Source organism: Novosphingobium sp. Leaf2, assembly GCF_001421325.1.
Lineage (GTDB): Bacteria > Pseudomonadota > Alphaproteobacteria > Sphingomonadales > Sphingomonadaceae > Novosphingobium.
Genome location: NZ_LMJY01000001.1, coordinates 339,236 through 395,776, shown reverse-complemented (window position 1 = coordinate 395,776; position 56,541 = coordinate 339,236). Strand labels below are relative to the sequence as shown.

General features: G+C 65.8%; 52 protein-coding genes (2 of these 52 only partly in view). 20 read left to right on the top strand and 32 right to left on the bottom strand.

Going from position 1 to position 56,541, the window contains the following annotated elements; translation table 11 throughout:
* Positions 1-918: the 3' portion of a glutamate--cysteine ligase gene (locus ASE49_RS01980; RefSeq protein WP_056768191.1), read on the top strand. The gene continues 456 nt to the left of window position 1, outside the view; the window shows 918 of its 1,374 coding nt (coding positions 457-1,374); its start codon lies beyond the left edge, outside the window; its stop codon occupies positions 916-918.
* Positions 919-1,071: 153 nt separating this feature from the next.
* Positions 1,072-2,523 carry an NAD-dependent succinate-semialdehyde dehydrogenase gene (locus tag ASE49_RS01975; protein WP_056768187.1) on the top strand — a complete coding sequence of 484 codons (1,452 nt, stop codon included), beginning with the start codon at positions 1,072-1,074 and terminating at the stop codon, positions 2,521-2,523.
* Between the two features lie 82 nt (positions 2,524-2,605).
* Here the strand turns inward: ASE49_RS01975 and metK are convergent, their stop codons facing one another.
* From metK to hisS, 6 genes are all read right to left on the bottom strand, one after another.
* Positions 2,606-3,820: a methionine adenosyltransferase gene (gene metK, locus ASE49_RS01970; protein ID WP_056768185.1), complete on the bottom strand. Its 1,215-nt coding sequence runs from the start codon at positions 3,818-3,820 to the stop codon at positions 2,606-2,608.
* Between the two features lie 56 nt (positions 3,821-3,876).
* Positions 3,877-5,523: an apolipoprotein N-acyltransferase gene (gene lnt / locus ASE49_RS01965; RefSeq protein WP_056768183.1), complete on the bottom strand. Its 1,647-nt coding sequence runs from the start codon at positions 5,521-5,523 to the stop codon at positions 3,877-3,879.
* Positions 5,524-5,596: 73 nt separating this feature from the next.
* The gene (locus ASE49_RS01960; protein ID WP_056768180.1) at positions 5,597-6,601 is read right to left on the bottom strand and encodes a DUF4167 domain-containing protein; all 1,005 of its coding nucleotides are present in this window, start codon (positions 6,599-6,601) and stop codon (positions 5,597-5,599) included.
* Between the two features lie 265 nt (positions 6,602-6,866).
* Positions 6,867-7,715, bottom strand: a complete 849-nt coding sequence (gene prmC, locus ASE49_RS01955) for a peptide chain release factor N(5)-glutamine methyltransferase (RefSeq protein ID WP_056768179.1) — start codon at positions 7,713-7,715, stop codon at positions 6,867-6,869.
* A complete protein-coding gene (gene prfA, locus ASE49_RS01950) occupies positions 7,708-8,778 on the bottom strand; it encodes a peptide chain release factor 1 (protein ID WP_056768178.1) in 1,071 nt (356 codons plus the stop codon). Before prfA ends, prmC begins: the two co-directional genes overlap by 8 nt.
* Complete coding sequence (hisS, locus tag ASE49_RS01945) at positions 8,775-10,019, bottom strand: histidine--tRNA ligase (protein WP_056768176.1); 1,245 nt, start codon at positions 10,017-10,019, stop codon at positions 8,775-8,777. Before hisS ends, prfA begins: the two co-directional genes overlap by 4 nt.
* A 113-nt stretch (positions 10,020-10,132) precedes the next feature.
* Between hisS and ASE49_RS01940 the strand changes: the two genes are divergently transcribed.
* The 3 genes from ASE49_RS01940 (at position 10,133) to ASE49_RS01930 (ending at position 13,798) form a co-directional block, all read left to right on the top strand.
* Positions 10,133-12,073, top strand: coding sequence for a M61 family metallopeptidase (locus tag ASE49_RS01940; protein ID WP_056768174.1), 1,941 nt, complete (start codon positions 10,133-10,135; stop codon positions 12,071-12,073).
* Between the two features lie 160 nt (positions 12,074-12,233).
* Positions 12,234-12,776: an inorganic diphosphatase gene (gene ppa, locus ASE49_RS01935; RefSeq protein WP_056768172.1), complete on the top strand. Its 543-nt coding sequence runs from the start codon at positions 12,234-12,236 to the stop codon at positions 12,774-12,776.
* Between the two features lie 170 nt (positions 12,777-12,946).
* Positions 12,947-13,798, top strand: coding sequence for a sulfurtransferase (locus ASE49_RS01930; protein ID WP_056768169.1), 852 nt, complete (start codon positions 12,947-12,949; stop codon positions 13,796-13,798).
* A gap of 36 nt (positions 13,799-13,834) precedes the next feature.
* Here the strand turns inward: ASE49_RS01930 and ASE49_RS01925 are convergent, their stop codons facing one another.
* The 4 genes from ASE49_RS01925 to ASE49_RS01910 form a co-directional block, all read right to left on the bottom strand.
* Positions 13,835-14,380 (bottom strand): glutathione peroxidase, encoded by a 546-nt coding sequence (locus ASE49_RS01925; RefSeq protein WP_056768168.1) that lies wholly within the window; start codon positions 14,378-14,380, stop codon positions 13,835-13,837.
* A 64-nt stretch (positions 14,381-14,444) separates the two neighbouring features.
* Complete coding sequence (locus tag ASE49_RS01920; protein ID WP_056768167.1) at positions 14,445-15,131, bottom strand: glutathione S-transferase family protein; 687 nt, start codon at positions 15,129-15,131, stop codon at positions 14,445-14,447.
* Positions 15,132-15,204: 73 nt separating this feature from the next.
* A complete protein-coding gene (locus ASE49_RS01915; RefSeq protein ID WP_056768166.1) occupies positions 15,205-15,855 on the bottom strand; it encodes a CoA transferase subunit B in 651 nt (216 codons plus the stop codon).
* Complete coding sequence (locus ASE49_RS01910) at positions 15,855-16,562, bottom strand: CoA transferase subunit A (protein ID WP_056768165.1); 708 nt, start codon at positions 16,560-16,562, stop codon at positions 15,855-15,857. Before ASE49_RS01910 ends, ASE49_RS01915 begins: the two co-directional genes overlap by 1 nt.
* A gap of 100 nt (positions 16,563-16,662) precedes the next feature.
* On the opposite strand from ASE49_RS01910, the gene ASE49_RS01905 reads away from it, so the two are divergent.
* Together ASE49_RS01905 and ASE49_RS01900 are read left to right on the top strand one after the other, a co-directional pair.
* A complete protein-coding gene (locus tag ASE49_RS01905) occupies positions 16,663-17,535 on the top strand; it encodes a LysR family transcriptional regulator (protein WP_056768162.1) in 873 nt (290 codons plus the stop codon).
* Positions 17,536-18,031: 496 nt separating this feature from the next.
* Entirely contained in the window at positions 18,032-20,347 is a 2,316-nt protein-coding gene (locus ASE49_RS01900) for a CDC48 family AAA ATPase (protein ID WP_056768161.1), read from the top strand.
* A gap of 48 nt (positions 20,348-20,395) precedes the next feature.
* Here ASE49_RS01900 and ASE49_RS01895 read toward each other — a convergent pair whose 3' ends face one another.
* From ASE49_RS01895 to gluQRS, 4 genes are all read right to left on the bottom strand, one after another.
* Positions 20,396-21,265 carry a 3-hydroxyacyl-CoA dehydrogenase family protein gene (locus tag ASE49_RS01895; RefSeq protein ID WP_056768158.1) on the bottom strand — a complete coding sequence of 290 codons (870 nt, stop codon included), beginning with the start codon at positions 21,263-21,265 and terminating at the stop codon, positions 20,396-20,398.
* Between the two features lie 61 nt (positions 21,266-21,326).
* Entirely contained in the window at positions 21,327-21,896 is a 570-nt protein-coding gene (locus tag ASE49_RS01890) for a cob(I)yrinic acid a,c-diamide adenosyltransferase (RefSeq protein WP_056768155.1), read from the bottom strand.
* Positions 21,897-21,902: 6 nt separating this feature from the next.
* A complete protein-coding gene (locus ASE49_RS01885; RefSeq protein ID WP_056768153.1) occupies positions 21,903-22,136 on the bottom strand; it encodes an HIG1 domain-containing protein in 234 nt (77 codons plus the stop codon).
* The gene (gluQRS, locus tag ASE49_RS01880) at positions 22,133-22,975 is read right to left on the bottom strand and encodes a tRNA glutamyl-Q(34) synthetase GluQRS (RefSeq protein ID WP_056768150.1); all 843 of its coding nucleotides are present in this window, start codon (positions 22,973-22,975) and stop codon (positions 22,133-22,135) included. Before gluQRS ends, ASE49_RS01885 begins: the two co-directional genes overlap by 4 nt.
* A 170-nt stretch (positions 22,976-23,145) precedes the next feature.
* Between gluQRS and ASE49_RS01875 the strand changes: the two genes are divergently transcribed.
* Both ASE49_RS01875 and ASE49_RS01870 read left to right on the top strand, forming a co-directional pair.
* Entirely contained in the window at positions 23,146-23,754 is a 609-nt protein-coding gene (locus ASE49_RS01875; protein ID WP_056768147.1) for an HNH endonuclease, read from the top strand.
* Between the two features lie 108 nt (positions 23,755-23,862).
* A complete protein-coding gene (locus ASE49_RS01870) occupies positions 23,863-24,603 on the top strand; it encodes a class I SAM-dependent methyltransferase (RefSeq protein WP_056768144.1) in 741 nt (246 codons plus the stop codon).
* Between the two features lie 9 nt (positions 24,604-24,612).
* On the opposite strand, the gene ASE49_RS01865 is transcribed toward ASE49_RS01870, so the two are convergent.
* Positions 24,613-25,887, bottom strand: a complete 1,275-nt coding sequence (locus tag ASE49_RS01865; RefSeq protein ID WP_056768142.1) for a dicarboxylate/amino acid:cation symporter — start codon at positions 25,885-25,887, stop codon at positions 24,613-24,615.
* A gap of 184 nt (positions 25,888-26,071) precedes the next feature.
* Here ASE49_RS01865 and glmM point away from each other — a divergent pair, with 184 nt between their 5' ends.
* From glmM to thiD, 3 genes are all read left to right on the top strand, one after another.
* Positions 26,072-27,412, top strand: coding sequence for a phosphoglucosamine mutase (glmM, locus tag ASE49_RS01860; protein ID WP_056768139.1), 1,341 nt, complete (start codon positions 26,072-26,074; stop codon positions 27,410-27,412).
* Positions 27,412-27,639, top strand: a complete 228-nt coding sequence (locus ASE49_RS01855; protein WP_056768136.1) for a DUF1272 domain-containing protein — start codon at positions 27,412-27,414, stop codon at positions 27,637-27,639. Before glmM ends, ASE49_RS01855 begins: the two co-directional genes overlap by 1 nt.
* Before the next feature lie 70 nt (positions 27,640-27,709).
* Positions 27,710-28,459, top strand: a complete 750-nt coding sequence (gene thiD, locus ASE49_RS01850; protein ID WP_056768134.1) for a bifunctional hydroxymethylpyrimidine kinase/phosphomethylpyrimidine kinase — start codon at positions 27,710-27,712, stop codon at positions 28,457-28,459.
* A gap of 13 nt (positions 28,460-28,472) precedes the next feature.
* On the opposite strand, the gene ASE49_RS01845 is transcribed toward thiD, so the two are convergent.
* The gene (locus ASE49_RS01845) at positions 28,473-29,348 is read right to left on the bottom strand and encodes an LOG family protein (protein WP_056768131.1); all 876 of its coding nucleotides are present in this window, start codon (positions 29,346-29,348) and stop codon (positions 28,473-28,475) included.
* Positions 29,349-29,443: 95 nt separating this feature from the next.
* Between ASE49_RS01845 and ASE49_RS01840 the strand changes: the two genes are divergently transcribed.
* Positions 29,444-30,520 carry an LD-carboxypeptidase gene (locus ASE49_RS01840; RefSeq protein ID WP_082456272.1) on the top strand — a complete coding sequence of 359 codons (1,077 nt, stop codon included), beginning with the start codon at positions 29,444-29,446 and terminating at the stop codon, positions 30,518-30,520.
* 12 nt (positions 30,521-30,532) lie between these two features.
* Here ASE49_RS01840 and ASE49_RS01835 read toward each other — a convergent pair whose 3' ends face one another.
* Positions 30,533-30,919, bottom strand: a complete 387-nt coding sequence (locus tag ASE49_RS01835; RefSeq protein WP_235522783.1) for a hypothetical protein — start codon at positions 30,917-30,919, stop codon at positions 30,533-30,535.
* 320 nt (positions 30,920-31,239) lie between these two features.
* Between ASE49_RS01835 and ASE49_RS01830 the strand changes: the two genes are divergently transcribed.
* The 6 genes from ASE49_RS01830 to ASE49_RS01805 are packed head-to-tail and all read left to right on the top strand — an operon-like array spanning position 31,240 to position 41,829.
* On the top strand, positions 31,240-31,587 hold the full coding sequence (locus tag ASE49_RS01830) for a hypothetical protein (RefSeq protein WP_056768130.1): 348 nt from the start codon (positions 31,240-31,242) through the stop codon (positions 31,585-31,587).
* Positions 31,587-32,339, top strand: coding sequence for a cellulose synthase operon protein YhjQ/BcsQ (locus tag ASE49_RS01825; protein WP_056768128.1), 753 nt, complete (start codon positions 31,587-31,589; stop codon positions 32,337-32,339). Before ASE49_RS01830 ends, ASE49_RS01825 begins: the two co-directional genes overlap by 1 nt.
* A complete protein-coding gene (gene bcsA, locus ASE49_RS01820) occupies positions 32,336-36,799 on the top strand; it encodes a UDP-forming cellulose synthase catalytic subunit (protein ID WP_056768123.1) in 4,464 nt (1,487 codons plus the stop codon). The genes ASE49_RS01825 and bcsA overlap by 4 nt, the downstream gene beginning before the upstream one ends.
* On the top strand, positions 36,796-40,347 hold the full coding sequence (locus ASE49_RS01815) for a cellulose biosynthesis protein BcsC (RefSeq protein WP_056768120.1): 3,552 nt from the start codon (positions 36,796-36,798) through the stop codon (positions 40,345-40,347). The genes bcsA and ASE49_RS01815 overlap by 4 nt, the downstream gene beginning before the upstream one ends.
* A gap of 2 nt (positions 40,348-40,349) precedes the next feature.
* A complete protein-coding gene (bcsD, locus tag ASE49_RS01810) occupies positions 40,350-40,805 on the top strand; it encodes a cellulose biosynthesis protein BcsD (RefSeq protein ID WP_235522806.1) in 456 nt (151 codons plus the stop codon).
* A complete protein-coding gene (locus ASE49_RS01805) occupies positions 40,795-41,829 on the top strand; it encodes a glycosyl hydrolase family 8 (RefSeq protein ID WP_056768113.1) in 1,035 nt (344 codons plus the stop codon). Before bcsD ends, ASE49_RS01805 begins: the two co-directional genes overlap by 11 nt.
* Here ASE49_RS01805 and ASE49_RS01800 read toward each other — a convergent pair.
* The 14 genes from ASE49_RS01800 to ASE49_RS01735 all read right to left on the bottom strand — a co-directional run bounded on the left by ASE49_RS01800 (position 41,806) and on the right by ASE49_RS01735 (position 55,517).
* Entirely contained in the window at positions 41,806-43,116 is a 1,311-nt protein-coding gene (locus ASE49_RS01800; RefSeq protein ID WP_056768109.1) for an MFS transporter, read from the bottom strand. The two genes, ASE49_RS01805 and ASE49_RS01800, sit on opposite strands and share 24 nt — an antisense overlap.
* A 3-nt stretch (positions 43,117-43,119) precedes the next feature.
* Positions 43,120-44,310 carry an acyltransferase family protein gene (locus tag ASE49_RS01795; RefSeq protein ID WP_056768106.1) on the bottom strand — a complete coding sequence of 397 codons (1,191 nt, stop codon included), beginning with the start codon at positions 44,308-44,310 and terminating at the stop codon, positions 43,120-43,122.
* A gap of 186 nt (positions 44,311-44,496) precedes the next feature.
* Positions 44,497-45,378: a hypothetical protein gene (locus tag ASE49_RS01790; protein WP_056768103.1), complete on the bottom strand. Its 882-nt coding sequence runs from the start codon at positions 45,376-45,378 to the stop codon at positions 44,497-44,499.
* 48 nt (positions 45,379-45,426) lie between these two features.
* Positions 45,427-45,642 (bottom strand): CsbD family protein, encoded by a 216-nt coding sequence (locus tag ASE49_RS01785; protein WP_056768100.1) that lies wholly within the window; start codon positions 45,640-45,642, stop codon positions 45,427-45,429.
* A complete protein-coding gene (locus tag ASE49_RS01780) occupies positions 45,639-47,159 on the bottom strand; it encodes a PAS domain S-box protein (protein WP_056768096.1) in 1,521 nt (506 codons plus the stop codon). Before ASE49_RS01780 ends, ASE49_RS01785 begins: the two co-directional genes overlap by 4 nt.
* 7 nt (positions 47,160-47,166) lie before the next feature.
* Complete coding sequence (locus ASE49_RS01775) at positions 47,167-47,532, bottom strand: CsbD family protein (protein ID WP_056768093.1); 366 nt, start codon at positions 47,530-47,532, stop codon at positions 47,167-47,169.
* Positions 47,533-47,581: 49 nt separating this feature from the next.
* Positions 47,582-47,902: a hypothetical protein gene (locus tag ASE49_RS01770; protein WP_056768088.1), complete on the bottom strand. Its 321-nt coding sequence runs from the start codon at positions 47,900-47,902 to the stop codon at positions 47,582-47,584.
* A gap of 393 nt (positions 47,903-48,295) precedes the next feature.
* On the bottom strand, positions 48,296-49,228 hold the full coding sequence (locus ASE49_RS01765; RefSeq protein WP_056768084.1) for an RDD family protein: 933 nt from the start codon (positions 49,226-49,228) through the stop codon (positions 48,296-48,298).
* Positions 49,225-50,265 (bottom strand): stage II sporulation protein M, encoded by a 1,041-nt coding sequence (locus tag ASE49_RS01760; protein WP_056768080.1) that lies wholly within the window; start codon positions 50,263-50,265, stop codon positions 49,225-49,227. The genes ASE49_RS01765 and ASE49_RS01760 overlap by 4 nt, the downstream gene beginning before the upstream one ends.
* Positions 50,262-51,584 carry a DUF58 domain-containing protein gene (locus ASE49_RS01755; RefSeq protein WP_056768075.1) on the bottom strand — a complete coding sequence of 441 codons (1,323 nt, stop codon included), beginning with the start codon at positions 51,582-51,584 and terminating at the stop codon, positions 50,262-50,264. Before ASE49_RS01755 ends, ASE49_RS01760 begins: the two co-directional genes overlap by 4 nt.
* A gap of 1 nt (position 51,585) precedes the next feature.
* On the bottom strand, positions 51,586-52,560 hold the full coding sequence (locus tag ASE49_RS01750) for an AAA family ATPase (protein WP_056768072.1): 975 nt from the start codon (positions 52,558-52,560) through the stop codon (positions 51,586-51,588).
* Entirely contained in the window at positions 52,557-53,885 is a 1,329-nt protein-coding gene (locus tag ASE49_RS01745) for a DUF4350 domain-containing protein (protein ID WP_056768069.1), read from the bottom strand. The genes ASE49_RS01750 and ASE49_RS01745 overlap by 4 nt, the downstream gene beginning before the upstream one ends.
* On the bottom strand, positions 53,882-54,481 hold the full coding sequence (locus ASE49_RS01740) for a hypothetical protein (RefSeq protein WP_235522782.1): 600 nt from the start codon (positions 54,479-54,481) through the stop codon (positions 53,882-53,884). Before ASE49_RS01740 ends, ASE49_RS01745 begins: the two co-directional genes overlap by 4 nt.
* 136 nt (positions 54,482-54,617) lie before the next feature.
* On the bottom strand, positions 54,618-55,517 hold the full coding sequence (locus ASE49_RS01735) for a prephenate dehydratase (RefSeq protein WP_056768637.1): 900 nt from the start codon (positions 55,515-55,517) through the stop codon (positions 54,618-54,620).
* 121 nt (positions 55,518-55,638) lie between these two features.
* Between ASE49_RS01735 and ASE49_RS01730 the strand changes: the two genes are divergently transcribed.
* A complete protein-coding gene (locus tag ASE49_RS01730) occupies positions 55,639-56,340 on the top strand; it encodes a c-type cytochrome (RefSeq protein WP_056768063.1) in 702 nt (233 codons plus the stop codon).
* A gap of 129 nt (positions 56,341-56,469) precedes the next feature.
* Here ASE49_RS01730 and ASE49_RS01725 read toward each other — a convergent pair whose 3' ends face one another.
* A protein-coding gene (locus ASE49_RS01725) for an RlmE family RNA methyltransferase (RefSeq protein WP_056768060.1) crosses the window boundary here: on the bottom strand, positions 56,470-56,541 show its 3' end. It continues 609 nt past the right edge of the window; only the last 72 of its 681 coding nucleotides appear in the window; the start codon falls outside the window, past its right edge; it ends in the stop codon at positions 56,470-56,472.

Here is a 56,541-nt window from a genome sequence, read left to right as displayed (position 1 = left end):
CCCAAGGGCCGCTATGCCATCATGCTGCGGCACATGCCGCGCGTAGGCTCGATGGGGCTCGACATGATGCTGCGCACCTGCACCATCCAGGTCAACCTCGACTATTCGAGCGAGGCCGACATGGTGCAGAAGTTCCGCACCTCGCTGGCGCTGCAACCGCTCGCCACCGCGCTGTTCGCGGCATCGCCCTTCACCGAAGGAAAGCCCAACGGCTATCTTTCGTACCGCAGCCACATCTGGTCGGACACCGATCCGGCCCGTACCGGCATGCTGCCTTTCGTGTTCGAGGACGGGTTCGGCTACGAACGCTATGTCGACTACATGCTCGACGTGCCGATGTATTTCGTGTTCCGGGACGGCAAGTATATCGACGCCGCCGGTCTGTCGTTCCGCGATTTCCTTGACGGCAAGCTGTCCGTCCTGCCCGGCGAACGACCGCGCGTAAGCGACTGGCAGGATCATTTGTCCACCGCCTTCCCGGAAGTGCGCCTCAAATCCTTCCTCGAAATGCGCGGCGCCGATGGTGGCCCGTGGAACCGCATTTGTGCGCTTCCCGCGTTCTGGGTCGGCCTGCTGTACGATCAGGGCGCGCTTGATGCGGCGTGGGATCTGGTCAAGGACTGGGACATGGCCGGGCGCGAAACCTTGCGCTCTTCGGTGCCCAAGCTGGGGCTGGACGCGCCGATCCCCGGCGGCGGCACCTTGCGCGATATTGCCGCGCAGGTCGTGGAAATCTCACGCTCGGGCCTGGCGGCGCGCGGCTGCCTGAACGCTGCGGGCGAGAACGAGACCGGCTATCTCGAACCGCTGGCGGAAATCGCGGCAAGCGGCCGGGTGCCGGCGCAGCGCCTGCTCGACCTGTACCACGGCGAATGGGGCGGCGACATTTCGCGGATCTACGAGGCCAAAAGCTTCTAGCGCCGTGGTTCTGACCGGTGTGCGGATGAACCTGCGAGCGGGAGCATCCTCGTCCATGTCACAGGCTCAGCCTGGTTGCCAGGCTGCGGGCTCTTGCCTATCTCCGCTGCAAACGCGCAATCTCAGCCCCCGCGAGACGAGGAACCACGCAAGATGGCATACACCGACTTCCTGAAGCAGCAGTGCTACATCGACGGCGCGTGGGTCGATGCGGATGGCGGCGCCACCATCGAAGTAACGGACCCCGGCTCGGGCGCGGTGCTGGGCACGGTACCCAGGATGGGTGCCGACGAAACCAATCGCGCCATCGATGCCGCCGAAGCCGCGCTGCCCGCCTGGCGCGCAAAAACCGCCGGCGAACGCGCCAGGCTGCTGCGCAAGCTGTTCGACCTCATGATGCAAAACCAGGATGATCTGGGCGAACTGCTGAGCCGCGAACAGGGCAAGCCGCTTGCCGAGGGCAAAGGCGAGATCGCCTATGGCGCCAGCTACATCGAATGGTTCGCCGAAGAGGGCAAGCGCGCCTATGGCGATGTCATCCCCGGCCACGCCGCCGATCGCCGCATCGTGGTACTGAAACAGGGCGTGGGCGTGGTCGCCGCGATCACGCCGTGGAACTTCCCCAATGCCATGATCGCGCGCAAGCTGGGCCCGGCGCTGGCGGCTGGCTGCACCATCGTCATCAAGCCCGCGTCAGCAACGCCCTATTCGGCGCTGGCGATCGCGCGGCTGTGCGAGATGGCGGGTATTCCCAAGGGCGTCGTCAACGTGGTGACCGGCAGCGCGGGCCAGATCGGCTCGGCGCTGACGGGCAGCCCCAAAGTGGCCAAGCTGACGTTCACCGGCTCCACCGAAATCGGTCGTGACCTGCTGCGCGAATGTGCGGATACGATCAAGAAATGCTCGATGGAGCTGGGCGGCAATGCCCCGTTCCTGGTGTTCGACGATGCGGACATCGACGCTGCCATCGAAGGCGCGATGATCTCGAAGTTCCGCAATGCCGGGCAGACCTGCGTGTGCACCAACCGCTTCTACGTGCAGGACGGCGTCTATGATGAATTCGTCGACAAGCTGGCTGCCCGCGTAAAGAAACTCAAGGTCGGCTACAGCTTGGACGAGGGCACGGAGATCGGCGCGCTGGTCGATGAAAAGGCGCTCGAAAAGGTGGAAGAACACCTCAAGGATGCGCTGGATGGTGGAGCGAAGATCCTGGCTGGCGGCCAGCGCAACGCGCGCGGCGGCAATTTCTTCAACCCCACGGTGGTCTCGGGCGTAAAGCCGGACATGAAGCTGGCGCGGGAGGAAACCTTCGGGCCGCTGGCCGGCGTGATCCGCTTCACCACCGAAGCGGATGCGATCCGCCTGGCCAACGATACCGAGTTCGGCCTGGCCAGCTACTTCTACGCCCGCGACCTGTCACGGGTGTGGCGCGTGGCCGAGGCGCTGGAAGCGGGCATGGTTGGCATCAACACCGGCCTCATCTCCACAGAAGTCGCCCCGTTCGGCGGCGTCAAGCAATCGGGCCTTGGGCGCGAAGGGTCGCACTATGGCCTCGATGACTACATGGAAGTGAAGTACCTGTGCATGGGCATCACGCCGGCGTGATGCCCTGACGACGGGCGGTCAGTCGGGCCGCCTGCGCCCCACCCTGAACCTTGCCGTTGCAAGGTTCAGGGTGGGCGTTAGCTCAGCCTAGCGCGGCCTTCAGGGCATCTGCCAGATCGGTGCGCTCCCACGGGAACAGATCGCCGTCCGGCTTGCGGCCGAAGTGGCCATAGGCCGCAGTCGGGCCGTAAATCGGCTTGTTGAGGCCCAGGCCCATGCGAATGCCACGCGGCGTCAGGCCACCCAGCTTGTCCGCCGCGACCTTGGTGATCGCCGCTTCCAGATCGGCGTCCTGCGCCGTTCCGGTGCCGTGGGTATCGACATAGAGGGATAGCGGCGCAGACACGCCGATCGCGTAGGACACCTGGATCGTGCAGCGCGTGGCCAGCCCGGCAGCGACCACGTTCTTGGCCAGATACCGGGTGACATAGGCAGCCGAACGATCGACCTTGGTCGGATCCTTGCCGGAGAATGCGCCGCCACCGTGGGGAGACGCACCGCCGTAGGTGTCAACGATGATCTTGCGTCCGGTCAGACCCGCGTCGCCATCTGGCCCACCGATCTCGAACGATCCAGTGGGGTTGATGTGAAACACGGTTTCGTCGGTCACGAAGCCTTCGGGCAGAACGTCCGTAACCACGCCGCGCACGTAATCCTTGAGCTGCGCTTCCTTGTCGCCCGTATCGTAACCCGGCTGGTGCTGGGTGGATACGACGACGGCGGTGGCGGCCACCGGCACGCCATCGGCAAAGCGCAGCGTGACCTGGCTCTTGGCATCGGGCTCCAGAAACGGTGCGGCGCCCGAATGACGGTCCGCCGCCAGACGATGCAGGATCTTGTGGCTGTAATCGAGCGTGGCCGGCATCAGATCGGGCGTTTCATCGCAGGCAAAGCCGAACATGATGCCCTGATCGCCCGCCCCCTCGTCCTTGTTGCCCGACGCATCGACGCCCTGCGCGATGTGGGCCGACTGCGCATGCAGGCGGTTGATGAATTCGAAGGTCTGCCAGTGGAAACCGTCCTGCGCATAGCCGATCTTGCGCACCACGTTGCGCACGGTCGCCTCGATTTCCTCCAGCGCGCCCGGCGCCCATTGGCCGTCCTCGTACACGCCCTTGCAGCGGATTTCGCCGGCCAGCACCACGAGCTGCGTGGTCGTCAGCGTTTCGCACGCCACGCGCGCTTCGGGGTCCTTGGACAAAAACAAATCGACGATCGCGTCGGAAATCTGGTCCGCCACTTTGTCGGGGTGACCTTCCGAGACGCTCTCGGACGTGAAGACGTAGTTGCTGCGCATGTCGGCCCTTGGAAAATCGATAGCGATATAAAGCAAGCTTTATGTGAAGGCGCGGTCTAGCCCCGCCGGCGGCGCAGCGCAACCGTGCAAACGGCAAGCAGCGCCAGCACAGCCGCCAGACCCAGCGGCAAGATGTTGCCGAAACGGGCGAACAGCGTCGGCGGATGGGCGCGCGGGATGAACCCGTCGAGCCGGCCGGCCTGATGGCGCGGCACCCAGGCCCGCACGATGCCATCTGCATCGATCACCGCGCTGATCCCGGTCGTGGTGGCCCGCAGCACCGGCACCCCCTCCTCCACCGCGCGCAGACGCGCCTGTGCCAGATGCTGCGGTGGCCCCCACGCCCCGAACCAGCCATCGTTGGACGGATTGAAAATGTAGTCAGGGCGGTGGAGCGGGTCCACGACATGGCCGCTGAACACGATCTCGTAGCAGATCTGCACGCCGGCTGCGCCGTATGGTCCAAAATCGATCGTGCGCGGGCCGGGGCCGGGACGGAAATCGAGCGATCCGGCCACCAGCCGGCTGGCGCCCAGCGGCCCCAGCAGCCAGCGCAGCGGCAGGTATTCGCCGAAGGGCACGAGGTGCGCCTTGGAGTATCCGGCAAGGATACTGCCGTTCCCGTCGATCGCGGTGACCGAGTTGCGCGCGGCAACTTCCTCCCCGTTCTCGACCACCATGTCTACCGCGCCGGTCATCAGCAGACCGTAAGGCCCGACCACGCGGCCAAGGCGGCGGCGCGCGATCTCCGGGTCGCCCGCGTAGGTGTAGATGCGATAGAGATATGTCGGATAACCATCGCGCAGAAAGTCTCCCAGCCCTGATTCGGGCCAGAACACCACCCGGCGATCCCCCGGCGAGCGGGGCCGGGAGAGCATTGCCAGCTTCTGGAAGTTGGGCTCGAAGTTGCGCGGATCATCAATGAATTCCTGGCGAATGTCAGGCTGCACCAGCGTATAACGCACCGCCCCTTCCTGCGCAGGCGGTGCTGGCGCATACATCGCCAGCGCCAGCGCGCCGGCCATCGCTACGGTGACAAGCACCGGCACAATCCAGCCGCGTGCCGGTCGCGCTGCCAGACCCGGCAGCCCGGCGATGAGAACCAGCACGCCCGAGAGCCCATACGTGCCGACAAGCGGGGCCAGCACGGCAAGGCCACGGCTGCCAAAGCCGCCCAGCAACGCGATCCCCAAAGGGTTCCAGGCAAAGCCGGTGAACAGCCAGCCGCGCAGCCACTCGGTAACGATCCATGTCGCGGCAAGAGCCAGAATGAGGCCCGCAAAGCCGCGCAAATGCGCCCGCCGGTCTGGCCGAACGAGATACCACGCCGCCAGCGTCGCCAGCGCGGGGAACAAGGCAAGGTACAACGACAGCAGTACCACCGCGATCATGCCCAGCCACGCCGGCATCTGCGCCTGGTAGGTGAACGCGGTGGCGATCCAGTTGTCGCCCACCGTGAAATGCCCCAGCCCGAAGCACCAGCCGAGCGCAAACGCCTGCCGCCTAGTGGCAGAGCGTGACAGCAGTTCAAGCAGCCACGCAACGGCCACGATCGTCAGCGGCCACAGCGCCAGCGGCTGGAAGCCGCACGCGGCAAGGCCACCGACCGCAACAGCCAGAAGCGCCCGCAGGCTTGCGCTTGCGGGGCTCAGGGCCGTGATCGAAAGGGGGGGAATGGGCGAAGCGCGCCGCTGTGACTGCATCGCCCAAGGCTTGTAAGCCCGGCCCTGCGGGACGCAAGAGACCTTGCGCGCCGCAGGGGAAAGTAGGTCAGGCTCAGCCGTTCACGGCTTCAGGCGCGGCGCCGGTATCGTCGCCCGCAGCCTTGCGAGTGCGGCGGCGACGCGGCTTTTCCTCAGCCGCCGGGGTTTCCGAAGCCTCTGGAGCCGCAGCTTCGGGGGCCGGCCGCGCGAGCGCGGCTTTTTCGGCGCGCTTGCGCGGGGCGCGGGTGGAAATCGACGGTGGCAGCATGGCCGCATCGAAGCTGGCTTGCGGTTCGTCGGCGGTATCGGGCGCCGATGCGGAAGCGGCATCGTCTACCGAATCGTCAGCCCGTTCGCCGCGCGGCTTGCGCTGCTTCAGCCCGCGTGCAGCGCGGTTATCGCGCACGAACGGATTTTGCGGCGGTTCGTACTGCGTGGTCGCTTCAACCTCGGGTGCGATCTCGGCACCGAGTTCCTGCGGCTCCAGCGCGTCCTGCACGGCAGGCTGGCTTGTCGGCGCACGCTCCACGCGCGGTTCGCGATCCTGGCGCGGTTGACGCTCGAAACGCTGCTCGCGATCCTGACGCGGTTCCCGATCCTGCCGCTGATTGCGGTCCTGCCGAGGCTCACGATCCTGGCGCTGGTTACGATCCTGACCCTGGTTGCGATCCAGGCCCTGATCGCGATCACCGCGATTGTCGCGCTGATCGGACTGCGGGTTTGCCGTGCTCGCCGAGGACGGCGAAGGATCGCCGTAAGGATCGTCGTAGTAGGCGAAGTCTTCGTTGTCGTCTGCTTGGCGCTGCTCAGGCGTGCGCGGCTGGCGCGCATCTTCCTGACGCTGCTTCTGATCGGCCATCACGCGGAAATAGTGATCGGCGAACTGGAGGTTGTATTCCTCCGTCACACGGTCGCCGTTGAGGTGCGCGTCATGGGCCAGCTTGCGATACTTTTCGTGCATCTGCGGCGCATTGCCGCGCGCCCTGCTATCGATCCGGTTGACTTGCTGGCCACCACCCTGCGGGCGGTTGTTAGTGCCGCGGCCACGCCTGCGGTTATTACCACGATTGTTATTCAAGGGATGACTTTCCTCAAAACCCCGAGCCCTGCGGCCCCAGGCAATCGCCGGTCCTCTCGAAACCGGCATGCCGTACATAGCGTGATCGCGACCGCCCCCCGAGCTGCCGCGGGTTTCCCCTTTTGCAGTGTGCCGTAGCGGTTATCCCGCGACTGCCTGCAAATGGTGGAGGCGAACCAGGAGTGGGAAAATCGTCGTCCACATGCCGGTTCACACACGTCAGTAGGGATTGCGCCGCCAAATTCCAAGCGGAAACTTGGCTTTTTTATACCTTAATGCCGGAAAATACGATGGCCCGGTCCCGCCCGCCCAGATCGCGGAAGACCTGCGCGGAAAGGCCAGCGCTGGTACCCAGGGCCACGACCGACCCTGCCTGGGTGTGGCCGATCTCCACCACCGCGATGCCGCCGGGGGTCAGCAGGCGTGGCAGCAGCGGCACGAGGATGCGGTAATCGTCCAGACCGTCCGGCCCGGCGAACAGCGCCCCGGCAGGCTCGAACGCGCGGACCGAGGGGGCCAGCGCGGCAGCATCCTCCACGTAAGGCGGATTGGCCAGCACGAGGTCGAACCGCCCCAGACCGTCAGCCCAGCCGGGCTGCGTCCAGTCTCCCCGCCGCATGTCAGCGCCGGGCGCATGGCGCATCGCGTTGCCGGTCGCCACCTCCAGCGCCGCCGCCGACCGATCGATCCCCAGCCCTTGCGCAGCGGGCCATACCGAAAGCGCCGCCAGCAGCAGCGCGCCGGACCCGGTGCCAAGGTCGAGAATGGTGGTGGGCGCACGGTCGGCCAGCACCGTCCTGGCGGCATCGATCAGCGTCTCGCTGTCACCGCGCGGGATCAGTACGGCGGGGGAGACGGCCAGGTCCAGCCCGTAAAACTCCGCCCTCCCGGTGATGTAGGCGACCGGCTCGTGCGTGGCCCGGCGCGCCACCAGCGCGGCGAAAGCATCGGGGGCGGGTTCACGCATCCAGCGCAGCAGCAGGTCGGAGCGGCTGACCCCCAGCGCATGGGCCATCAGCACTTCGGCATCGAGGCGGGCGGTGTCGCTGGTGGCGGCCAGATCCTGCGCGGCGGTGCGGATCGCTTCGGCAACCGTCAGGCGCCCCTCAGCCATCCATCGCCGCCAGCCGTTTGGCCTCGTCCTCCGCGATCAGCGCATCGATCATCTCGGCAAGCCCCGGCCCTTCCAGAATCTCGGGCAGACGGTGCAGCGTCAGGTTGATGCGGTGATCGGTGACTCGCCCTTGCGGGAAATTGTACGTGCGGATGCGTTCGGAACGGTCGCCCGAGCCGACCATCGCCTTGCGCGCCTCGGCCTGCTCGCCATGCGCTTCTTCCCGCATCTTTTCGTACAGACGCGCGCGCAGGACCTGCATGGCCTTGGCCTTGTTCTTGTGCTGGCTGCGCTCGTCCTGACAGATGACGACCAGGCCGGAGGGCAAGTGCGTGATGCGCACCGCCGAATCGGTGGTGTTGACGTGCTGCCCGCCCGCGCCGGACGCGCGGTAGATGTCGATCTTGAGGTCCTTGTCCTCGATCTGCACGTCCACTTCGGTCGGCTCGGGCAGCACCGCCACGGTGGCGGCGGAGGTGTGGATGCGCCCCCCGCTTTCCGTCACCGGCACGCGCTGCACCCGGTGGACGCCACTTTCGAACTTCAGCTTGGCGAACACGCCAGAGCCGGTGACGTTTGCCACCACTTCCTTGAAGCCGCCCACATCGCTGGCGTTGGCGCTGACCATCTCCACCCGCCAGCCCTGCTCGGCGGCGTAGCGTTCGTACATCCGATACAGGTCCGCCGCGAACAGCGCGGCTTCGTCGCCCCCGGTGCCGGCGCGAATTTCCAGCATCGCGGGGCGTACGTCGGCTGCATCGCGCGGCAGCATGGCGATCGCAAGGCGGCGTTCCGCCTCGGGCAATTCGGCCTTGAGGCGGGCGGCTTCCTCGGCAGCCATCGCCCGCATTTCAGGGTCCGGGTCCTGCAATTCGACCAGCGATTGCAGCTCGCCGCGCATCGACGCGACATGGCTCGCCGCGCGGGCCACCGGCTCAAGCTCGGCATAGTCGCGGCTGGCGGCGACGAACGCATCCCCCTCCAGCGTGCCGGAGGCCAGGCGCGCTTCGAGTTCGGCCAGCCGGTGTGCAAGCTGGCCCAGACGGGCATCGGAAATGCTCACGGGCGAAGGGACACCAGCACCTGCTCCACGGCCAAACGCTCGGCGCTGGTTTCCCCGGAGCGCAGGTTGGCGGCGGGAAGGCCGTCCTTCATGCCGAACGAGACGAGCACCAGCGCCCCGGATTTGACGGCCTTGTCGAAGCGCTTGCGCGGTGAGCCGCTGGCGATCATTTCGCAATCGATGCCCTGATGCCGCAGCGCGGTGACGGCTTTGATTGCAAAGCCGAGCGCGGCGTCATCCTCCACCGCCAGAATCGCAGTGAGTGGTGTCTCGGTCACTTGCCCCGCGTCCGCCACCAACATCGCCAGCCGCTCGATGCCCGCTGCCCAGCCGACTGCCGGGGTTTCCGGCCCGCCCAGCGCTGCCATCAACCCATCGTAGCGGCCGCCGCCCAGCACGGTGCCTTGCGCGCCCAGCCGGTCGGTGACGAATTCGAACGCGGTGTGGCGATAATAGTCCAGCCCACGCACCAGCGCCGGGGCACGCACGAAGTCCACCGAGGCGGCGGCCAGTCCTTGCGTCACCGCGCCGAAGAAATCCTGCGCCTGGCCGCTCAGGAAATCGTCGATCCTGGGGGCGTCGGCGGTGAAAGGCTTGTCGCGCGGGTCTTTGGAATCAAGGATGCGCAAGGGGTTGCGCTCCAGCCGGTCCTGAGAATCCTCGCTCAGCGAATCGCGGTGGTCACGGAAATACTCGACCAGCGCGGCGCGCCACGCATCGCGACTGGCCGCATCGCCTAGGGTGTTGAGCTGCAAGGTCACGCCATCGGCGATGCCCAGTTCCTTGAGCAGCTGGTCGGCCATCACCAGCAGTTCCACATCGGCCAGCGGTTCCGCCGCGCCGATCACTTCGGCGTCGATCTGGTGAAACTGGCGGTAGCGACCCTTCTGGGGGCGCTCGTACCGAAACAGCGGACCGTGGGTGGCCACTTTCAGCGGCGCGTACTGCTTCCACCCGTCCGTAAGGTAAGCCCGCGCGATGCCGGCGGTGAATTCGGGCCGCAGCGTCAGCGATTCGCCGCCGCGATCCTCGAACGAATACATCTCCTTGGACACCACGTCGGTCGTTTCCCCAAGCGAGCGGGAGAACACGGCGGTCTTTTCGAACACCGGCATTTCCACGCGGCGGAAGCGATACAGCTTGCGCACGCGCTCGAACGTCTCGACGACGTGGGCGAATGCCTCGGCGTCGGCGCCGAAGATGTCCTGGGTTCCGCGAATGGCCTGGGGGGTAGTGTTCATCGCGCGCGCTTAGCCGGAATGGTGGGAAGGGAAAAGGTATAGCGCAACATCAATGCCATCGGGATGCGATTGGATGGTTGCCAAATGCGGCAACAAGCGCAAAGTATCGCGCAATGAAACACTTCATCGCGGGCGCGACCCTCTTCACCTCCCTGCTGCTGTCCACTTCGGTGCTGGCCCAGGATGCAACCCGTTCAACCCCCATGGCGCCCCCGCTGCCGCCGGCGATCCCCGCCGCGCGCGATGTGCCCTATGCCGGCACCATCGGCCTGAAGATCGACGCCAGCGATACCGATCGCGGCGTCTACCGGGTTACCGAAACGATTCCGGTGGCGGCCGGAACCCGCGATCTGATCCTGCTGCAGGCCGGCTGGCTGCCGGGCAACCACTCGGAAACCGGGCCGTTCGCGTCGCTGGCCGACATTCACTTCTACGCCGATGGCAAGGAAATCGCGTGGGTGCGCGATACCGTTGCGGTCAACGCGTTCCGCCTCGTGCTGCCGGAGGGCACCCGGCAGGTCACGGCAAAGTTCGTCCACACTTCGCCCCTGCAAAACAGCGAGGGGCGAATCACCATGACGCAGGAAATGCTGAACCTGCAGTGGGAAAAGATGAGCCTGTATCCCGCCGGTTATTACACGCGCGGCATCCAGGTGAAGCCTACCGTCACCTTCCCCAAAGGCTGGACCGTCTACACCGCGCTGGATGGCATGGCGAAAGCCGGCGATGCGGTGACGTGGAACGCCATCGACTTTGAACGCCTGGTCGATTCGCCCGTGTTTGCCGGCATCAACGCGCAGCGCTGGGATCTGGGCAAAGGCGTGTCGATGGATGTCGTGGCGGACGAGCCCAACCTGCTGGCGATCACCCCCGATCACATGCAGACCTATCGCAACCTGGTGAACGAGGCGCTCACCACTTTCGGGGCGCGCCATTTCGATCATTACGATTTCCTGCTGGCGCTGACCGATCGCATGGGCGGCATCGGGCTTGAGCATCACCGCTCCAGCGAAAACCAGATGGAGCCCAAGACCTGGATCGACTGGGACAAGATGGACTGGGATCGCAACGTGATCCCGCACGAATTCGTCCACAGCTGGAACGGCAAGTTCCGCCGCCCGGCTGACTTGTGGACCCCCGATTACCAGCAGCCGATGCAGAACACTCTGCTGTGGGTCTATGAAGGGCAGACGCAGTTCTGGGGCTATGTGCTGGCCGCGCGCTCGGGCATCCAGACGCGCGACACGGTGATGGCAATGTTCGCCAACGCCGTCGCAACCTACGCCGAAGGCACGCCGGGCCGCGCCTGGCGGTCGGTGGAAGACACCGTCAACGCCCCGCAGCTCAACTTGCGCAAGCCGCTGCCTTACAGCTCGCTGACCCGCAACGAGGACTACTACGTCGAAGGCGCGCTGACCTGGCTGGAAGCGGACCAGATCATCCGCCAGGGCACGCGCGGCGCCAAGGGGCTGGACGATTTCGCCCGCGCGTTCTTCGGCATCCGCGACGGGGACTGGGGCGAGGTGACCTACACCTTCGACGATGTGGTGAACACGCTGAACGGCGTCTACCCATACGACTGGGCCAGTTTCCTGCGCACCCGCATCTACGCCACCAACCAGCCCGCCCCGATGAAGGGGGTGGAGATGGCCGGCTACAAGTTGGTGTGGAAAGACAAGCCCAACAGCTATTCCAAGGGCGTGACCGACGATCGCAAGGTCCTCGACCTGACGTATTCGCTGGGCATCGTGCTAGGCAAGGACGGCGAGGTGAAGTCCACCTTGTGGGATGGGCGCGCCTTCAACGCGGGCATCGTCAACGGCGCCAAGGTGGTGGCGATCAATGGGCGCGCCTACGACGAAGACGTGATGAAGGATACGATCACCGCCGCCAAGACAGGCAAAGCACCGATCAGCCTGCTGGTGAAGCGCGGCGAGCGCTATGAAACCGTCGTCATCGATTACCACGGCGGCCTGCGCTATCCGTGGCTGGAAAGCACGACGCCGGGCAAGCCGAACGGCCTGGATCGCCTGCTGACCGCGCGCGCGAAATAGTCTTTCCTACCCGCCGCGGCCGCCCGGACCTGGTCCGTGAGCGGCGCGGCGCGGTGGTTTGTCTGCCCAAAATGGCTGTTGCGACGCGACTGGCCCGCCGCTAAGCCCGCGCGCACGTGCCGGGGGGCACGAAAGACTAAGGCCGTAGAAAAGGACCGTTATGCGCATCGACATGATCCCCATTGGCGACAATCCGCCCGAAAGCCTGAACGTCATCATCGAAGTCCCGGTCGGCGGTGAGCCGGTGAAGTATGAATTCGACAAGGCTTCCGGCGCGCTGTTCGTCGATCGCATCCTGCACACGCCGATGCGCTATCCTGCCAACTACGGCTTCGTGCCCCACACCCTGTCGCCCGACGGCGATCCGCTGGATGCGCTGGTCGTGGCCCGCTCGCCCTTCATTCCCGGCTGCGTCGTGCGCGTGCGCCCGATCGCGGTGCTCAACCTGGAAGACGAGCATGGCGGCGATGAAAAGCTGCTGTGCGTGCCGATCGATTCGACCTTCCCATACTATTCCAACGTGGCCGAAAAGGACGATCTGCCCGAAATCGTCTACAAGCAGGTCGAGCATTTCTTCACCCACTACAAAGACCTCGAAAAGGAAAAATGGGTTCGCGTCGGCACTTGGGGCGGCGCAGACGATGCCAAGCGCATCATCCTGGAAGCGATCGACCGCTACAACGAAGCTGAAAAGGCCGGATAAAAAGCCTTTTCGGGTACATGTATCCAGCCCATGCAAAAGGGTCGGCAGTCGTACTGCCGGCCCTTTTTTTTGGTGGTCGCACCGCGGTCCCTGCCGATGGCTGCCCTTGCGCTGCCATCGCTCGTGCGTACACAAAGCCGCGTCAGGGGTAACATACGGTGTCGACGACGATGGTTTACAAAACGCTGATCAGCGTCAATGCGCTCAGGCACCTGTTGTCGACCGGGGGCCCAGTGCTGTTGCTGGATTGCGCCTTTGAACTGGGCGCGCCCGATGCCGGCATCGCGGCATACGGCAAAGGCCATATCCCCGGTGCCCGCTATGCGCATCTGGAGGAGGACTTGTCCTCTCCCCCCGATGGCGAGAATGGCCGCCATCCCTTGCCGGCGCGCGTGGCATTGGCGGCCTGGCTGCGCGCGCAAGGACTGCGCAAGGACCAGCAAGTGGTGGCCTACGATGCCAGCGGCGGCCTGTGGGCTGCGCGGGCCTGGTGGCTGCTGCGCTGGATGGGCCATGCGCCGGTCGCGGTGCTCGATGGCGGGCTGCAGGCCTGGCAAGCCGCCGGGCTGCCGCTGGAAAAGGGCCGGGCCGCCGCCACCGCCAGCGGAGACTTCGAAGCCGGCGATCCGCTCGTGCCCGCGCCGCTCGGCACCGAGCAGGTCCTGGCCAATATCGCCAGCCCCCAGGCACAAGTGCTGGACGCGCGTGACCCGGCGCGCTTTGCCGGCGGGCCAGACGCCATCGATCCGGTGTCCGGCCACATTCCCGGCGCGCGCAACCGCTGGTTCCGCGATAACCTCACCAGCGACGGCCACTTCCAGGCGCCTGAAACATTAGCAGCAGCCTTCGCCAATCTGCTGAAAGGCGCACCGGCGATCCTGCAATGCGGGTCAGGCGTCAGCGCCTGCCATAACGCCTTGGCGATGGCGGTGGCGGGGCTGCCGGCGGGCCAGCTTTATCCCGGCTCGTGGAGCGCGTGGATCACCGACCCCAGCCGGCCTGTCGCGACCGGCCCGGCCTGAATACGCAAGCCGGGCCGGTAACGGACATACAGTCGCTTACTTGGCCAGTTCGGCCTCGATCGCGCTTACCAGCGCGGGATCCTTGGGCTCAGTGCCCGGTGCAAAGCGGGCCACTACCGTCCCGTCGCGCCCGATCAGGAACTTTTCGAAGTTCCACAGCACTTCGGGGTCCTCGGTAGGGGTCATTCCATAGCCCTTCAGCTTGCTGCGCATGCCCTCCGCATCGCCCTGCTTGGTTGGCGCGGCCTGCGTCAGCGCGGCATAGAGCGGCTGCTTGGTATCGCCGGTAACATCGGCCTTGGCGAACAGCGGGAAGGACACGCCGTAGTTCAGCGAGCAGAACTCGGCGATTTCCTCATGCGAGCCGGGCTCCTGCGCGCCGAAATCGTTGGCCGGAAAGCCCAGCACCTCGAAGCCCTCATCCTTCTTTTCCTTGTACAGCGCCTCAAGCCCTTCGTACTGCGGCGTGAGGCCGCACTTCGACGCGACGTTGACCACCAGCAGCACCTTGCCGGCGTGCTGGGCCAGGCTGTCGGGCTGACCGTCGATGCGGCTGAGCGGAATGGTGGCAAGGTCGGTCATTCAGGAAACTCCGGTTGCTGTGTGCTCGCAGGTTATGGATACCGCGCATGGCACCTGCAAGGCATCACGCGCCATTGCGATAATCCGCGACGATTTCTCCCGCCTCTGCGAGTTCGGCCTCATGACTGTCCTCCCGCCAGGTTTCGGCCAGCGCCTCGGCTTCCCACTGCCGCATGGCGGGGTGCGCCAGCATGGTGTCCACCCAAGCGTGTCCGCGGCCCACATCCAGGCCATAGGTGCGCACCCGAAAGGCCACGGGCGCATAGAACGCATCGATCGCGCTGAAAGATGGCCCGGCCAGCCACGGTCCGCCGAAGCGGGAAAGCCCGTCCTCGAACAATTCGCGCAGCCGGAATATCTCGCGCAGCAGCTGCCCGCCCATTTCACGCGGACGCACCCGCACGCCCACGTTCATCGTGCAGCGCGCGCGCAGGTTCGGGAACCCGGCGTGCATTTCGCACACCGCGCTTTGCGCAAAGGCGCGGGCGTCATGGTCCGAAGGCCAGATGCCGGCGTGCCGATCGGCCAGATACAGGCAGATGCCCAGCGAATCCCAGATCGTGCGCGCCTCGTCGATCAGCACCGGCACCTGGCCGGTCGGCGAAAAGCTGCGGAAGGAATCGTAGTTCACCGGCATGGCGAACGGCTCCAGCTCGTCTTCGAAGGCGATGCCAAGCGCTTTCATCAGCACCCAGGGCCGCAGCGACCAGCTGGAGTAGTTCCGGTTTGCGGTAATCAACGTGTACGTCATGGTCTCTCCGGCGCGCAATGCGCCGATGATACCCTGTGACCCCGATGCTGGCGAGCCCCCCGCCAGAATCGGGTCAGCTTACGTAGTGCGCCGTCGTCTTGGCGGCCACCTCGTCGGCGCTGACGCCCGGCGCCAGTTCCACTAACCGGAACGGGCTGTCATGATCGCGCCGCTGGAACACGGCCAGGTCGGTGATGATCATGTCCACCACGTGGCGCCCCGTCAGCGGCAGGGTGCATTCCGGGATGAACTTGGGATCGCCGTTCTTGGACGTATGCTCCATCACCACGATGATCTTCTTGACCCCGGCAACAAGGTCCATCGCCCCGCCCATGCCCTTGATCATCTTGCCGGGCACCATCCAGTTGGCGATGTCGCCGTTTTGCGCCACTTCCATCGCACCAAGCACGGTCAGGTCGATATGCCCGCCCCGGATCATGCCGAAGCTGGTGGCGCTATCGAAATAAGCAGAATGCGGCAGTTCGCTGATCGTCTGCTTGCCGGCGTTGATAAGGTCCGGGTCCACGTCTTCCGGATAAGGAAAAGGGCCGATGCCCAGCATCCCGTTTTCGCTTTGCAGCGTGACGGTGATGTCGGCTGGGACGTAGTTTGCCACCAGCGTCGGGATGCCGATGCCCAGGTTCACGTAGAACCCGTCCTGCAGTTCCTTCGCCGCGCGCGCGGCCATTTCGTTGCGGGTCCAGCCTTTGGTTTCCTGCGACATTATACGGCCTCCCGCGCGCGCGTGGTCACGAATTCGATCTTCTTGTCGTACGGCGCGCCCAGCACAATGCGCTGAACGAAGACGCCGGGCAGGTGGATGGCGTCTGGATCGAGGCTTCCGGTCGGCACAATCTCCTCCACTTCCACCACGCAGATTTTCCCGCACGTGGCAGCCGGCACATTGAAGTTGCGGGCCGTCTTGCGGAAGACCACGTTCCCGGTCTCGTCCGCCTTCCACGCCTTGACGATGGCCAGATCGGCGAAGATGCCTTCTTCCAGCAGGTATTCCTCGCCCCGGAACACCTTGGTTTCCTTGCCCTCGGCCACCTGGGTGCCCACGCCGGTTTTGGTGTAGAAGCCGGGAATCCCAGCGCCCCCGGCCCGCATCCGCTCAGCCAGCGTGCCCTGGGGGCAGAACTCCACCTCCAGCTCGCCGGCAAGATACTGTCGCTCGAACTCCTTGTTCTCGCCCACATAGGACGAGATCATCTTGCGGACCTGCCGGGTGCGCAGCAGCTTGCCGATGCCTTCGTTATCGATGCCGGCATTGTTGGAGGCGAAGGTCAGGTCCTTCACCCCGGAATCTCGGATCGCGTCCAGCAGGCGTTCGGGAATGCCGGAAAGGCCAAATCCCCCGGCGGCGATCAACAGGCCATCTTTCAGCACGCCGTCCAGCGCCGCCTGCGCACTGGGATAGATCTTGTTCATGCCTGGCGATCCTCGTCCGTTGTTGCCAGCACGCTAGACAGCGAATTTGATCACGAATAGCGATTGTTTTTTATGGATAGTGATAAGTATTGGTGATCAAATGAAGCGCATCGCCCTGTTCCATCTGGAAACCCTCATGTGGATAGACCGACTGGGAACGTTCGCGGCGGCAGCGCAGCGGCTCAACACCACGCAGCCGGCCGTGTCAGCGCGGGTGCGCGAAATAGAGGAGCAGCTGGGCGTGCCGCTGTTTCAGCGTGAGGGCCGGCGCATGGTCCTGTCGGCGCGCGGACGGCGGCTGGTGCAGGCGAGCGCGCCGCTGTACCATCAGCTGGAACAAGTGTTGCTCGAAGCCAGCGACTTTGCCGGCGCCACCGGATCGGTGCGCATCGGGTCCGGCGAGATCGCGGCGGCGAGCTGCCTGCCGGCCTTCATTACCGCGATCGAGCGCGAGCGTCCCGGCGTCGCCATGGAAATCGAGATCGACCTGACCGCGCCCTTGCTCCAGCAATTGCTGGGCGGGCTGCACGACATCGTTTTCCTGGCCGGCCCGGTGGCGAGCCCCGGCATGCGGACCGCGCCGATCGGCTCGGTCGAACTCGTATGGTGCGCAGGGTCCCCGGCCGCCCGGCAAGGCGGCTTTGCGCAGCGGATGCCGGTATGGTCGCTGCCCGCGCATTCGCCCCTGTCGGCCATCACCCATGCCTCCCTGGCGGAACACGGACTGTCGCCCGGCGCGCTGCACACCTGCGATGATGTGCGTACGCTGATCGCCATCGTGGCAGGGGGACAAGGAGCTGCCGTGCTGCCCGAAACGATGGTGCGCCAGCAGCTGGCCGCCGGAACGCTGCACGAAGTGCTGCCCCGGCCCACGCAGCGCGTCCATTTCGAAGCCGCCGTCCGCACCCGCGAGAGTGATCCGGTGATTCTCGACCTGTTCGACCGGGCCGCCCGGCTGGTGCTGGATCCCTGATTCGCGGTGCTGCCTAATCGCGCGCCAAAATTGTGCACTGCAATAGGATCGATCTGGGCGGGACACTTTGCGGGCGCGACGATGTAGATGATTTTATGAAATCGACTGGCATATCCCGACAAAATTACTGATTTAGCGACATTTTATCCAAATCCACTCTGCCAGTTGAGTTTTCTGCAATTAGCTTGAGTATATTGCACTTGCTCACAGATGATGATCGCGACATACAGGTCAGGCCTTTCAGGCATCCTCTCCCAAAACTTCCAAAGCCCGGTCGGCAACGACCGGGCCTTTTTTTCGCCTGCTGGCCTTGGCGCAAATGCCTGCCGGTGCCGGCGGAACCAACCCGCGCAACGGTGGTTCGTTTGCAATCGCGCAGGGCGATACCTAGCTGACGCTCGCTGCCCGATGATGCACGCCGCTTTCGCCCACGGGAGGGCAGGCGCGCCGCAATACGGGGCCAAGCACTGGTTCGAGAGAAGGGAACACGCAACACATGGCGGAAGCGGACACCAAGGCCGACGAACGCACGGTAAAGCTGCAGGTCGCCGCCGCGCGCCAGGAAGAAAGCGGCCAAGGCATTGCCCGCCTGTCGCGCGCGTCCCTGTCCGCCATCGGCGCGCTGGAAGGCGACGTGCTGGAAATCACCGGCAAGGCGATCACCGTGGCGCGCGCGGTGCTGGCGTATGACGAGGACGACAGCCTCCAGGTGATCCGCCTTGACGGGCTGCAGCGCGGCAACGCCGAGGTCGGGTCCGGCGATCACGTGACCGTGCGCAAGACCGAGTCGCGCCCCGCTCAGCGGGTGGTATTCGCGCCGGCGCAAAAGGACATGCGCCTGCAGGGCCCGTCCGCTGCGCTGAAGCGCAACTTCTTCCAGCGTCCGATGATGCAGGGCGATCTGGTCGCCACCACCGGGCAGCAGCAGGTCGCGGACATTCCGCCACAGCTGCGCCGCATGTTCAACGCGCCCGCCTATGCTTTGACGCAAATCCGCCTCAACGTGGTGTCCACCACCCCGCGCGGCGTGGTCCATATCGACGAGAACACCGAAGTCGAGCTGCGCGAGGTGTTCGAGGAAGCGCACGATGCGCGCGGCGACGTCAACTACGACGACGTGGGCGGCATGGGCGAAACCATCCGTCAGCTGCGCGAGATGGTAGAACTGCCGCTGCGCTATCCCGAACTTTTCACCCGCCTTGGCGTGGCGCCCCCCAAGGGCGTCCTGTTGCACGGCCCGCCGGGCACCGGCAAGACCCGGCTGGCCCAGGCGGTCGCCAACGAAAGCGAAGCCAGCTTCTTCTCCATTAACGGCCCCGAAATCATGGGGTCTGGGTATGGGGAAAGCGAGAAGCACCTGCGCGAAATCTTCGAGGAGGCGACCAAGGCCGCGCCCGCGATCATCTTCATCGACGAGATCGATTCGATCGCACCCAAGCGCGATCAGGTGCACGGCGAAGCGGAAAAGCGCCTCGTCGCGCAGTTGCTTACGCTGATGGACGGTCTGAACAGCCGCGCCCACGTCGTCGTCATCGCCGCCACCAACCGGCCCGACGCGATCGACGAGGCGCTGCGCCGCCCCGGCCGGTTCGACCGCGAGATCGTGATCGGCGTGCCGGACGAAACCGGTCGCCGCGAGATTCTGGGCATCCACACCCGCGGTATGCCGCTGGGTGACCGGGTGGACCTGAACGAGCTTGCCCGCACCACGCACGGTTTCGTCGGCGCGGACCTTGCCGCGCTGGCCCGCGAGGCCGCTATCGACGCGGTGCGGCGCATCATGCCAAAGCTGGACCTGGAAGCGCGCACAATCCCCGCCGAAGTGCTGGACGACCTGCAGGTCGTGCGCGAAGACTTCCTCGCCGCGCTCAAGCGCGTCCAGCCCTCTGCCATGCGCGAAGTCATGGTGCAGGTGCCCAACATCGGCTGGGCCGACATCGGCGGCCTCGGCGATGCGCAGATGAAGCTGAAGGAGGGCATCGAACTGCCGCTCAAGACGCCGGAAGCCTTCCACAAGCTGGGCATCCGGCCCGCCAAGGGCTTCCTGCTCTATGGCCCTCCCGGCACCGGCAAGACCCTGCTGGCCAAGGCGGTGGCGAAGGAAGCGGAAGCCAACTTCATCTCGATCAAGTCGTCAGACCTGCTCAGCAAATGGTATGGCGAAAGCGAACAGCAGATCGCCCGCCTGTTTGCCCGCGCGCGTCAGGTGGCGCCGTGCGTGATCTTCATCGACGAGATCGACAGTCTGGTTCCAGCACGCGGCATGGGCGGCTCCATGGGTGAACCGCAAGTGACGGCGCGGGTGGTGAACACCATTCTGGCCGAGATGGACGGGATGGAAGAACTGCAGTCCGTGGTGCTGATCGGCGCCACCAATCGCCCGGCGCTGGTCGATCCCGCCCTGCTGCGCCCGGGTCGGTTTGATGAGCTTGTCTATGTCGGCACCCCCGATGCGCCGGGCCGCGAACATATCCTGGGCATTCACACCAGCAAGATGCCGCTGGCCCCGGACGTATCGCTGTCCAGCATTGCTGACCGCACCGAGCGGTTCACCGGCGCCGATCTGGAAGACGTGGTGCGTCGCGCGGGCCTGATCGCCATCCGCAAGCGCGGCGCAGCGGTAGACTCGGTGACGCGCGAAGACTTCGACGAAGCGCTGGCCGACAGCCGCGCCACGGTGACCGAAGAGATGGAGGCCGAGTATGAGCGGATGAAGGGCGAACTGAAGAAGCGGGCGATGGAAATATCGCCCATCGGCTTCATCGCGCCTGGCATGGTGGAAAGCACCCGCGAGCGTAAGCACGGCGGATAACGGCATTCGGGAACGGGGCGGGTGTTAATACCCGCCCCGTCCTTGCAATTACCGCGTGGGAACCGGCTTTTCGCCCGAATAGTCGTAGAAACCGCGCCCGCTCTTTCGGCCATACCATCCGGCTTCGACGTACTTCTGCAGCAGCGGCGCGGGCCGGTACTTGGGATCGCCGGTGGTGGACTGGAACACCTTCATGATCTCGTAAAGCGTGTCGAGGCCCACGAAATCTGCAAGGGTCAGCGGGCCCATCGGGTGATTGAGGCCGATCTTGCAGCCGGCGTCGATATCTTCAACCGAGCCGATGCCCGCGCCCAGCACGAAAATCGCCTCGTTCAGCATCGGGCACAGGATGCGGTTGACCACGAAGCCCGGCTCGTCGCCCGCCAGCACGACGGTCTTGCCCAGCCGTTCGCCAAACGCCTTCATCGCCGCCACCGTTTCCGGCGAGGTGGCAAGGCCGGGGATGACTTCGACCAATCCCATTACGGGCACGGGATTGAAGAAATGCAGGCCGCAAAAGCGCGTCGGATCGGGTGAGCCTGCCGCCATGCGGGTGATCGGGATCGAACTGGTGTTTGATGCCAGCACCGCCTTGGGGCCCAGCACTTTGCCGATCGCCTCGAAAATCTTCGCCTTGATGTCCTCACGCTCGGTCGCCGCCTCGATGACGAGGTCGGCAGCGGAAAGCGGCGCATAATCGCCCACCGGGGTGATGCGGCCCAGCAGGGCATCGGCATCGGCCTGGGTCATCTTCTCCTTGGCGACCAGCTTGCCCAGGTTCTTTGCAATACCCGCCTTGCCCTTCTCGGCGTTTTCCAGGCTGATGTCGGTCAGGATGACGTCCATACCCTTGCTGGCAACCGTCTGGGCGATGCCCGCGCCCATGATCCCCGCGCCGATGATGCCGACTGTCTGCATTTGCGATTCTCCCTTAGATCAACCTTACCTGTGCCCTAGCGGGTGATCGGGCCGGAACAACCTAGCGGTTCTGACCGGGGACCCACAGCACATCGTCTGCGCCATCGCCGTTGAGGGCGCGCGCCAGCACGAACAGATAGTCGCTCAGCCGGTTGATGTAGGACAGCGCTGCAGGATTCACCGGCGCCACCTCCGCCAGCGCGGTGGCGCGCCGTTCGGCAGAGCGGACAGAGGCACGCGCCACATGAACCCGCGCCGCCGCTTCGCTGCCGCCAGGCAGGATGAAACTGCGCAAGGGCTCAAGCCGCGCGTTGATCGCGTCGATCGCGGTTTCCAGCCAGGCAGCCTGCGCCGGCACTATCCGCAGCGTCATTTCGCCAGGCTCGAAATCATCACCGGGGGTGGCAAGGTCGGCGCCCAGATCGAACAAGTCGTTCTGGATGCGGGTCAGCGTGACCGCGTGCGGATTGCCCGCCAGCACGCACACGGCCATGCCGATGGCGCAGTTGGCTTCATCCACCGCGCCGATCGCATCCATGCGCGCGGCGTGCTTGGGCAGGCGCGAGCCATCGACGAGGCCCGTGGTGCCATCATCGCCGGTGCGGGTGTAGATCTTGTTGAGACGAACCAACGAACGTCAGCGCGCCATGGCCATCAGCAGCGCGCAGACCAGCACTGCAGCCGCCTGATACTTGATGCGGTTGAACATCATCTTGTTCTGCAGCAACTGGTTCTGCGTTGGCCCGGTTGAGCCGGGATCGCGATACAGGTCTTCCTTCGTGCTGTTGAGGAAGGCGACGATGCCACGCACGAGACTGACGATCACCATGATCACCAGCACGACTATGACGGGGACGAGGATATAAGTCATGGACCATGATGTAAGCCTTGTGACAGGGAAATGCCAGCGGGCAGAATCCCGCTGCGCAAGGCATCGGCAAGGGCTTTCCCGTCCTCGCCGGCACGGCGCCGGTCCGCCAGCGATGGCGCCCCGCGCCGCTTCGCCAGCTTGCGGCCATCTGCCTCCAGTAGCAGGGGGTGATGCAGCCACTCCGGCACCGGCAGGTCCAGCAAGGCCTGCAGAAGACGGTGAACCGAACTGGCGGCGAACAGGTCCATCCCGCGCGTCACCAGGCTGACCACGTCTGTCGCATCGTCCAGCGTTGCGGCAAGGTGATAGCTGGCGGGCAGGTCTTTGCGCACCAGCACCACATCGCCGAACGCCTGCGGCGTGGCGGGCTGCGGGCCGGCCTCAACATCGCGCCAGACCAGCGGCCCGGTGAGCGCCATCGCCTTGGCCATGTCCAGCCGCCACGCCGCGTTGGCCGGGTCCACGTCGCGATGGCGGCAGGTACCGGGATATATCGGACCATCCGGGCCGTGGGACTGCGCGGCGGCGGCGATCTGCGCGCGGGTGCAGGTGCAGGGATAGAGCAGGTCCAGCGCCTTCAGGCGCCGCGCGGCGGCGGCGTAGCTGTCCAGCCGGGTGGACTGGAATACCGCCGGCCCGTCCCAGTCCAGTCCCAGCCAGCGCAGATCGTCGATGCTTTCGTCGACCATCTCGGGACGACTGCGTTCGCCGTCGATATCCTCGATCCGCAGCACGAACGTGCCGCCCGACGCACCTGCGGTGTCATGCGCCACCAGCGCGGCATAGGCGTGGCCCAGATGCAGCGGGCCATTGGGACTGGGAGCGAAGCGCGTGCGCATCGCCCGTCCATAGCGCCGCCAAGCCGCGGGCAATACCCGCATCTGTGGCCCGGAGTTGTGGATCGTGCTGCGCAACCCCGCCCGACCCATCTTGACGAGGGCGATTCCAAGTGCTGCAAAAGGGCCATGGGTTGCCATGAAACCGTAATGCCAAGCTGCAACAGGAGGCCATGCTCAGGGCGGACCTGATCGAGCGCGCGGCCCGGTTCCGCAGCGCGGAGGGTGATCCCTCCAGAAGTCTTTCGGACTGCCCTGCCCTTGTTCTCAACGCGGATTACACGCCGCTTTCGTATTACCCCCTCAGCTTGTGGCCCTGGCAGACCGCGATCAAAGCGGTGGTGCTCGAACGGGTGGACATCGTTTCCACCTACGAACGCGCGGTGCACAGCCCGAACTGGACGATGCAGATCCCCTCGGTGATCGCGCTGCGCCAGTATGTGAAGCCCAGCGAATTTCCGGCGTTTACCCGCTTCAACCTGTTCCTGCGCGATCGGTTTTCGTGCCAGTATTGCGGCAGCCCGCATAACCTGACGTTCGATCACGTGATCCCGCGCCGGCTGGGCGGGCGCACGCATTGGGAAAATATTCTCACCGCGTGTGCACCCTGCAACCTCAAGAAAGGGGGCCGCACCCCCAAGCAGGCGCACATGCCCCCGCTGGTCCAGCCGATCCGGCCCACCAGCTGGCAACTCCAGGAACGCGGGCGCGGCTTTCCGCCCAACTACTTGCACGAAACCTGGCGCGACTGGCTATATTGGGACATCGAACTGGAAGAGTGAGCCGGTCTGCGGCCCGTATCCGCAAGAGATGATCCAGTTTGGCCGCCCTGCTTGACGCCGGCATCTGTCCCCGCATAGGGCGGTTCCTATAGTGTGCGGGGCAAGCAAATGGCGCGATTGATTGAGAAACTTCTACTGCGCGCCAACCGCTGGCACTCGGTACGCTCCTACAATGCGATGGTCGCACGCCATCGCCGGAAATACCCCAACGACTACGACATGGCGATGTTCGCATCGATCGGCGCCATCTCGCCGGAGGAATTTGTCCGCCAGGGCGATGGGCATGTCGCGGTGCTGCGCCACCATGGTCTGGCAGACGGCATGGCGATCTATGACCTGGGCTGCGGTGCGGGCCGAACGGCGATGGCGCTGCAACGGTCGGGCTGGCAGGGCAGCTACAAGGGCGCGGACATCGTCAAGCCGCTGGTGGCATATCTGAAATCGAAGTGCCCCGATTACGATGCGATCGTCCATCGCGATTTGACGATCGCAGCGCCTGACGGCTCGCTAGACATGATCTTCCATTGGTCGGTGTTCACGCATCTTTATCCCGAAGAATGCTATCTCTACATGCGCGACTCGTTTCGGGCGTTGAAGCCAGGCGGACGGCTGGTGTTCTCGTTTCTCGAACTGGAAGACCCCCAGCATCACGGCGTTTTCCGCAATCGCATCAAGGCGTTCGAAAAGCACGGCTGGGCCAATACGCTGGATACGTTCCTGCATCGCGACTGGATCCGGTTCTGGGCGCAGGATCTGGGCTTTCAAGACATCGCGTTCACGGATGGGCAGGATACCACCAGCCACCCCGCATTCTGGCAGGCGCTGGTGACCATGACCAAGCCGGCATAAAATCCGGCGCTAATGGATCGTTTCGTGCGCCGGCTGCTCGCCTACGCTGGCGTCCACCGCGCTGGTGAGCGCCACGTCCATCGTCACGTTGCCGATGGTGCGCATCAGGTCTGGCAACACCTCCACTGCCACCAGTACGCCCAGCGGCCATAGCGGCACGCCCATTGCCGCCGCGATGGGGCCGATGGACGATACGAAGCTGATCGTGCCTGGCAAGGACACTGCGCCGAACGTGGTGGCAAACGCCACAAAGGCGCCTGCGGCCAGCGCGCCGGTCGTCAGATCGAGCCCGGCGAGGCGCGCGGCGTAGACAGCCACTGCCATGTTCATCGCCGGCCCCGTCGCCCGGAACAGCGTGACGCCCAGGGGCAGCACGAACTCCGATGTGGTCGGCGCCACGCCCAGCGTCCGGGCAGAGGCCAGCATCGCGGGCAGCGTCGCTAGCGAGGACTGGGTGGAGATCGCCACCACTTGTGCCGGCAGCATGGCGGCGGCGAACTTGCCCAGCCGTTGCCGGCCAGCCAGCACCGCGATCACATATCCGGCGATCATCACCACGCCGCCTACCGCGGTCACCAGCACGATGTAATGCGCCAGCGCGCCCAGCGCCGCGCCGCCGCTGCGCACGCCCAGCGTCAGGCCCAGCGCGAACACGCCGATCGGGGCGAGCATCAGCACCCACCCGATCACGATCATCATCGCGCCGGCCAGCCCCTCGAAAAGCATGGCCAGCGCCCTGCGCGGTTCCTCCGCCAGCCGGGTGGAGGCGAAGGCGAACAGCGAGACGAACACGATCACCGGCAGCATCGCGCTGGAGGCTGCGGCCGATATGACGTTGTCGGGCAACAGCGAGGACAGGAATTCCGCCAGGCCCGGCACTTTGCCCGGATCGGCCCCATGCGCGAAACTGACGCCGGCAGGGATCGGGAAGGCCGCCAGCAGCCCCGGCATCGCCACCGCGCCCAGGACCGCGCTGAACGCCAGGAACCCGATGATGATCCCCAGCGTGCGGCGCGCCATCGCCCCGGCCTTGGCGATCGCCACCGTCTCGACGATGCCCGAAAACAGCAGCCCGGCCACCAGCGGCAGGATGGTCATCTGCAGGCCCTGCAGCCACAGCGCGCCGACCGGCCCTGCCACCGCCAGCGCTTTTGGCGCCAGCGGGTGTCCGGCGATCGCCAGCCCCAGGACCAGCCCGGCGATCAGGCCCACCAGCGTGAGGACGCCGGGCACGCGGATTTCGGGAATGCGCGACGCGCGCGAAGGGGATGGTGAAGCCGTCATCGCGGCCACAGATAGGGGGCGCGGCCACAGATGGCAATTTGCGTGGTAAGCCGCTACAAGCGCGGCCTGAAGTCCGTTTCGGAGCGGATTCTAAACAAACTTTAAGAGCGCGTTCAACCCGCGGTAACCGCCGATGCCCCATGGCCATGCGCTACACCGGGCAAATTTCCTCAAAGGTCAGTCAATGGGCAAGCAGTTCTTCGGCACCGACGGTATTCGCGGCCGCACCAACCAGGGCGCGATGACCGCCGCAACCGCGATGAAAGTGGGGCAGGCGGCGGGCACCCGGTTTCTGCGCGGCACCCACCGCCACCGCGTGGTGATCGGCAAGGACACGCGCCTGTCCGGCTACATGCTGGAAAACGCGATGGTGGCCGGCTTTACCAGCGTGGGCATGGACGTGGTGCTGCTGGGCCCGATGCCGACCCCCGCCGTGGCGCTGCTGACCCGCGAACTGCGCGCCGATGTGGGCGTGATGATCTCGGCCAGCCACAACCCGTACGAGGACAACGGCATCAAGCTGTTCGGCCCGGACGGCTTCAAACTGTCGGACGAGGACGAACTGGCGATCGAGGCGATGCTGGCGCAGGACATGGCGCTGGCGGATGCGCCCGAGATCGGCCGTGCCCGCCGCATCGACGATGCCCGTGGTCGCTACATCCACGCGGTCAAGGCCTCGCTGCCTTCGACCGTGCGACTGGACGGGCTGAAGATCGCGGTCGATTGCGCCAACGGCGCGGCATACCAGGTGGCCCCGTCCGCCTTCTGGGAACTGGGCGCCGAAGTAGTGGCGGTGGGCGTCAACCCCAACGGCAAGAACATCAACGACCGGTGTGGCTCCACCCATGTCGAACTTCTGCAGGAAACCGTGGTGTCCTCCGGCGCGGATATCGGCATCGCGCTGGATGGCGATGCGGACCGGCTCATCGTGGTCGACGAAAAAGGCCAGACCGTGGATGGAGACCAGATCATGGCCCTTATCGGCAGCCGTCTGGCCGCGCAGGGCACGCTACGCGGGGGCGGCGTGGTGGCCACAGTAATGTCCAACCTCGGCCTCGAACGCTACCTGCAGGGCCAGGGCCTGACGCTGGAACGCACCGCCGTGGGCGATCGCCATGTGCTGGAGCGGATGCGCAGCGGCGGTTTCAACGTGGGCGGCGAACAGTCCGGCCACATGATCCTGCTCGATCATGCCACCACCGGGGACGGCACCGTGGCCGCCTTGCAGGTGCTGGCCGCGCTGGTGCAGTCCGGCAAGCGCGCCAGCGAACTGCTGCACTTGTTCGATGCCGTGCCCCAGCTGCTCCGCAACGTGCGCTTCGCGGGCGGCAAGCCGCTGGAAGCGGACAGCGTAAAGGCGGCCATCGCCGATGCCCAGGCCTCGCTTGACGGGCGGGGGCGGCTGGTGATCCGCCCGTCCGGCACCGAGCCGGTCATCCGCGTCATGGCCGAGGGCGACGATGCGAACGATGTGGAAGCCGCCGTCGCCTCGATCTGCCACGCGGTTGAGAAGGCAGCCGCCTGATGGCCCTGGAAATGCGCCCCGATTGCCAGCGCTGCGGCGTCGATCTGCCAGCACAAGCGCCCGGTGCCTTCATCTGCAGCTTCGAATGCACCTACTGCGCGGACTGCGCCGAAGCGCTGGACGATCAGTGCCCGCAATGCGGCGGCGAACTGACCGACCGGCCGACCCGCGCCCGCCAGCATCACGATTCCGCCCCACCTTCGAAAGTGCGGCACTTCAAGGGCTGACGCAGACCGGAAGCGCCTGGGCAAAATGCCTGGCTCGACTCTCTGGCCCTGCAGCGCGTAGGGACGAATCATGAACCAGCCCCCTCGCATCCTTTCCATCGCCGGGTCCGACAGTTCCGGCGGTGCCGGCATCCAGGCCGACATCAAGACGATCACGCTGCTGGGTGGCTACGCGATGACCGCGATCACCGCGATCACCGCGCAAAACTCCACCGGAGTAACCCTGGCGCAAGCGCTTTCTCCCGAACTGGTGGCGGCGCAGATCGACGCGTGCCTCTCGGACATCGGGGTGGATGCGATCAAGATCGGCATGCTGGGCAGCGCCGCCGTGGCGCACGTGGTGGCGGACCGGATCGCCGGGCTGGGCGTGCCGATCGTGTTCGATCCGGTGATGATTTCCACCGCCGGTGCGGTGCTGGCCGACGCTGAAACGGTGGCCGCGTTCGAGCGGCTGATGGCGATCGCCAGCCTGACCACCCCCAACGTCGATGAACTGGTCGCGCTGGGCGGAGACGCCGGGCTGGCCGCACGGAACGTCGCCTACCTGGCCAAGGGCGGCGACGCGCCGGGCGACATGGTTGTCGATCGGCTGGTCACGCCGGGCAGCGAACCTCAGGTATGGACCGCGCCGCGCATCGAGACCGCGCACACCCACGGCACCGGCTGCACCCTGTCCAGCGCCATCACCACATTCCTGGGCCAGGGCGCACCACTGGCGGACGCGATCGAGGACGCGCGCGATTTCGTGCGCGCCGCCCTGCTCGCCGCGCCGGGCTTCGGCGCGGGGCATGGGCCGCTGGGGCATCACGCCGTGCGCTAAGCGCGGCAGGCGATCAGTCGCATTCCAGTTCGTAGAAGGCCTTCACGTGGCCCCAGCCTTCCTCGGCGGTTTCGCACCAGCGGAACAGCTTGGTGTCGGCCGGATTGATCACGCCTTCTTCGGCCAGCGCGTCGAAGTTGATCACCCGCTCCCAGAACTCGCGCCCATACAGCAGGATCGGGATCGGCTTCATCTTGCCGGTCTGGATCAGGGTGAGCAGTTCGAAGAACTCGTCGAACGTGCCAAAGCCGCCGGGGAACACCGCCACCGCGCGGGCGCGCAGCAGGAAGTGCATCTTGCGCAGCGCGAAGTAGTGGAACTGAAACGAAAGGCGCGGCGTCACGTAGCGGTTGGGGGCCTGCTCGTGTGGCAGCACGATGTTAAGGCCCAGCGATTCCGCGCCCACGTCAGCCGCGCCGCGATTGGCCGCTTCCATGATCGAGGGACCGCCGCCGGAGCAGACCACGAACTGGCGCATGCCCTTTTCCACGATAGCGCAACTGCTGGCGATCCGGGCCAGCTTGCGCGCCTCGTCGTAATACTTCGCCTTTGCGGCAAGCCGCTCCGCCACCGCTTTCAGATCGCCGCTGCCAGCTGCCGCCACGACGGCATCGGCCTGCTCGGGCGACGGAATGCGCGCCGATCCGTACATCACCAGGGTGGAGCCGATATTGGCTTCCTCCAGCAGCATCTCGGGCTTGAGCAGTTCCAGCTGGAAGCGCACCGGTCGCAGTTCATCGCGCAGGATGAAATCGGTATCGCGATAGGCGAGGCGATACGCGGGATGCTCGGTCTGAACGGTTTCGGCGTGCCTGTCGGCGAAACTGGCTTCCTGATCGGCCTTGTAGAAACGGCGCTGGGTCAGGTCTTTATCTTCGGCTTCGGTCATCAATGCTCCATGGCCCGGCGCAAAATAGGCGCCGGATACAAATCAACCTGCGAGCGCCCGGTTGCATCGCTTCGTGCAAGCCTTAGGCTGGCATGATGACGAGCGGACACACGCAAACGCGCCCCCTGACGCGGAGGCGCGCACTTTTCCAGATCGGCGGCGCGGCCTGTGTGCTGCCGGGCATCGGAGCCTTCGCACGCACGGCGACGCCGCCAATGGCGCACGATATGGTCCGGCCCCCGCGTCTTCGCAATGGCGACGTGCTGGGTCTGGTGGCGCCCGCCGGCTTCGTGGCCGACCGGTTCGGCATTGACGAGATCGGCGCCACGGTGCGAGCGATGGGGCTGGAGCCGCGCTTCGCCCCGCACCTCACCACGCGGGAGGGGTATCTTGCCGGGTCAGACACGGTGCGCGCGCACGATCTGATGGCGATGTTCGCAGACGACGGCGTGCGTGCCATCATGGCGGTGCGCGGCGGGTGGGGATCGGCCCGGCTGCTGCCCTATCTGGACTTTGCCGCGATCCGCCGCAAACCCAAGCTGTTCGCAGGGTTCAGCGACAATACCGCCCTGCACATGGCGCTGGCCAGGACCGGGATCGTATCGATCCACGGCCCCAATGCGTCCACCTCCTGGCCGCCGGCGTCTTGGGAATCGTTCAGGCAGATCGCGTTTGAAGGGGCCATGCCCACGTATGCCACGCCGTCCTACTCGGGGCCGAACCTTGGCGGGCGCGGGTCGGGCGCCAGGACGTTTCGCGGCGGGAAAGCGCGCGGACGGCTGCTGGGCGGCAACTTGTCTGTCCTGACCGCCTTGGTGGGCACGCCGTATCTGCCTGATTTCACCGGCGCGATCCTGTTTCTGGAAGAAACCAACGAATCCGAATACCGGATCGACCGTATGCTCACCCAGTTGGCGCTTTCCGGCATCCTTGGCAAAGTGGCGGGTGTGGTTTTCGGGCAATGCACGCACTGCGAGAACCCGGACGGCGGCTTTTCCAACTTCACGGTCTACGAAGTGCTCGATCGCCGTTTCGCCAGCCTGGGCGTCCCGGCATTTCAGGGCATGATGATCGGCCATGTCGCGGGGCAGATCAGCATCCCGTCCGGCACCATGGCCGAGATCGACGCCGATGCGGGAACGCTGCGCCTGCTGGAACCCGCGGTATCCTGAAAAGTCGCCGCGTCAGCCCAGCGGGCGAAGCGGTGGCGGCACATCGGCGGCAAGGCCATACTGACGCGCCAGATCCTCGAACTGCGCGGTGCTCAGCGGTTCGACGAACTGCAGCCCCGCGCAATGGTCGTTGGCCCAGGCGACAAAGGCCATCGACGGGCGGCAACCCGGCAATGCCAGGCTGACGAACTCGTCCGGTTCAAGCGCGCCGACCCCCTCCACCCGCGCGCCAAGCGGGGTCAGATCCTTGAGCATCACCGTGGACGAGGTGATGCCACGCCGAAAGCGGGCCAGCATCTCCACTGCCGCGCGTGCGTGCCGCCGTTCCCCCGCCCCCTCTTCGGAGGATGGCAGAGCGGTAGGCAGAGCTGCGCGCCAGTCTGGATCGGGTACTGGCATAGGGGTGATTCTCCTTCGGGTCTGCCCAACCCGGCACCGCTGAGTCTATTGCGCAACAGTTGCCGTCTCACCCGTGACCGGATGCGTAAATCTCCTGATTCGCTATTGGCGCAGGTCTGTTTGTGCAGTTATAGATCATGGTTAACATAACACAGGATTACAAAATCTGGGCCGGCTGCGTCCTTTTCTTCTGAAGAAATTCTATCCGGGCGGGGGCTTTTGGGGAATTTCGGGCGTGGCGGGCATGGGCCTGCCCGCGGCCCGTTACGCTTTTTTAACCATTTTACGCGCAGAAAATACGTACTCACACGGGGGTTCGTATGCGCATCGACGCCAGAAATCTGCTCGACAAGCTTGGCAAGAACGACTTTGCCTACAAGGAATTCGAAGACCGCTTCTCAGAGCTGGAGCTGTGGCCGATCCTGGAGGCGCTGCTGCGCGATCCGCGCCTGCAGGCCATCGACCAGACGGAAGCGCCTGCGCCCGAACCCGCGATCGTCGAAACCTTCCAGCCCCTGCAGTCCGAACCGCTGAACGCGCTGTTCAGCCGCTATGGCCAGGGATCGGCCTCCCCGGGCAGTGCCAGCGACCGGCGCGGCGCCCAGGCGCAGGACGTACGCGCCATGTTACGCCACTTGTCCGACCTTGGCTCACGCGGGGAAATCTGATGCCTCTTATCGTATGCCACGGCCTCAAAGGCGGCGCAGGAACCACCTTCATCGCATCGCACCTGGCGATGGCCCTGTCGGAAATGGGCGCGGACGTGACCGTGCTTACGGTCGCGCCGCGCAACACCCTGCCGTTGCACTTCGGCCTGCAGCCAGCGCTGACCCTGCCCTCGTTGTTCGCACCGGCCGAAGACGCCGTGCTGGCGGGCGGAATCAATTTGCGCAGCCATCTGCCCGCGCTGGACGACCCCGATTTCGTGCCCGTGCTGGGCGAGATGGGCTATCTCGAAACGGGGATGGACAAAGTGATGGTGATCGACGTTCCGGCCAGCGAATACACCTTCGCCCGGCGCATCGTTCCGCACGCCAGCGCGTCGGTCTGCGTGCTCAACGCCGCGCCCGATACCCTGGCGCTGATGCCGCAGGTGCTGGACGAGGCGAGCCCCGAAAACATTGCCGCCACCACTTTCGTGATCAACGCGCTGGATGAAACCCGCCGCCTGTCCCGCCACAGCGCCGCGTTCCTGCGCGAACTGGTCGGCACCCGCCTGCTGGGCCGGGTGCGGCTGGACGAAGCGGTGCCCGAGGCGATCGCGATGCTGCAGCCGCTTTCCAAATACGCGCCCTCCAGCGCCGCGCTCGTCGATGTGCGCGCGATCGGCGCAGCGGTGATCCCCGCGCTCGATACGCCGGGCCGCCCCTGGGTTGCGCGCGGTGCGCACGGTTCGCCTTCCGCCAGCAGGGCCGCATGATCGCCAACATCCTTTCGAGCAAGCCGGGACGGATCGTCACCGTGCTGGGCATCGTGCTGATTGCGGCGCTGGTGATCGGCGTGCCGCTGGACGGCCCGGCGCAATGGATCTGCGCTGCCGTCACGATGGCCGGCGCGTTGTTGCTCAAGCGCTGGCCCGGCCGCAAGGGCGCGCTGGCGGTTGGCCTGCTCGCCGTCATGGTGTCCACCCGCTACCTGTTCTGGCGCACCACGCAGACGCTGGCGTTCAACACCCCGCTCGAATTCTTCTTCGGCGGCGTGCTGTATCTGGCGGAACTGTACGCGTGGGTGATCCTGCTGCTGGGCTTCCTGCAGACCAGCTGGCCGCTTGATCGCCCGGTGATCGAGCCGGAAGGCACGCCTGACACCTGGCCCACGGTCGATATCTACATCCCCACCTATAACGAAAGCCTGGAGATCGTGCGCAACACGGTCTTCGCCGCGCAGGATCTGGACTATCCGGCGGACCGCTACCGTGTGTTCATCCTGGACGACGGCAAGCGCCCGGAATTCCGCGCTTTCGCCAAGGAAGCGGGCTGCGGCTACATCACGCGTGACAACAACCTGCACGCCAAGGCGGGCAACCTCAACGCGGCGATGAAGAAAACCGACGGCGAACTGATCGCCATCTTCGATTGCGACCACGTGCCGACCCGCGCCTTCCTGCAGTTGACCGTCGGCTGGTTCCAGCAGGACCCGCGCCTGGCGCTGATCCAGACCCCGCACCACATGTATTCGCCCGACCCCGTGCAGCGCAACCTGGCCTCCACCATGGGCAACGACATGCCCGGCGAAGGCGACTTGTTCTATGGCCCGGTGCAGGGCGGCAACGACTTGTGGAACGCCACCTTTTTCTGCGGTTCGTGCGCGATCATCCGGCGCGAAGCGCTGATGGAAACCAACGGCTTTGCCGGCGAAACGGTGACCGAGGACGCGCACACCGCACTCAAGCTGCAGCGCACCGGGTGGAACACCGCTTACATCAGCGCGCGCCTTTCTGCCGGGCTGGCGACGGAGCGCCTGGTCCTTCACGTGGGCCAACGCATCCGCTGGGCGCGCGGCATGACGCAGATCATGCGCATCGACAATCCGCTGCTGGGCCGCGGCCTCACCTGGCAGCAGCGCTTGTGCTACCTAAACGCGATGATGCACTTCCAGTATCCGCTGCCGCGCATCGTGTTCCTGACCAGTCCGCTGGCCTACCTTATGTTCGGCCAGAACATCGTGCAGGCCTCCGCCTCGCTGATCTTCGCGTATGCGATGCCGCACCTGTTCTGCTCGTCGGTCGCGAACGAGCGCGTGCAGGAAGGCTGGCGCCGTCCGTATTGGGGCGAAGTGTACGAAACGATCCTGGCGTTCCACCTGGTCAAGCCCACGGTGATGACGTGGTTCCAGCCCCGGAAGGGCAAGTTCAACGTGACCGACAAGGGCTCGCTGCTCGACCAGACCTATTTCGACTTCGCCGTGGTCAAGCCGCACCTGATCTGCATCGGCATCGTGGTGACCGGCATCGTCATGTCGGTGGTGAAATGGGCGTTTTTCCCGTACATGTTCAACATCCAGACCGATACGCTGGTGCTGAACGTGGCGTGGGCGCTGTTCAGTCTGGCGATCCTGCTGGCCGCCGTTTCGGTGGCGCGCGAAACCCGCCAGGCGCGCGTGGACATCCGCATTCCAGTGGCGCTGCCCGTCACCGCCTACCTCAATTCAGGCCATACCGTGCCGGGCACAACCATCGACATTTCGATGGGCGGCGCGGCAATCGCGCTTCCGGCCGAACTGCCCACCAAGGACCGGTCGGTGCGCCACATCACGATGGCGATGGGGGATGATGTGCTGTCGATTCCGGTCGAAACGGTGCGCACCAACGATACGAACGCGTACGTGCGATTCGAAAAGCTGGACATCATGGCCGGTCGCCATCTGGTGCGCGCGGTGATGGGCCGCGCCGATGCATGGCAGTCCAACCCGCCCGCGCCGGTGGGAAGCCTGCGCTCCTTCGCCGATATTCTGCGGGTGGACATGGTCACGATCAAGCGCATGCTGCGGCTCAACCGGACAGAGCGTAGCCGCGCCCGGGTGTTTGCCGCCGCCGCCAAAAAGGCGGCGCTGGCCGCTGCCAAGGATGCGCCTGCACCCGACCCCAGGACGCCGGGCGGCAAATCCTGGGTGCCCTTCGCAAAGGCTGCGGCTGTTGCCGGCGCGATAGTATTGGGCGCTGCCGGGCTGTTGCTGGGCACCTCCGAAGTCCACGCCCAAACCCCTGCCCAGGCCCGACCTGCCGTAGCGACCCAACCCGGCACGACGCCTGCCGTTGGCGGCCTGGCCGAGCGCCTGACGCTGAAGGACTTGCGCATTTCCCGTCCGATCCGGCTGGCCGGAACGCGAGGCGAAATCGGCATTCCGTTCGGCATGCGCCAGGACCGGGTGGTCACCGGCGCGGTGCTGCGGCTGCAGCTGGCCTGGTCGCCATCGATGCTGGACGATCTCAGCCAGCTGGTGATTATCGTCAACGGCGAAGTGGTGCAGACGCTGCCGCTTACCCGCGCGCAGGCCGCCGGCCAGATGATCGAAGTGCCGGTGAACCCGGCCTTGTTCCTGCCTGGTGACAACCAGCTCAACTTGCGGCTTATCGGTCACTACGCGCGCGATTGCGAAGATCCGTTCCACTCCTCGCTGTGGGCGAACGTCAGCAACACGCGCTCGTGGTTCGATTTCAATTACCAGCCCTTGCCGTACGGCCCCGACCTGTCGCGCCTGCCCCTGCCGTTCTTCGACAAGGGCCAGAACGTGCCGCTGCGCATGCCGTTCGTGTTTGCAGCCCAGCCGCGCGGCGGTGAACTGCAGGCAGCAGCGGCCACCGCCAGCTGGCTGGGCGCACTGGCCAGCTATCGCGGGTTCTCCTTCCCGCCAAGCGTGGGCACCATCCCGCGCGGCAACGCCATCGTCTTTTTGAAAAGCGGCCAGGGCATTCCCGGCCTGGACATTGCTCCGCCGACTGGCGCTTCGGCGGCGGCGATGCGCAACCCCAACGATCCCAACGGCACGCTGCTGGTGATCATGGGCCGCAACGATGATGAACTGCGCACCGCCGCTGCTGCGGTGGCGCTGGGCCGGGGCGTATTCGGCGGCCAGCGCATGAACTTCGACGGCGTGCGCATTCCCGCCTGGCCGCGCTACGGCGCGCTGCGCTGGCTTTCGACGGACAAGCCGGTGGAGCTGGGCTCGATCATGGAGCCTTACGCGCTGCAGGGCATGGGCATTCCGCCCGGCCCGCTATCGGCCCGCTTCCGCGTTGCGCCGGACCTGTTCTTCTGGCCTCGCGAAGGCGGCAAACTGAACCTGGGCTATCGCTACCCCGTGGCCAAATGGCTGGACCAGCGCGCCTCGCGCCTGGATGTCTCGATCAACGGCCAGTACCTGAAAACGCTGCCGCTGGGCGCCAGCTTCTGGAGCGCGCTGTTCGGCGGCGGCGGCGCCAAGAGCCAGGACAGCGACGCTTCGGTGATGCTGCCGCGCTACAACCTGTTCGGCCAGAACGAACTGACGTTTGATTACAACCTGATCATCGCCGACAAGAAGAAGTGCACCGGCACCCTGCCCGATAACGTGCGCGTCTCGCTCGACCCCAAAAGCACGATCGACCTCAGCAGCGCCTACCACGCGATCCTGATGCCCGATCTGGCGACGTTCGCCGGTGCCGGCTTCCCGTTCACCGCCAGCCCGGACTTGTCGCAGACCACCATTGTCGTAGCGCAGAACCCCTCGATGGCCTCGGTCGAAGCGCTGCTGACGCTGATGGGCCGCTTCGGGGATTCCACCGGCGTGCCGGTAACTGCCGTTACCGTCACCTCCACGATGGATGCCGACGCCTTGTCCTCGCAGGACGTGCTGGTGATTGGCGGTACGCAGCTGGCGCAGGCGGACATGTTCAGCAATTCGCCGGTGCGCTTTGAAAACGGCCGCCTGCGCGTGGCCGAACGCTCGCCGCTGCAGTGGATCACTTCGCTGTTCGGCGGCACCCAGCGCGATGACCCGATGAAGGCCGCCCCGCTGGTCTATGATGCGCGCGGCTTTTCCGGCATCGTCAGCTTCCGCTCGCCCTATGCCGCCGATCGCACTGTGGTGGCGCTGCTGGCGGACGATGGCGCGGCGCTGCCCGATCTGGTGCAGGGCATGACCGACGTGAAGGTCAACGCGTCGATCCAGGGCGATCTTGCGGTGACCCGCGGTGACGGCATGACCAGCTTCGCGATAAGCGATAGATATTGGGTCGGATCTCTTCCGATCTGGATGAAATTAGCTTACTGGACAAGTCAGCGGCCTTGGCTGCTGGGCCTCTTCACTCTCGCGCTGGCGGTCATCCTTGCCGGACCGGCATACCTCTACTTCCGCCGACAAGCGCAAAAACGCCTCGGCCGCCAGGATGACCATCCATGACCAGTGCGACGACTCCGAAGCGCCACACCACCCGGATCGCGAAAGCGGGGCTCGCCCTGATGCTTTCGGGCACCGGGGTAGGGATGGAGCCGGCAGTCGTCATGGCGCAAGGCAACGGGGTGGAAGCGCTGGTGAAGCAGGCGCAATACTGGCGCTCCAAGGGGCGTGAGGACCTGGCCCAGCAGGCGCTGCGCCGCGCCCGCGCGCTCGATCCCAACAACCCGGCGCTGAAGGCCCCGCCTGCACCCAAGCCCAAGGCGCAGCCCCGCCCCGCCCCTGAACCAAAGCCCGTGGCGGTGCGCCAGCGCCCGGCCCCCGAGCCTGAGCGCGCGGTGGCGACAGCGCCTCGCCCGGCGCCCGCCCGACCCGCGCCCACGCCGGTGTCGTCCGCCGACCGTGCCGGACGCGCGCGGGTTTCCGGTTTCGATGCGCTGCAGGACAACAACCTTTCCACCGCCGCCGCGCAGTTCCAGCGCGCCCTTGGCGTTAACCGCCGCGATCCCGATGCCCTAGGCGGCCTTGGCCTGGTGCGCCTGCGCGAAGGCAAGTTCGCCGAAGCAACCAGCCTGCTCACCCAGGCTTCGCAGGCCGGCAAGGCCAGCCAGTGGGCCGAAGGTCTGGCGTCCGCGCGCTTCTTCGCCGGCATGGCCGATGCCCGGGCGCTGGTGAATCAGGGCCGGCTCGCTGATGCGCAGGCCAAGGCAGAGGAACTGGCGCGTTCGGGCTACAAAGAGCCCGCCCCGGCGCTCGAACTGCTGGGCGACATCTATCAGCAACAGGGCCGCTACGCCGACGCCGCTGATCTGTATCGCCAGGCCGGACAGGGCAGCGGCGGCAATGACGAGCGCCGCCTGCAAGCCCGCGCGGTGCGCAACCGCGCGCTGGCCGCCGCCGCCGCCGGAGATGATCTGGGCGCGACGCGCGAATTCCAGCAGGGTCTGGTCCTCGACCCCACCGATCCGTGGATCCGCTACGAGTTCGCCGAATTCCAGATCAAGCGGGGCCGCGTGCCCGAAGCCGAATCGCTGATCCGTTCGTTGACCACCAGCGGGCAAGCGGACGGCATCTATGCTGCCGCGCTGCTTAACAACGATCTTGGCCGCACCGGCGAGGCAGACCGGCTGATCTCGATGATCCCCGAAGCGCAGCGCACCGCGCCGATGCGCCAGTTGGCGATCGGGGTGAAGACCGACGCCGCGATCGCGCGCGCGCGCCAGATGGCGGCGAACGGGCAACAAGCGCAGGCGATCAACGGCTTGCGCCAGCTGGGCGCGATGGCGTCCGTGCCCGCCGGCAAGCAGGCGGCGGTCGCCAATGCCTTGCTCGATCTGGGCGATGCGCAAGGCGCCGCGCAAGTGGCCGAAGCCTCGCTCAACGGGCGGATCGACAACATCGACGATTACGAAGGCCTGATCGGCGTATTCTCGCGCACGGGCCGAGACGATCTGGCGCAGCAGGCGCTGCAGAAGGCCAGCCAGATGGCGGGCGGATCGGCGGACGGTCAGCGCGCCTATGCGCGCATGAGCGCGGGGCTGATGGTGGGCCAGGCCGATGCCGCACGGTTGGCCGGCCGCTATGCCGATGGCTTCGACATCCTGCAGCAGGCCTATGCCGCCGCGCCGGACAATCCCGAGATCCTGGGCGGCCTTGCCCGGCTGTACCAGACCGGCGGCATGCCCGCGAAAGCGGCGCAGACCTATCAGCTGGTGCTGGCGCGCAAGCCCAACGACAAAGATGCGCTGCTCGGCCTTGCCGACACCGCGCAGGCTGCCGGCGACAAGGGCCTGTCTGAACAGGCCCAGCGGCAGGTGCTGCGCGCCTACGGACAGGACTACCGCGTGCGCATGGCCCTTGCCGACGTCGAACGAGCCCGGGGTGACGACAAGGCGGCGGTGCGCCTGCTCAAGGAAGCGCGGGAACTCTACACTCGGCAAAGCGGCGGCATGGCGATGGGCGGCAATCCGTTCGCCGGCATGAACGCGGGTGGCCCGGCGGGCGGTGCCAATCCGTTCCGCAACCAGGTTCAGGCCGCGCCGCAGCAGGTCAATCCCTTCGCGCTGGGCGGTGGCACACGCCTGCCCGCCGCATATCCGCAGCCGGTGCAAAGCGGCCTTGGCTATGCCGGGGCGCAAGGTGGGTTCTCCGGCGCCCAAGCCAGCAGTTTCGCGGCTCCGCAGACAGCAGGCTACGCAGGCGCGCAAAGCGGGTTCGGCGGCTACGCGCCCGCACCGCAACAGGCCGCTTATTCCGCGCCGGACCGGTATGCCTCCCCCACCGCCAACACGGCGCCTGAGTCCGCCTGGGCCGCGCCTGTCTCCAGCGGCCCCGCGCCGTTCGGCGGCGGCAGCGCGCCGGCGCAGGTTCCCGTGGCCTATGCCGGCGATCCGGTGATGGCGCAGATCCAGTCCCAGATCGCCCAGCTGGCGACGGACACTGGCCCCCGCGTTGACGTGCAGACCGGCTATCGCGGTCGCTCGGGCGAGACCGGCCTGTCGAAGCTGGACGAGATCAAGGGTTCGGCCAAGTTCTCCACTGGCGCTGCCGGGGGGCGTGTGTTTGCCAAGGCCGAAGCGGTGGTGATCGATGCCGGCCGCCCAACCGGATCGGGCCTTGCCCGCTTCGGCAGCAACGCCACACCCGAAGCGGTGGGAATCGTTGCCGCGCTGCCTTCAGCGCTGGTCAACGCGGACAGTCAGAACGCCTCTGGTGTCGCCTTCTCGGGCGGCTACGAAAGCGACCTGTTGCAGATCGAGGCCGGCACCACGCCGATCGGCATGGGCCAGACCAAATTCGCAGGCCGGGCCGCGATCACCCCCAAGATCGGGCAGAACGTGCGCGCCACCGCGTTCGTCGAACAGCGTCCTGTCACCGATTCGATCATCTCCTATGCCGGCACGCTTGATCCGGTGACCGGCGAGCGCTGGGGCCAGGTGATGCGCACCGCAGGCGGCGTAGGGCTGAGCTATGACGATCAGGGCAGCGGCGTGTACGGCGAAGGGCGCTACTACCGCCTCACCGGCACCAACGTGCTCAAGAACACCGGGTATGAGGCCAACGTCGGCGGGTATCTGCAAGCCTACAAGGGCCAGCATTCGCGCGTTACCGTGGGCCTGAACGTGAATTACCAGGGCTACGACAAGAGCCAGAACTACTTCACGTACGGCAACGGCGGTTACTTCAGCCCGCAAAGCTTCATCTCGGTGGGCTTCCCGGTGAACTACACGATGCAGGACGATCGTTGGGACGCTTCCGCCTCGTTCACCCCCGGCTTCCAGAGCTACAAGGAAGATCAGAGCCCGATCTATCCGACCGACGCTGCGGCGCAGGCGCAGCTCGATGCGCTCAAGGCCCGCGATACGGACGTGCGCTCGTACTACGACAGCCTGAGCAAGACCGGCTTCGCGCTGTCGGCACAAGGCTCGCTATACTACAAGATCACGCCCGGCACCCGCATCGGCGGCGAACTGGGTTACAACACCTTCGGCAGCTATGACGAGTTCCGCAGCGTTCTCGGCGTGCGTCAGACCTTCGGGAGTACCGGGCAGTGAAGATGCAGGCGTTTCCCCAGCCCCGCAACGGGCCCAACGATACCGGCGTGGGCGGCCTTGCCCTGATGGCGATTTCGGTGGCGGCAGAAGTCAGCGATGGCGTGCCGGATGAACAGGCGCACGGGTTTTTCGTGGCGATCGGACGGCGTATGGCCGCGCTCGAACCGCTTGACGGCGTGAACGACGCCTCGGTGCTGTGCGCGCGCATCAACGCCTTCTGGCAGGCGCTGGACTGGGGCGAGATCGAACTGGCCGTGGGCCGCGATGCGCTGGTGGTGCGCCACCGCGACTTGCCGACCGAAATCGCCCCCGATCGCGCCGGCCACTGGTCGCGTATGCTGTTGGGCGTCCTTGAAGGCGCATACGATGCCTGGTTCCGCGTGCTCGGCAGCGGCCCCGTCCTTCGCACCACTGCGGAGTGGAAGGGGGACGTGCTTGAGCTTCGCCATGGCCGCTGATCGCATTGGCATTCTACCGCAGGTCGACCGTCGCAAATTCTCGCTGGGCATGCTGGTGGCGTTCACCGCCGCCTGCAATCCGGGTGGAAACCAGGGACGCGCCCAGCAGGTGACCGACACATTCTGGCTGCAATGGCGTGACCGTTTTGTGGCTCCGGAAGGCCGCGTGGTCGATACCGGCAACGGCCGCATCAGCCATTCCGAAGGGCAGAGCTACGGGCTGATCCTGGCCGAACGCGCCGGCGACCGCGATGCGTTCGAGCGGATCGCCAAGTGGACCCAGGATACCCTGGGCCGCGATGACATGGCGCTGCACGCCTGGCGCTACGACCCGCGCCAGCCCAACCCGGTGTCAGACCCAAACAACGCCACCGATGGCGATATCGTCATCGCCTGGGCGCTGGCGCGGGCCGGCAAGCGCTGGGGGCAAAGCGCGTGGCTGGAGCGTGCCGCGCAGATCCGCAAGGCGATCCGGCAGCATTGCGTGATCACCCGTTTCGAACGCACCCTGCTGCTGCCCGGCATCACCGGCTTTGCGGAAGGTCCGCAGGTTTCGCTCAACCCTTCGTATTTCGTATGGCCCGCGCTGGACCACTTCGCCAAGATCGACGGCACGGCCATGTGGGCCCCGGTGATCCGCGATGCCGAGGCGATTACCCGGCTGTCCCGTTTCGGCGCCCACCAGTTGCCCAGCGACTGGGTCTGGATGACCGGACACGATCAGGTGGCGCCCGCTGCCGACAAGCCGCCACGCTTTGGGTACGACGCGATCCGCATGCCGCTTTACGCGGTGATCGGCGGGCGTACCGGGCTGGTGCAACCGGTGGCGGACTGGTGGCGTTCGTGCCTGGCGCAAAACCGCGCGGTCCCCGCCTGGGTGGATGTGATCACTGGAGAGGAAGCGAACTATGCGCTTTCAAGCGGAGGCGCAGCGATTGCCGCGCGCCTGATCCACACCGCCCCGCCCCCCGTGCTGGATACGGACTATTTCTCCGCGTCGCTACAGATGCTGGCGCGCCTGTGACGGCGCGCCTCGCAGCGACAGCAGCCCGCCAAGGCTGAGCAGCGCGGCAAGCGAGATATACAGCCCGACGTACAGCACACCGCCCTTGTCGGTCAGCCATTGGGCGATGGCCGGCGCAAAGCCGCCGCCAACGATACCGCCCACGTTGAACGCGATCGACGCGCCGGTATAGCGCACACGCGGTGGGAACAGACGCGGCAGCAGTTCGGCGATCGGCCCATAGACCAGCCCCATCGTGAACAGCGCCAGGCACAGGAATGCGCCGATCAGCGCCAGCGACCCGGCGGCGAACATCGCGCCCATCACGCCGCCCACCGCGATGGCGCACAGGCATCCGGCGATCAGCACGCCGCGCGAATTCCACCTGTCTGCCGCGTATCCAGCAAAGACGATGCCCGCCGCCATGAACAGGATCGCGAACAGCTGGACGCCCAGGAAGCTCTGCCGGCTGTAGCCCAGCGTGCCGGTGCCGTAGCCCAGCGCGAATGTCGTCGCGAGGTAATAGATCGCAAAGCATGCGATCACCGCAAAGGTGCCCGCCACCGTTTCGCGCATATGGGTGCGCAGCAGCTCCACCAACGGGATCGCGCGGCGCGGTTCGCTATCCGTTGCGGCGAAGGCCGGGGTTTCGGCCAGGCGAAAGCGGATCCATAATCCCAGGCCCACCAGCACCGCGCTCAGAAGGAACGGGATGCGCCAACCCCATGCGGCGAAATCGGCATCGCTCAGGGTTGCGGACAGCACCAGGAACAAGCCATTGGCGGCCAGAAAGCCCACCGGCGCGCCAAGCTGGGGGAACATGCCGAAGCGCGCGGCATAGCCGGGCGGCGCATTCTCCACCGCCAGCAGCGCCGCGCCGCCCCACTCTCCGCCCAACCCCAGCCCCTGGGCAAAGCGCAGCAGGCACAGCAGCGCCGGGGCCAGCCAGCCGATGCTGGCATACGTCGGCAAAAGGCCGATGGCCACCGTGGCCCCGCCCATCAGCAGCAACGAGGCCACCAGCGTGGACTTGCGCCCCACGCGGTCACCGAAATGGCCGAACACGGCTGCCCCCACCGGACGGGCGATGAAAGCGATGGCAAACGTGGCATAAGCGGCCAGATGCTGCGCCGACTTCGACCCGCTCGGAAAGAACAACGGCCCCAGCACAAGGGCCGAAGCGGTGGCGTAGATGTAGAAATCGTAAAACTCGACCGCCGTACCCACCAGACTGGCGGTCAACACCCGCGCGTTGCGGCGATAGACGTTGCCGCTACCCCGGCTCTGATGCTGGCCTTGCACCGTCATCGTTCAGGGTGCCACTTCCAGCGTCTTGGTCGCCGGTCGCCGCAGCAGTTGCATGCAGGGCAGTTCGATGAGCCGGTACGTTACCAGTGACAGCGCGCACGAGGCCACGCAGGCCACCGGCAGCCACAGCCATACCATCATGGTGTCGGTCGCCACTCTGCCGGTCCCCAACAGTGTCAGCAGCACGGTCAGCACGATGCCGTGCAGCAGGTAGATGCTGTAGCTTGCATCGCCCAGCGCGCGCGTGGCGGGCCAGCACATGACGCCGAATACACTGTTGCCGCAGGCGATCGGCGCGAACACCAGGAACATAAGCACGAAGCGCGGGGCATTGTATTCGTTGCCCAGGGTGAAACTGGCCAGCAGCGCCAGCAGCACCACGACGCTCGCCAGCGGCGATCGCAACATGCCCGTTATTGTCTGGCTGCGGGTCATTTCATACGTGATCATGCCGAAGAAGAACGGTGACAGGCGGCGGGGGCGAAACCAGTTCAGCCCCACATCGGGCATCACCGCGATGCCGATTGCGGCCACCACCAGCAGCGCGATCAGCCATTTGTGGTGATCCTCCAGCCGCCTGACCAGCAAGGCGCCAAGCGGCAGCGCAGCATAGAACAGCCATTCGAACCGCAGCGTCCAGATCGCGCCTGCCAGCACATACTGGGCGTTCTGATAGCCGTTCACCGCACGGTCGCCGGGGATCGTGAAGGTGAGCCATGACACGCTGGAGACGATGGTCTGCGGCAGGCTGGCCCTGACGGTCCAGCCGGTAAGCTGGAAAACGATCACGAACATCATCGCCACGGCGATCAGGTATAGCGGGGTCAAGCGCAGGAAGCGCCCGACATACAGGCTTTTCCAGTCCACCAGCCCGTGGCCGCGACGCAATTTGCCGTAGAACAGGAAACCGGTGATCATGAAGAACACGGTGACCGCGCTCGACCCGAAGCCCTTGAATACCGGGGCGACGCCCGCGTTCCACACGCCCGAGGACGCCATGGCCCAATGCGCGGGAAAGTGGCTGAAGATCACCCCGATCGCCAGGAAAAAGCGCAGCCCGTCCACGGCCTGCAGCCGGGCCCGGTCCACCGGCTCGGCGGACTTTCCGACCACGACGTGGGCAAGGCCCAGCGAGAGCAGTATCGACACGATCATCGCGCCGATGCTCGCCATGCCGGGATTGATGGTGTTCATCGCGGACCCCCTGTCTGTGGGAAGACCCCTAGCCCGCGCGGCGCCCAGCGTCCATCGCCTGCGACCCACGCCGACCAAACAGATATGCGCGGGTAAAGGCCGGGTCCGCAAAGCGCGGCCCGGCCTTTACATGTGGCAACGTCAGGACAAGGGGCGGGCCGGCATTACCACCCGCCCCTTCTGCGGTCAGCGAAGGCGGCGACGGGTCGCCGCGCTGGCGCCGAAGCCGGACGCGGCAGCGCCGACCAGCAGCGCCAGGACCAGCACGAACGAGGTGTCGGCGGCAGCGCCGGCAGCCTTGTCCGCAGCGACCTTGGCGCCTTCGATGGTCTGGTTCTTGGTCTGCACGAACTGCTGCTTGGCGCGGGTTACCTGCGCCTCCGCTTCAGGACGGCTGATCTTGCGCTGGGCCGCGACGATATCGACGATGCGGCTTTCGGCCTGCTGGCCTTCCACGCCGCCACGCGCCAGTGCCGGAAGCTGCTTGGCGATTTCCTTCTGCGCCTGCTCAGGCGTCATCTGCGCCGGATCGCTGGGTGCATCCGACAGGTACGCGGCGGCTTCGCTGCGCACGTCGTCCTCGCTGATGCCGGCGATCGAGGCAGCCTTGGGCGCTGCGGCGCTGACGGTGGAGCCAGCCGCACCTGCAACCGCGCCAACGGTGCGAAACGCGCCGCCGATGATGCCGCCCACAGCCGACGTAAGAAGATACAGCGTCAGGATCAGGGTTACGCCCCAGACAACCAGGCCATGTGTCAGCGCGTCGAAGCGCTCATGCACGCCGGCAACGCGCGCAGCGGTGTAACCGCCAGCGCCCAGCGCGACGATCGTGGTAATCAGCCAGTAGATGCCGCCGCCGATGCCAAAGCCCGACGCGCCCGGCGTCGTACCTTCCACCGGATCGACCATGGTGAGGCCGATGCCGGCGCCCAGAATGCCCAGCACCAGCTGCACGGCGATCGCGATGACCACGCCGCCAAAAATCGCGCCCCACGAGATCCGCGTCGGTGTCTTGCCCAGATAAGCGTCTTCGCCCGGCACACGGCCGGTTGTGTAATTGGTAGCCATAATTCACTCCTGTTGGATCAGTATGTCACGTCGCGGCCCGACGGCTTGTTACCTGGGGGCTCGCGGAGATGGGTGGGGGGTATGCGACGCCGCCTTTGCCGCGGCCTTCTTTTCAGCAGCGCCGCGCGCGCGCACGTCATCGTCGCCGAGCAGCTTGCCGATCGCTTCCTTCACGGAACCTTTGACTTCGCGCGCGGCAGCAGCCTTGGCCTTATCGTCAGGGCTATCACCGGGGATATCGTCATCATTATGGGGCGCTGTCATTGTGCTGTCTCCCGAACGGATTTCTTGATCTCCACACCCTCGCCATCGAAATTGCGCGCCCGCGCCCATGCAACCGCAGCGATGCGGCGATTGACGCCGATCTTGGAGTAAATCCTGGCGACGTGGTTGCGCACCGTATTGCCCGCCACGTTCAGGGTGCGCGCGATGGTCTTGTCATCACAGCCCCGGCAAATCAGCGCCAGCACTTCACGCTCCCGCGCGGTCAGGTCGTCCAGGCCCGGGCCTTCGGCGTCAAGCTGGGGTGCGCGCAGGCGGGCCAGCTTGTCCATCACGGTGCGGCTGAACCAGTTGGTGTCCTTCATCACCGCCTCGATGGCTTCCACCAGTTCAAGCTCGGTCGCCTTGCGCTGGGTGATATCTTGGAAAGCCCACAGCACGCAGGCCTCGTCGCCCAGCCGGATTGCTTCGGTAGACACGATGCAGTCGATCATCGCGCCATCCTTGGCGTGGATGCGCGCCTCGTGCCCGCGCAGGTCATGCCCGCCATTGATCGCGGTTTCGATCTGGCGGCGCCGTGCGTCGCTTTCCCAAAGCTCGATCTCGCCCAGCGGTCGCCCGATGATCTCGGTGGCGGTGTAGCCGGTCATCTGGGTGAAGCTGGCGTTCACCTCGCACAGCAAGTGCCCGTCGCGCGCGCCGATAGCCATCGGCACCGGGGCCATCTGGAAGGTGCGCGTAAAGCGCTCCTCGCTGTGGCGCAGCGCGCCTTCGGCTTTGCGGCGCGGTTCCAGATCGGCGAACGTGAACAGCATGCAGGGCTGATCGCCCATGTCGATCGGCTGGCCCGCCACGATCACCAGCTTGGTGCCGCCGTCAGGCAGTTCCAGCTCGGCTTCCATCTGCGGAATGGTGCGCCCTTCGCCCAGCCGTTCCTTGGCCAGATCCCGGCGATCGGCGTTGCGCAACACGTCGATGTCATACACGGTCTTGCACAGCACCTGATCGCGCTGGTGACCGGTCATCTCCAGGAAACCCTGGTTGACCTTGACAAAGCGCAGGTCGTTCAAGCGACAGATGACGGCGGGTGCGGGATTGGCGTTGAACGATTGCTCGAAGCGGTCCTCAGCCTCGTACCGGGCCGACACGTCCTGAATCACCAGCACCAGACAGGCCGGTTCGCCATCGTCGCTGTCGTTGAGCACAAGGCTGCGCACCTGATGGACCCAACGCGGCGCGTCTTCCCCCGCCACCGTCACTTCGACGACGACCTCGGAAAAACAATCGCCCGCAACCACGCGTTCGATCGGATAATCATCCGCCTCGACGCGATGGTTGTTGCGGTAGCGCAATTGGAAGCGCGCGCGATATTCGTCCACCGTGGCGCCCAGATCGGCAATCTGTTCCACGCCGTGCATCGCCAGCGCGGCATCGTTCGCCCAGAGCAAGCTCTGGTCGGGATCGATAAGGATCACGCCCTCGTCAAGACCGACGATAATCTGGCGCAAGTGGCGCAGATCCGCCGTTTCCCGCAGGGATTTGAACGATGCCGCCGTCATGGTGCTATCAGTCCCGGCGTCCGTGGATCAGCCAGCTGAGCGCATAGCCGCCAATGCCGGCTGCGATCGCCCAGACCAGCGGCGTGTCCTGCACGCTCTGCGCCGCAGCCTTGCCGCTCTTCTGCGCGGTCTCCGCCACGCGCTCGCCAGCGGCCTTCAGCCGATCACGCGCGTCATCGGCAAACGCCGGCGCGGCGTCGATCGCGTCTTCCACGACGGAGCGGGCGCGGCCATAGGTGTGCTGGGCAGCACCCGCGACCTGATCGACCACACCGTCAACCTTCCAGTCTCGGCTGTCTACCACGTCGCCGGCAGCCTTTTCGATCTTGCCGCCGACATAACGGGCACCGCCCTGAAGTTCGTCCTTGTTCATGATGCTTGTCCTTTGTGATGTGAAAGTAAAGGGATTGGCGCTCGCCTTGTCAGCGCACCACGCCGCAACCGGCTGCAGCCTTGCCAACCGCCACAACGATGGCCGGATCCCTGATCTCGCCGGCTACGTGCACGAGGTCACCAACGGTCAGCACGCCGGGATCGGTATCCTGCTTGCGATACGCAGCAGCAGCCCGGCCCAATTGCTGCAACTGGCCGATGGACAGGTCCTTCTGCAGGCTGGTGCCAACGCAATCGGCGCGCGGTTCATCCAGGCCATACCGCTGAAGGCTGGTTGAGATGCGGGTAGCCGGGGCCGCGCAAGCAGACAGTGCGGCTACACTCAGCACGGCTGTGACCAGGGCTTTCATCGTTGATCCTCTATCCACCAGACCGGTAGATACGGTCAGTTCGGGTGCATCAACCGCCCATTCAAGCTTGCGTTCCTAGTATTCTTGCATCCTGCTTTAGTGGTTATTTACCAAGCGCAGTCGGGCGCCAAGGCCAAATCTTGGCCTGACGAGATGCTAATATCTCGTAATTTTTTCAAATCTATCAATGCGTTAGCACGGTCAACCTCAAGGACGTTCTAACGACCAAAAAGTGTTTCGAAAAAGGACCAGTCTTTCGATGAAAAAGCGCCCTATACTTTTGGAATACCAGCCGGCCCACACGAAACCCTGAAAATACAGATACGGTCTAGTACGGCCTTGGTATGTTGACTCGGACGCGGCGTGACGATTGCACCGCGCGCAGATACCACGTCAGGCGTCCGAATGCTTGTCAGCCTTGCGCCGGCCCATGCGCATGCCGGCTTCCCGCCGCTCGCGCAGTTGCTTGTAGTAGTCCGTCAGGAAATGGCGTTCGTCGTTCCAGCCATCGGTGCGGTCGATCTTGCCCGCAATCGTGCGATACACCGTTTCGATCGCATCGGCCCGATCTTCGCGTAGCACCCGCTCCAGCGCCTTGACCTCGAACTCGCCATAAACGTCCAGCTGGGCAGGTTCGAAGCGATACTTCGGGGTAGTTTTGCCACCCTCGAAGGGCGCGACGGTCATCGCAGCCTGCAGTTTCTGGCGCGGGCTTTCCAGCACCCAGCTGCCGGCGATCACATCACCTGCACGCAGCACATCGCAGTTGAAGAACGGAAACAGCATGAAGATCGCGAACCACCCGGCGGCGGCAAGCCAGGCCGCGCCGCTTTCCGGCCCCGCCATCAGGATCAGCGGTACCGGCAGGAACAGTTCGATATCGCGCAGCAGGTTGCGGGCGATCACCATGTCTGCGGTCAGCCGCCCGCCATCGCGCGCGGCGATGCGGATGCCGGTGAGCCGTTTGCCGGGCGTGGCGCCGCGCGGGCCCAGTTCGAAGAACAGGAAGTAGGCGTTGCGGAACAGGAACAGGATGATGATCCACACGATCGTCAGGAACTGCATGGCGTAGCCTGCCCCGTCCTGTCCTGTCGCTGCCCGCCCGAACGCGGCCACACCCCCGCCGATCTGGGATAGCGCAATCAGCGCCAGTATCATCGACACCACGATGATGATCAGGTCGATCATCAGCGCGCCGGCTCGTGCCCCGCGCCCCGCCACGATCACCGGCAGCGCGATGCCTTCGGGCGTGACGAGGGTGCGCTCCTTGCCGGTGCGCGCACGGCCGGCTTGCGTTGGACGGTTGCGGCGGCGGCCCAACTTCATTGGCCAGCCTTCCGGCGCGGACCGGCGTTGCCGCGAAACGCGAAGAAATAGCTGCACCACGCCAGCAGCATGAACCCGCCAATGGCGAACCGCCCCGGCGTGTGATCGACCAGCTGGCGGGCGAACCCTTCCAGCAGCGCCGCAACCACCAGCATGATCACCACTCCGGTCATGACCAGGGCAGCGCGCCGTCCGGCCAGCGCCGTGGCCTCCAGCAGCGGGCGATTGCCGGGAAACGCGATGGCCCGGCCGATGTGCAAGCCTGCCGCGCCCGAGAGCATGATGGCAAACAACTCGGTCGTGCCGTGGACGCAGATCCATCCGGCAAAGTCGAGCAACAGCCCCTGCCCGTGGTACAGCCAGCCCATCGCGCCCAGTAGCGCGAGGTTATGGACCAGCAGCAAAAGCGAGGGGATGCCCAGCGCAAAGCCAAGCGCGAACGACAGGATGGAGACCTGCGCGTTGTTGCTGAACAGCTGCGCGGCAAACACGCTCAGGCCGTTCTTGTCGTCGTTGCCGAACAAGGTGCCGCGCAAGGCTTCCGCGCTGGCGCCCGGCACGCGCGCGCCGGCCATGTCGCGTGACATGAGGGCGAAATACCACTGGGGATCGTGCGAAACGAGCAGCCAGCCCACCGCTACGCCTGCGATCATCACTGTCAGCGCAATGGCGATGTCCAGCCCGATGCCGCGCACCGCCGCACTCCACCCACCACCCAGGAACGCGCGCAGCCATTCCCACAAGGAGGAGCGCGGACCGTAGACCACGAACCACGCACGCTGCACCAGCGCTTCAAGATACCCGAGCGTTGCGGCATCGAGCGAGGTTTCCCGGGCGATAGACAGACTGGAAGCCACGGTGCGGTACAACTGCGGCAGGGCCAGCAGGTCGGCATCGGAAATGCCGCGCATGCGCCCCTTTTCCATGCGCACGACGATGGCTTCCAGCCGCTGCCAGTCCGCCTCGCGCTCCAGCCGGAAACGGTCGGAGCGCAGGGCCGCAACCTCTATCGCCATGTTGTCGGTAAGGGCGTTCATCCGATCACTCCCGAACGCTTGATAGCCAGATACGCGTCCAGCAGGCGTGTGCCCACCTGACGCCAGGGTGCCTCGATCACGTCCACGCCGATCTGCCGCAACCGGCGGGTCACCAGTGCGCGCTGGCGCAGCAGGCCATCGGCGGCAACCGCCATGGACAGCACGTCCATATCGTCCGGCTTTGCGGCGACCATGTCTTCCAGTTCCTCGTCCGCCATCGTCACGAACAGCACGACATGGCGCGACACCAGCCGGCCGATGCTTTCGATCATCAGTTCCGCGCTGGTGGGGTCGGAAAAGTCGGAGAACACCACAATCAGCGAGCGGCGCTGCAGCCGGCTGGCCAGCGTCGCAAGGGCGAGCGTAAAGTTCGGCTCCTCGCTGCGGTATTCCAGGCCCGCGGCGGCGCGCTGCAGACGGTGGAACTGCGAACTGGCGGCGATGAACGGGGTGGATACTTCGGGCCGCGCGGCAAAGCCGAACAACGCCACCCGGTCCCCGCCCTTCAGCGCCACGAACGCGGTGGCCAGCGCGGCCGACACCGCGCGGTCGAGCCGGGGCATGCCCGCGATCGGCTCGCACATCGCCTGCCCGCAATCGAAGGCGAAGACGATCTGGTTGTTGCGCTCGGTCTCGAATTCCTTGGCGTAGAGATGTGAATGGCGGGCGGACGATTTCCAGTCGATCCGGCGGCGATCCATACCCGGCTGGTATTCGGCCAGCGATTCAAATTGTGTGCCCTCGCCCCGGATGCGGCGCGCCAGCAGGCCGTACTGCGCGTCTTTCAGGAAGGTCTGCAAGCTGGGCGAGCGTACGGCGGCGATATTCGGCCATACGCGCACGGTTTCGTTCAGATCGCCCGAGAGCTGGCGCGCGCCCAACCCCATCGGCCCGTTCCAGCGCAGCCACGCCCGCGTGACGCGCGCGGTGCCGCGCCGCGATGGGGTGATGGTCCCGGTGCCATGCCAGCCAGCATCGCCCGGCGTCAGCGCCATCACCAAACGCCCTCCGGCGGCCAGGCGCGGATCGCACGCCAGCGCCAGTTCCGTGCGCGACACCCTGCTGCCGAGCGTGACCGTACCTGTCACCGCGTTTTGCGCGCCCACTTCCATGTCGCCCGGCACGCTGACCTGCAGGTCCCGTGTGCGCCCGGCCAGCAGCGCATCGATGAACACCAGCGCGAAAATCACCAGACACGCCACCGGCGCCGCGATCCACAACGCCGGGCTGGCCGCCGCGATCACCAGCGCGATGGGCGCCGCCAGCGCGAGCAGCACCACGGCGCGGGTGGTGGGAACGATGGGGGCCGCGCCGTTCACGTCAGCGCGGCGCTTCGGTTTGTTCTACGAGATGGCGCACCAGCGCTTCCACCTGCTTGCCTTCGATTTCGGCGGCGGGGCTGAGCAGCAGGCGGTGGCGCAGCACCGACGTTGCCAACGCCTTCACGTCATCGGGCACCACATAATCGCGTCCGTCCAACGCGGCGCGGGCGCGGGCCGCGCCGGCCAGCAGCACGGCGGCGCGCGGGGAGGCGCCGCTGGCAAGGTCTGCGCTTTCGCGCGTCGCGCGTACCAAGCGCACCACGTAATCGGTCACGCTATCGGCCAGCTTGACTGCGGAGACCGCCTGCGTTGCCGCCTCCAGCTGCGCCGGGGTGGTGACCGCCGTGATGCCCACCTCAGCCGCCGTGGGCGCACCGCGGTTTTCGCCGTAGCGGGCAACGATGCGAGTTTCTTCCTCCAGGCTGGGGTAATCGACCAGCAGCTTGAACAAGAAGCGATCGAGCTGCGCCTCCGGCAGCGGGTAGACGCCCTGGCTTTCGATCGGGTTTTGGGTTGCCACCACGGTGAAGTGGCCCGGCAGCGCGTGGGCCGTGCCGTCCAGCGTAACGCGGCGCTCCTGCATCGCTTCTAGCAGCGCGGCCTGCGTCTTGGGCGGGGTGCGGTTGATCTCGTCCGCAAGCAGCAGATCGCAGAAGATCGGCCCGCGCGTCAGCGTGAACTGGCTGGTCTGGAAGTTGAACAGGTTGGAGCCCAGAATGTCGCCTGGCATCAGGTCCGGCGTGAACTGGATGCGCCCAAAGTCCAGCCCCAGCGTAGCGGCAAAGCACTGCGCCAGAAAGGTCTTCGCCGTTCCCGGCGGCCCTTCCAGAAGCACGTGCCCCCGTGCCATCAGGGCGACGAGCAGATGTTCCACCGTTTCGGACTGGCCGATCACGCCCTTGGCCACTTCGGTGCGGATCGCGTCCGCCAGCGCACCGACGTGCGCGATATCGGGAGCGGGATTTTCGGTCATCGGGTCAGCATCCTTTCGAGCGCGTGGAGATCGCGCGCGGCCTTGAGGAGATCGTGTGAGCGGCGCGCGGCGCGAAGCCGGGCGGCGATCACGGAGAAGGGTTCGCTGTCCGCCCCATGCGCAAGCCCGCGCGCGGCAAAGGCACGATCTATGGCCGCATCGGTGCGCTGCGCATCGAGCGTGCGCGGCAGGGCCAGCGCCGTTACGAGCCGGTCACGCACACGGTCGGCATAAGGACCGCCCAGAAGGTGCAGGCGGCGCGTGCGCAGCACCAGCCCGGCGGAATTGGCCACCAGCGCGCGCTTGCCGAAAGCGATCGCGCGTTCGGGGGCCAGTGGCGGACCGAAGCGCAGGAAGGCGCGCCAGCCGATCGCCAGCGCCGCCAGCAGCAGGCACAGCGTGGCGGCCAGGAACGGCGGCGTGAAAGCGAGGGTCAGCAGATTCTGCGAACGGCCATAACCGTTAAGCGTCATGTCGAATGACACCGGTCCGCCCGGCGGCACGCCGGCGGCCTTGACCAGCACCTCCGCCAGCTGGGCGTTCTGGAAGCGGGCCATGCCGTAATTGTCGAGCAGGTCAGGCTCGAACACCACGATCACCGGCTGCAGCTTGCCGTCGTCTTCTTCCTCGCCGGAATGCAGGACGCGGTCCTGGGCGATCGCTTCGAGGCCCGGATATGCACCGCCATCGTCCATGAAGCCGGCCAGCGTCAACTTGCCATCGCGCGTTCCAACCACCCGCACCAGCCCGGTGCCCGCGCCGGACAGCACGAAAGCCGGCGCCGGCAGTTCGCCCGAAAGGCCCACACCGCTCCAGCCCGCCTGCGCCTTGCTGCGCGCGGTGATCTGGACGGTGAGTTCGTCGAGAAAGCCTTCCCAGTTGGGCGGCGCCGTGCCGACCAAACGCACCCAGCCCTTTTTGGCGCGAGCAGCTTGCTCGCGCGCCGGCGGGCTGGCGGACCACTTCGGCGTGATCACCAGCGTAGGCCCCACGTAGCGGCGGCGTTCGACGATCTTCTGGATATCCTTGCCATCGGCATAGGGCGGCGGCGTGAGGATCAGCAGGCCGGGCTGGGCCAACGCGCCGGGATTGCGCAGCTTCGCCACCGCGTAACCGCGCCGCTCCAGATAATCCGCCATCGCCGCGTAGCCGTTCAAGCCTCTGCCCTCGGCATGCGCCTGACCATCGTTGGCAGAGCCCATGCCGGTGCCGGTGGCGATCATCCACAACAGCGCCACGAACAGGGCGGACCCCAGCAGTACGATGGCCAGCACCGCCCAGCGCGAGAAGGGATTCGCCCCGACGGCCACAGGACGCGCGGTCATGCTCGAAGCTCCACTTGCGCGAAGCGGGCATAGGCGTCGCGCGCGGCCGACCAGTCCTGCGCATCAAGATCGCGCAGCGCGAATACCGCGCGCTCAACCCGCTGCGCGATCACGCCAAAGGCGCTGCGCCCGGCTTCCGGCAGCATCTTGAGCGCGGCAATCTCGCGCGCGGTGCTGGCCGCATTCAGCCAGTCGGGACGGGCATCGGAAATCTGGCGCACACTGCGCCGCAGCAGGAGATGCGCTGCCTCCCCGTACAAACCCTGCGCCGCCAGTCGATCAGCGTCTTCCAGCAGCGCGACAGCCTCTTCGCGCGAAGGTGCCCATTGCGGAATTTCTTCGACGGAACGATTGCGGCGCTGGTCCAGCCACGGCTCGATCACCAGCCGCCATACGATGAACCCGGCCAGCAGGACCGCCCCGCCAATCAGGATCCACTGGAAGATCGGCCAGGATACGCCCAGCATGCGTCCGATCGGCGCAAAGATCGCTTCGAGCAGCCGCCCAAACGCTTTCAGCCATTCGGGGGTCTGCGCAGGCGGCGTGGGTTTGAAATCGGGGAGCGGCGCATACTGGATGTCGGCGGTGTCACGCACCGCCTTCCAATCAGTCGCACCGCTTGCGGTCGGGCCCGCACCTTGACTTGTATCGACTGCCACGTGTTCACGATTGCACGGTGGGTGCTGCAGTGCAACCCGTTGCGGGCGGGCTTATGCCCATCCTACGCGCGTCCTACCCGCGCGAACGCGCCTGCAAGTAAGTGCCCAGCGGCCGCACGTATTTACAGTGGAACGCCAGCTCCTGCAGCGCCTGATCCACGCGCGGGTCGCCCGGTGCGCCTTCGATGTCGGCATAAAAAGTGGTGGCGGCAAAGCTGGAGCCGATCTGGTAGCTTTCCAGCTTGGTCATGTTCACGCCGTTGGTGGCAAAGCCCCCCAGCGCCTTGTAAAGAGCCGCGACGATGTTCTTCACCTCGAAGATGAACGTCGTCATCGCCTTGGAGCCACGCAGTTCGAACGGATCGAGCGGCTCACGCGCAAGAACCACGAAGCGGGTGGTGTTGTCCGCAGCGTCCTCGACGTTCTGCTCGATCACGTCGAGGCCATAGAGCTTGGCCGCCAGGATCGGCGCGATCGCGCACGCGTCCGGCTCGCCCAGTTCGCGCACCAGCGCGGCGGCACCTGCGGTATCGGCATACGCCATCGGCACGATGCCGCGCGCGCGCAGGTAACGGCGCGATTGCCCCAGCGCCTGCGGATGGCTGTAAGCACGGGTGAACGGACCCGCCTCACCCGGCAGTGCCATCAGCGCGTGCTCGATCCCCATGAAATGCTCGCCCACGATCGACAGGCCGCTTTCAGGCAACAGAAAGTGAATGTCGGCAACGCGCCCGTGCTGGGAATTCTCGATCGGAATGATCGCCCGGTCGGCCCGGCCTTCCTTCACCGCATCCAAGGCATCCTCGAACGCAAAGCAGGGCAACGGCAGGCAGTCAGCGTCGTATTCCAGCGCGGCGCGGTGGCCATTGCAGCCCGGCGCGCCTTGCAGGGCGACCGCGCGCTGGGGCTGGGCAAGCGCTGCGGTTTCCATCTCGCGAACGAGGGCGAGTGCGGGTTGCGGATAGATCGACATGGTGGTGGCGCGATTAGGCGGCATCGGCGATATCCGCAATGGCTCTTGCGCTGCGCCATGCCGGGCTTTAGAGCCCGCAAACAACAGGATGAGCGTATAATCACCCGTGGGGCACTGCTGAATGGACGATCGTTTCAATACTACCGCCGGTTGGATTCTGTTTTCAGGTATCGTCGGCCTTGGCTTGACGATCGCCAGCGGGATGTATTTCCAGGCTGACAAGAACCATCCGCCGCACACGCCGGGCTATGCCGTACAAGGCGTTGCCGAGGAAGGCGCTGCGGGTGGCGATCCCCCGGTCGAGGCCTTGCTCGCCACCGCAGACGTCGCCAAGGGCGAGGCCACGTTCGCCAAGTGCACGTCGTGCCACACCATCAACGCAGGCGGCGCCAACGGCATCGGCCCGAACCTGCATGGCGTCGTGGGCGAAGCGATCGGCCAAGGCGCCGGCGGCTTCGCATTCTCGGATGCACTCAAGAGCAAGGGCGGGAACTGGGACTTCGCCAAGCTGTATGAATGGCTGAAAAGCCCCAAGGCGTTCGCGCCGGGCACCAAGATGACCTTCGCCGGCTTGTCCAAGCCGGAGGACCGCGCGAACGTCATCGCCTATCTCAACACGCAAGGCTCCAACCTGCCGTTGCCAGCCGCTCCCGCCGCAGGCGCTGCACCTGCTGGTGGCAAGGCTCCGGCTGCAGGCGGCGGTGCCGCCGCTGCTGCGGGCGCCACGCCTGCCCAGCCCGCCACGCCAGCGCCAGGCACGGCAGACAAAGCGGTAGGGTCCGTTTCGGAGACGCAGGCGAAGGTCGGCACCAAGACCCCCTGATTCAGGATCCCGGCTGTCGTTTCGGCAAGCCGGTGGAAAACGGTCTGCAAGCGCCGCCGAGTCGCTTGCAGGCCGTTTTCGCATTTTCAGACGTAGTGTAAGCAGCCGCGCTCGCACTTGGCGACCGCCTTACGGGTCCGGGGACGCTGCCGCCCCCTTGAAGCCTTTGGCAATCACGTACCACTCGGATGAGTCCTTGCG

Coding starts and splice junctions, on each gene's coding strand:
- ASE49_RS01800 (WP_056768109.1), bottom strand. CDS start 43,116: ATGACGGTGCAAGGCCAGCATCAGAGCCGGGGTAGCGGCAACGTCTAT.
- ASE49_RS01865 (WP_056768142.1), bottom strand. CDS start 25,887: ATGACGGCTTCACCATCCCCTTCGCGCGCGTCGCGCATTCCCGAAATC.
- ASE49_RS01920 (WP_056768167.1), bottom strand. CDS start 15,131: ATGACGTACACGTTGATTACCGCAAACCGGAACTACTCCAGCTGGTCG.
- prmC (WP_056768179.1), bottom strand. CDS start 7,715: ATGGCTGAGGGGCGCCTGACGGTTGCCGAAGCGATCCGCACCGCCGCG.
- ASE49_RS01750 (WP_056768072.1), bottom strand. CDS start 52,560: ATGACCGAAAATCCCGCTCCCGATATCGCGCACGTCGGTGCGCTGGCG.
- bcsA (WP_056768123.1), top strand. CDS start 32,336: ATGATCGCCAACATCCTTTCGAGCAAGCCGGGACGGATCGTCACCGTG.
- thiD (WP_056768134.1), top strand. CDS start 27,710: ATGAACCAGCCCCCTCGCATCCTTTCCATCGCCGGGTCCGACAGTTCC.
- ASE49_RS01830 (WP_056768130.1), top strand. CDS start 31,240: ATGCGCATCGACGCCAGAAATCTGCTCGACAAGCTTGGCAAGAACGAC.
- bcsD (WP_235522806.1), top strand. CDS start 40,350: ATGCAGGCGTTTCCCCAGCCCCGCAACGGGCCCAACGATACCGGCGTG.
- ASE49_RS01840 (WP_082456272.1), top strand. CDS start 29,444: ATGACGAGCGGACACACGCAAACGCGCCCCCTGACGCGGAGGCGCGCA.
- lnt (WP_056768183.1), bottom strand. CDS start 5,523: ATGCAGTCACAGCGGCGCGCTTCGCCCATTCCCCCCCTTTCGATCACG.
- ASE49_RS01760 (WP_056768080.1), bottom strand. CDS start 50,265: ATGAACGCCCTTACCGACAACATGGCGATAGAGGTTGCGGCCCTGCGC.
- ASE49_RS01780 (WP_056768096.1), bottom strand. CDS start 47,159: ATGACGGCGGCATCGTTCAAATCCCTGCGGGAAACGGCGGATCTGCGC.
- ASE49_RS01785 (WP_056768100.1), bottom strand. CDS start 45,642: ATGACAGCGCCCCATAATGATGACGATATCCCCGGTGATAGCCCTGAC.
- glmM (WP_056768139.1), top strand. CDS start 26,072: ATGGGCAAGCAGTTCTTCGGCACCGACGGTATTCGCGGCCGCACCAAC.
- ASE49_RS01845 (WP_056768131.1), bottom strand. CDS start 29,348: ATGACCGAAGCCGAAGATAAAGACCTGACCCAGCGCCGTTTCTACAAG.
- ASE49_RS01975 (WP_056768187.1), top strand. CDS start 1,072: ATGGCATACACCGACTTCCTGAAGCAGCAGTGCTACATCGACGGCGCG.
- metK (WP_056768185.1), bottom strand. CDS start 3,820: ATGCGCAGCAACTACGTCTTCACGTCCGAGAGCGTCTCGGAAGGTCAC.
- ASE49_RS01770 (WP_056768088.1), bottom strand. CDS start 47,902: ATGAAAGCCCTGGTCACAGCCGTGCTGAGTGTAGCCGCACTGTCTGCT.
- ASE49_RS01815 (WP_056768120.1), top strand. CDS start 36,796: ATGACCAGTGCGACGACTCCGAAGCGCCACACCACCCGGATCGCGAAA.
- ASE49_RS01915 (WP_056768166.1), bottom strand. CDS start 15,855: ATGTCGCAGGAAACCAAAGGCTGGACCCGCAACGAAATGGCCGCGCGC.
- ASE49_RS01825 (WP_056768128.1), top strand. CDS start 31,587: ATGCCTCTTATCGTATGCCACGGCCTCAAAGGCGGCGCAGGAACCACC.
- ASE49_RS01875 (WP_056768147.1), top strand. CDS start 23,146: ATGCTCAGGGCGGACCTGATCGAGCGCGCGGCCCGGTTCCGCAGCGCG.
- ASE49_RS01885 (WP_056768153.1), bottom strand. CDS start 22,136: ATGACTTATATCCTCGTCCCCGTCATAGTCGTGCTGGTGATCATGGTG.
- ASE49_RS01905 (WP_056768162.1), top strand. CDS start 16,663: ATGAAGCGCATCGCCCTGTTCCATCTGGAAACCCTCATGTGGATAGAC.
- ASE49_RS01855 (WP_056768136.1), top strand. CDS start 27,412: ATGGCCCTGGAAATGCGCCCCGATTGCCAGCGCTGCGGCGTCGATCTG.
- ASE49_RS01805 (WP_056768113.1), top strand. CDS start 40,795: ATGGCCGCTGATCGCATTGGCATTCTACCGCAGGTCGACCGTCGCAAA.
- ASE49_RS01895 (WP_056768158.1), bottom strand. CDS start 21,265: ATGCAGACAGTCGGCATCATCGGCGCGGGGATCATGGGCGCGGGCATC.
- ASE49_RS01925 (WP_056768168.1), bottom strand. CDS start 14,380: ATGACCGACCTTGCCACCATTCCGCTCAGCCGCATCGACGGTCAGCCC.
- ASE49_RS01775 (WP_056768093.1), bottom strand. CDS start 47,532: ATGAACAAGGACGAACTTCAGGGCGGTGCCCGTTATGTCGGCGGCAAG.
- hisS (WP_056768176.1), bottom strand. CDS start 10,019: ATGAACACTACCCCCCAGGCCATTCGCGGAACCCAGGACATCTTCGGC.
- ASE49_RS01930 (WP_056768169.1), top strand. CDS start 12,947: ATGGTTTACAAAACGCTGATCAGCGTCAATGCGCTCAGGCACCTGTTG.
- gluQRS (WP_056768150.1), bottom strand. CDS start 22,975: ATGCGCACGCGCTTCGCTCCCAGTCCCAATGGCCCGCTGCATCTGGGC.
- ASE49_RS01730 (WP_056768063.1), top strand. CDS start 55,639: ATGGACGATCGTTTCAATACTACCGCCGGTTGGATTCTGTTTTCAGGT.
- ASE49_RS01900 (WP_056768161.1), top strand. CDS start 18,032: ATGGCGGAAGCGGACACCAAGGCCGACGAACGCACGGTAAAGCTGCAG.
- ASE49_RS01790 (WP_056768103.1), bottom strand. CDS start 45,378: ATGGCTACCAATTACACAACCGGCCGTGTGCCGGGCGAAGACGCTTAT.
- ASE49_RS01870 (WP_056768144.1), top strand. CDS start 23,863: ATGGCGCGATTGATTGAGAAACTTCTACTGCGCGCCAACCGCTGGCAC.
- ASE49_RS01745 (WP_056768069.1), bottom strand. CDS start 53,885: ATGACCGCGCGTCCTGTGGCCGTCGGGGCGAATCCCTTCTCGCGCTGG.
- ASE49_RS01735 (WP_056768637.1), bottom strand. CDS start 55,517: ATGTCGATCTATCCGCAACCCGCACTCGCCCTCGTTCGCGAGATGGAA.
- ASE49_RS01765 (WP_056768084.1), bottom strand. CDS start 49,228: ATGAAGTTGGGCCGCCGCCGCAACCGTCCAACGCAAGCCGGCCGTGCG.
- ASE49_RS01940 (WP_056768174.1), top strand. CDS start 10,133: ATGAAACACTTCATCGCGGGCGCGACCCTCTTCACCTCCCTGCTGCTG.
- ASE49_RS01795 (WP_056768106.1), bottom strand. CDS start 44,310: ATGAACACCATCAATCCCGGCATGGCGAGCATCGGCGCGATGATCGTG.
- ASE49_RS01910 (WP_056768165.1), bottom strand. CDS start 16,562: ATGAACAAGATCTATCCCAGTGCGCAGGCGGCGCTGGACGGCGTGCTG.
- ppa (WP_056768172.1), top strand. CDS start 12,234: ATGCGCATCGACATGATCCCCATTGGCGACAATCCGCCCGAAAGCCTG.
- ASE49_RS01835 (WP_235522783.1), bottom strand. CDS start 30,919: ATGCCAGTACCCGATCCAGACTGGCGCGCAGCTCTGCCTACCGCTCTG.